A 57,671-nucleotide genomic window follows, 5' to 3' on the forward strand; every position below is an offset into this window, starting at 1 on the left:
AGGCTGCGATCTTTTGATCTGGGTTTTAAAAAAACAAGATCAAAAGATCGTCCGATCGCGGCCCGAGCCTGCGGCAGCTCCTACATGAGGTTATTCGGGGTTGAGGTAGCGCGCGACCATCGCCCGGTAGTTGCCATCCAGCGAATAACCGCCGACAAGAATCCCGCCGTCCGCTTGCAAGGCCAGCGAATTGGCCGTGTCCAGGCTTCGGCCAAGACGTGTGCGCAGCCAGCCATTGCCATCGCCGAAACGCTGATCGAGGTCACCATCAGGCAAATAGCGCGCGACGATAAAGTCTGCTTCAACGCCGCCAATGGTCGCGCCGACGGCAATCATGCGCCCGTCCTGCATGCGTTGAGCGGCGTTCCACTGGCAGCCACTGGGGCCGATGTCGAGTAACTGCGGCAGGCCGTCATGGCGGTGCAGGTCGGCGCGACCATTGTGATGCAGGCTCAGAGAAAGACAGTGACTCGGGTCGCGGCTGCTGCCGAAACAGTGGAGGTGTTGCGCCGACTCGATCACCTGGCTGACCTGCGCACTGCGCCCGCCAGCGGTAAACGACATAAAACCGTCGACGGCAAACCGCTCATCCAGACGGCCATCAGGCAGGTAACGCGCCAACAGGCCTTCTTGCGGAAAATCGATGGAGCCGGCGACCATGATCCGCCCGTCCTCTTGCAGCAGCAGGCTGCTCAGCCAGGTATTGAGCAACAAATGGCGGATCATCACGAAGCCACGACCGTTGAACGTCTCGTCAAGGCTGCCGTCAGGCTTGAGACGGATGAGCATGCCGGCATGGTCGGCCAGTTCGAAGTGATGATTGGCAATCAGCAGCACATGGCCGTCAGGTTGCACGGCGACATCGCAGGCCTCCGCGCCCGGTACACCCGGCGGCAGCCAGTTATCGCGGGTGCCCATGGACAAGTCGCCCGGCAGGCGCACGACTTGCACGCCGTTATCGCCGAATGTCGGGTCCGGATTGCCCTGAGCATCGAAGCGGGCGAGGGCAGGCAAGGTGCGGTGGGTGTTTTCGTAGTGGAGGCCGGCCAGCAGGATTCGGCCATCAGCGAGTACCTGCACTTTACTGGCTGATGCTTCAAAGCCGTGGGCATATTCGCCGATGACACTGCCGTGATGCGCAAACCCGAGATCCGCCGAACCGTCGGCGAGCAATCGCGCCAGGCCGAATCGGCTGCCTTGGGCCGTGCCGACTTTGGCGGCCACCAGCACGCGGCCCTGCTGATCGACAGCGACGCCTTGCGTCATGCTCGACTCACTGCCGGCAAAATACACTTGCGCGATGCCGCGAGTCGCAAAGGTCTGATCAAGTTGTCCGGCGCTATTTAACGGCGGCGCCAGCGCGAAAGCGTTCGAGCTGAACATGCACGCATCTCCTTGCGAGTTGACCATGACCCGGGAACCGGGTGGGTAACTGCATGAGCCGAACATTCAATACTTGATGATCAAGAAGTACAACGGTGAGAACTAACAGGCGGAGGGTCGCACTGTGCCACAACAGTGTCTTTTTGAACCAATGGCAAGCCTGCCAAGCAGTTGGGCCTGACGCCACTGTTTAAAGTTATACAACCGTGGGTGCGGACGAAAAGAAAGTGCAACTAAGGGAAAGAGGGCGGATGACGTTAATGTCATCCGCATCACCCGTGAAATCAGTGTGGCATCGACCACGATTGCAGCAGGTAGCCTTCTTCGCTCAACTCGGCGCGGGCTTGTTGCAGCAGTTGTTCGAGTTGTGCCGGATCGGAGTAGGCACTGCTTGGAATCTGTTTGCGGCCAATGTGGGAATTGGTCCGATCAATAACGGTCAGGCTCAGTTCGCCATTGCCGTCTTGTGGCGCCCAGGCCACGCACTGGAAGGGTTTGAACGCGTGGTTGGCAATCAAAAGAGCTTCGTTGATACGGAGCGGGGCGGTCATGGGGTCTTCTCTCTGTAATGCCCAATCAAGTGATAGGCCGTCGGTTGGGCTTACCGTTCGGCTGGTTACTTGTACTGATGCACGCAACCCGCTAACGGGTCACACTCGAAACAAAGAAATTTCAACTTTCTTTCATAGACCTGGCTTTTAGACAGCTTTTGAAAGCTCGCTGAAAGCTTTTCAGTAATGAAATAGTCGATAGCTAACTAACAACCGCGCTGCTTATAACGCGTTTGTTTGTACACCTATAAGCAATCGATACAAGGCGCTGTCAAAATCTTGCTAATGTTACAGTCGGGTCTGCCAAATGACTGTTTTTACAATCATTTCTAATATTTGGCGCCAAGGAACAGTCATGAGCGAAGCGCCTGCGTTACGACGTTTATTGGTGGTCGATCCGTGCGACGACTGTCACCGCTTATTGCCCGGTTTACGCGCGGTAGGCTGGGATGTCGACAGTTGTACGCTGGAAAATGCCGCCGACCGCAGCTGCGATGTCGGCTTGCTGCGATTACAGCCTTTTCACCTCGAACGGCCGGAAGCGGTGAAAGAGTTGATCAGTCGCAGCGGCACGGAATGGATCGCTGTGCTGAATCAGGAAGTACTGCGCCTGCAGAACGTTGGCGACTTCGTCTGCGAATGGTTTTTCGATTTCCATACCCTGCCGTTCGACGTGTCTCGGGTGCAAGTCACCCTCGGCCGGGCGTTCGGCATGGCACGCCTGCGCGGGCAGGGCACAATTCACGTCGACCAGCCCGAACATGAATTGCTCGGCGACAGCAAACCGATCCGCGAACTGCGCAAATTGCTCAGCAAGCTGGCGCCGACCGAATCGCCCGTATTGATCCGTGGCGAAAGCGGCACCGGTAAAGAGCTGGTCGCGCGCACGCTGCATCGGCAATCGCAACGTCACAGCAAACCGTTTGTGGCGATCAATTGCGGGGCAATTCCCGAACACTTGATCCAGTCAGAGCTGTTTGGTCACGAAAAAGGTGCGTTTACCGGCGCGCATCAGCGCAAGGTCGGCCGCATCGAAGCGGCCAACGGCGGCACCTTGTTCCTTGATGAAATTGGTGACCTGCCGCTGGAGTTGCAGGCCAATCTGCTGCGGTTCCTCCAGGAAAAACACATTGAACGGGTCGGTGGCAGTCAGCCAATTCCTGTCGATGTACGCGTGTTGGCAGCAACCCACGTCGATCTTGAGTCTGCAATCGAGAAGAAGCGCTTCCGCGAGGATTTGTACTACCGGCTCAATGTGCTGCAAGTGGTCACCGCGCCTCTGCGTGAGCGGCACGGTGACTTGTCGATGCTGGCCAACCACTTTTCGCATTTCTACAGCCACGAAACCGGTCGACGTCCGCGCAGTTTCAGTGAAGATGCGCTGATTGCGATGGGTAAACACGATTGGCCGGGCAATGTCCGTGAGTTGGCCAACCGCGTTCGTCGCGGACTGGTGCTGGCCGAGGGGCGGCAGATCGAGGCGCGCGACCTGGGCCTGATCAGTCAGCATTCAATCGCTACGCCCATGGGCACGCTGGAAGATTACAAGACGCGAGCTGAGCGTCAGGCATTGTGCGATGTGTTGAACCGGCACAGTGACAATCTGAGTATTGCGGCGAAGGTACTTGGGGTGTCCCGTCCGACGTTTTACCGGCTGCTGCACAAGCATCAGATTCGCTAGAAGATCAAAAGATCGCAGCCTTCGGCAGCTCCTACAAGGGTAATCCTGTAGGAACTGCCGAAGGCTGCGATCTTTTGCTGTTGCTCTGCTTAGAAGTAGTACGGGAATTTCAGGCTGAAGGAAAAGTCCGGTGCATCGTCGGTCATACCGATCGACAGGTTGGGCACGATGGTCAGGTTGTCGGTGGCCGCAATGGTCATGCCGACGTTGAAGTAACCGGCGTTGGCGTCGCTGGACACCACCGATTCCCAATCCCCGCCATCCTGTTTCAGCTTGCTTTTGCGTTGTACCAGGTCAGAGACGGAGAACGACATACTCATCTTCTCGTTCAGCGCAAACGCAATACCGGCGCCGATCTGGAAGCTGTCGCCAATGCGCACCTTGCCCGGGGTTTTCTGGTTGACGGTCGAGCTGATGTCGTCGAACGATTCTTCCAGGTTGTGGGTGTAGGACAAGCTGCCGAACAGTACGGCCGGGTCGAACGTCTTGACCAGCGAGATCCCCGGGGTGATCGACCAGACGCCGTTGCCGGTTGGCAGGGTGTCAGGCACGAACAGGTTGGAGTTGGCATCGGTCTGACGCAGCTTGATACCGAACGGGTCCTTGCCGGTAGGCGCCTTGACCCGCAAGGTGACCACGGCGTCCGGCGTATTGACCGACTCGTCGAGGAATTTGTAGGCAATGCCGAAGTTGACGTCGCCAATGGTTGGATCCTTGGTGACGGTTTCTTCAGTGGTGACACCGGCCGCGCCCTGATTGCCGCCGCCCGACTGATAAGTCGATTCTCGATAGACCACGGGCACGTTCAGGTCGAACTGCCAGCGATTATCAAAGTTGTAGCGGCCCGTGAGGTCGAGGGTCCAGGTGTCGGCCTTGATCCGGTCAAGGTTGATGTTGCCGAGGAAAATCGAATCCAGCGCCAGAAAGCCGTTGAGAATCAGCTGGCGGGTGTCATAGCGCGAATAGGTGACGCCGGTTTCGACACTGAACTTGCCGCCACCGAAGAAACCGCTGGCCTCGTCGTACAGGTTGGAGACGCTTTGCGCCGGTTGAGAGTCGTCAGCCAGCGATTGCCCGTACGATGCGCCACTGCCCCCGGCGGCGCCTCCTGATGCGGCTGCCGCACCGGTACCGGTGGCGACGCGATTGCCTTTCATGTCCGATGGCGATTTCGCCAGACGTTTTGGTGGTGGGGCGGCGGGTTGTTCTTCAACCTGGCGGACTCGTTGTTCGAGGACCGCCAGGGCCTTTTGTTGTACTTCGTATCGTTGCTTCAGCTCTAGAAGTTCCTGTTTCAGGGCCTCTACATCCGAGTTCGGTGCCGCTTGCAGCATCGCGGCGGGGAGAAGAGTGCTCAAACACACTGCGGCACGCAGTGATACTGATCGATACATGAATAAGCCGTCCCTTTAAGCCCAATGATCGAGACTCAGCGTAGTTCAATATCCGATAGTGCGTAGGGCCCCGAGTTGAGTCAGGTTGCAATCCAGTGCGCCGGCGCTTCTGCCGTTATTATTGAGTACGACGTTGAGTTGAGTCAGGTTGTTGACCACGTTGGCACTTCCGAGCAGACGGGTGTTCTGCAGTAAGCCGCTTGAAGCGACCTGTTGCAGTGCCGTGCCTTGATTGCCACTGGCTTGTATCGCCATTTGCACGCCACCGGTACCGGTTGCCGAGACCGCGACATTGCCGGCGGCATTGCTGCCGGTAATAGTCTGGCCGGCCATCAGGGCCTGGCCCTGTGCGGGTGCGAGCGCTGGTGCCTGATTGGCTTCCCTGACGTTGATGGCAACGTTGTTATTGGCCGTGTTGCCGTCACCCGCTGCGCGTACGCTCTGCGTCACGCCCGACGATGAGTTCAGGCCGGCACCGCCGATAATCGATCCCGAGCCCAGCTCCGGCGTATTGCCGTTGCCCATCTCCTTGATGGTCGACACGTAAAATTCCGGTTTGATGGTGGTTTGTTGTACCTGCATTGATGCAGACGCACCGATCAGATCACCGCTGGCGTTGCGCCAGGTACTGCTCATGACAATGCCGAAGCTGATAATCCGCCCCGGCATCACATAACGACCACGCAGCTCGGCGAGCTCCTGGTCCTTGATTTCTATAGGTTTGAATCCTGCATTGGCGTAGCCCGATGCGCTCGCTGCCAGGCAGGCGGCGGCCAGCCAGTATGAGGTTTTCATCTGCTGCTCCCGGGACATCCAGTCCCATTCTCTACAATCGGCGATTAAAAGAAGTCGCTCTGAATGAACCCGAAATCCATCAATTCAGCATCTCTGACCGGGTTGAAACCATCCAGCTTGTTCTTGGCCGTCAATGGCACCGGAGGACTGCGCAAGGCGTTGGCCTTGTCATATCCGGGACCGACGATGGCGAAGACAATGCCATTCCAACCTTTGACAAAGTCATCATGCTTGTAGCGTTTATGGCCAAGAACCGGGTCTCCGATGTAAACCCACTCCTTGTCCGAGCGCTGCAACACGACGAAGTGCTTGTAGCCGCGAATTTCCATCAGTACCACCACCGGGATTGTTACCGCGTCGAGTTTTTCCGGTGGGATCTTGTAGCCCCTGGCGCGCATGCCGATGCTTTCTATGTAGCGCTTCATGTCGAGCATGGAAAACCCTTGAGTACGGACAAGGTCCTGGTCAGCGTTGACCAGCATGCCTTTGATGATGTGCTCCTCATCGACGTCGAGCCAATAGGCCTGGCGTAATACCGTGGCAAGTGCAGCAGCGCCGCAGCTGAAATCGGTTTTCTGTTCGACGATGTCGGCAAACTTGCGCTCACGGATGCTTTGCACGTTTTTGTAGACGAGCGTGCCACCCGGCAGGGCAGCCACGGGCATCTGACCGGCCTGAGTCAGGCCACAGACGAACAGCATCGCGAGGAGGGCAGTGTTACGCATGATCGATACGCCTTTGCGGACTGAGGAAAAGCCCCGTTTCCGGGGCTTTCGTTTCGATCGCGATTACAGGCAGGCTCTGCAGCCAGCAGCGATGGACAGCGAGTTGCTTTGTTGGTTACCCACACCAGACGAGACGTTGGCTCCACCGTTGCCGGAGAAGTTGTTCATCGAGTTGGTCATGGTTGCAGTGTTGGTCACAGGGTTTTTCCAGCCGTCTGGAGTCAGCTGTTGTTGGGTGGTCACACCGGCCAGACCGAATACGCCCACTGCGACGAAGTCGGAAGTGCTGCTGCCGTTGTTGCCGCCGTGGTTGCCACCACCGTTGCCGCCACGATCGTTGTTACCATAGCCGCCGCCATGGTTACCGCCACCGTGGTTGTCGGATTCAGTAGTCGCCTGGCCAGCCGCTACGAAGGCGCCGACTGCGTTAACAGTCCCGACCAGAGTTTCTTTTTTCATGACCTGAGTAGCATTGTTGGTAACGGTCAGACCTGTGGAGCTTTGATTGGCTGCGGCTGCTGCCTGCGCTACACGACCGCCCGACACAGCGATTGCCAGGTTGTTTTTCTGTTGGTTGAAGTTGCCAGCGGTCACGTTGACGCCGATGTTGCCGGAGCCATTGTTGCCAGCATTGTTGAGCGACGCGGCGTTGGTGTTGGAGTAGTTCGCAACGGTGTTGCCGCCATTGAGCTGAGTCGCGCTGGAAGCAGCGACCGCGGTGCCGAAGATGAAGCTTTCGTCGGCAGTCGCCAGAGCAGCGGCGTTGTCTTGTTGGTTGCCGTCGCCAGCTGCGGCGTTGGCGCCCATGTTGCCGTTGGAGCCATTCAGAGAGCTATCCACTGCTGCACCATTTTTGGTGCCTTGGTTCAACACGGCGTTGCCTGAGCTGCTTTGCTGGTCCATCACGGTGGCGCCAGCACCCGCCGAGATTTGCAGGATTTGCTCAAGGGTCGGGCCTTTTGGCTGGTTATTGCCATGGCCGTTGCCGTGCCCATTACCATGATCGTCATCACGACCGCCTGCCTGTGCTGCGATTGCCATCACTGCTGCAAGTGCGAAAACCAGTGGTTTGAGAGCCATTGTAGGTTTCATGGTGTTTCTCCATCGTGCTTATTAGTTGGTTAAGTGTTGGTACTTTCTAATTGCACTGCTTTTGTTATTTGGGTCAGTCAGCGACCCGGATGCTCAGGGTGTTAGCCATTCGGTTCCCCACCCCGGCACTCTGGTTCACCTGGATTACCCCACGGCTGCCGGTGAAGGCCTGATCACTTGTCGTGACCTGGCGACTGCCGGGTGAGGTACCAGTTGCTCCTGAGCTCGGTAAAAGCGCCACGTTCTGTTGCGAAAGGGCACTGTCGTCAACGCTCTGCGGGGCAGCACTGATGCTGACGCGCGTAACGTTGGCCATCTGGTTGTTGGCCCCGGCGCCCTGGTTCACGCCCAGAATCCCGTTGCCATTACTGAAAGAGGTGCCGCCGATGGTTGCGCTGGCGTCCATCGAGCGAGAGGCCGGTGTGTCGATTTTTTGCATGACGCTGGTAGTGGCGTGGGATTCGGTGCCGATGCCCACAGCCTTGACGTTGGCCTGTTGCATTTGATCGCCAGCCGCCTGGTTGACGTTGAAATTGCCGCGATACTGAACACCGGAGTCCTGAATGTTGGCGTTGTTCACTGAGGCGGGATCAGCAGCCATGACAGTGCTGCAACCGAGCAAGGCAAGCAGAAGGAGTGAGCGATTCATCTCATTGGCCTCCGGCCATACGGGTCAGCGGAGCAAGGCCGGAACTCATGGCACGGTTGATCGTGCCGGAAATCGCGCCACCGGAACCGCCACCGTGACCGGCGCTCATGCCGGGCATGCCGTTGGGATTGGTGACCGTATTGAGGCCTGGCAGATTGGCGCCGGCCTGGGCCGTATTGATGGTGCGGAACGCACTGCCGCTGGCGACATCGGCAAAGTCGCCGTCGCTAAGCTCGGTGCTGTTCATGGCGGCATTGATACGTGCGGCCGGGTTGGCATTGACAGTGGTCGGGTAGGGGTCTTTGCCACCGTTGCGGCCGATAGGAATCGGCTGAACGTCGCGATTGAGGACGATGACGCCATTACCTTCTGCCTGCACATTGAAACTGACGAATGTGCTGGCTGCTGATCCGATCAGCAGGAGGCAGGTCATGCTCTTTTTGAAATTCCCCACGGCAGCAATTCCTTCTTCAGTGGGCTGGCCCTAGTCAGCGTTGTGAAGGAGAGAGCGAAAGCTGTGCCGCTTTTTAAATACTCATTGATTTCAGATGCTTACGTGAATCGAGCAAAGGTTTGATACACAAGCTGTTTCATTGATGAAACACGCACATTGGCATCGACCTGTCTATTGGCTGAACAAAGCTCTGGAACGAGGGTTTGCGGCAAGGTGTTTCAACTGCGTAACAGGTCGACCGACAAAACGCTCGAGGCCGTTGAAACGGCCACTTTGCCGTCAAGTGTGTGTTTCAGGAATGGACACTTTGTCCCCAAAACAGGGGAAAACAGTGGGGCAGGAGCCCCTTGAACCGGGTCATTCGCAAAGCAATTGTGCAACCGCCGCAAAAGCTTGCGTCTGCCGCTCAGCCCAATTGCCTTGAATGATTTGCACGGATTGCTGATGTTGCTCAAGCCAGGCGCGCGTGGCGTTGAAGAAGGCCAGACGCTGCTCCAGATCCGGCTGGCAGCGTTGACCGTCATCGGTCCAGTCGATGTGCTCCGGGGATAGCAGAAGGTGCAAGTCGTATCGGCGTGCCAGCAGCTCGGGTTCGAGCCAGGCCGGGCAGGCGCCGAACAGCGTCTGGCTCCACAGCATGTTGCTCAGCAGGTGCGTGTCGAGAATCAGCAGCGCCGGTTTTTGCGCACGCGCCTGATCTTCCCACTGCAACTGGCCACGGGCGATCTCGGGGATGTCTGCCAGGAAAGTATCACGCGGGTTCTGCTCAATGAACCAGCGCACGTATTCGTCCACCCGTACGCCGCCGAACTGTTGTTGCAGGCCCGCCGCCAGCCAGCTCTTGCCGGTGGATTCCGGCCCGGTAAGCACCACGACTTTCATGTGCGCAACGCCGGATCGGCACGCCATTCACGATAGCCTTGCACCGCGATCAGGGTGAACAGGCCGTACAAGGCTGCGGTGAGGTACAGATCCTTATAGATGAACAGCCCGACAAAGATCACATCGAGGACAAACCACAGCGCCCAGCACTGCAGACGTTTCTGCGCCATCCACAACTGCGCAACCAGGCTGAACGCCGTCAACGCTGCGTCGAGCCAAGGCTGTGCGGCATCCGTCCAGTGCGCCATGGCCGCGCCCAGCAGCAGGCTGCCGACAGCGCCGACGCTGAGCCCGATCAGGATTGAACGCTGATCGAGACGGCTGACCTGCCGCCCGTCGTGCATCGTCCCGGCACGAGTCCATTGCCACCAGCCGTAGACTTGCAGCGCGGCGTAGATCACTTGCAGCAACATGTCCGAATACAGCTTCACCTCAAAGAAGATCCAGCTATAGAGCAACACCATGACCAGACCGATCGGCCAGCACCATGGGTTCTGTTTGACCGTCAGCCAGACGGCGATCACACCGAGGGCGGCGGCAAACAGTTCAAGCCCGGACATGGGGATTCCTTGGGGGGAGAAAAGAAGGGAGCGGATTGTACTGTATTCGCCCAAACACTGAAGAACCTGTGGGAGCTGGCTTGCCAGCGATGAGGTCGGCACATTCAATATTGATATTGGATGACCCACCGCCATCGCTGGCAAGCCAGCTCCCACAAGGCTTTAGGTCAGACGCGGAACTGGCGTAGCAGGCCGTTGAGTTGTTCGCTCAGTTGGCCGAGCTTCACGCTTGCCGCACTCGACTGCTCTGCAGCGATCGCCGTGCTGTGCGAGAGCCCCGCCGCCTGGGTGACGTTCTGGTTGATGTCCTCGACCACATGCGCCTGCTGCAAAGTAGCGCTGGCAATTGAGGCATTCAAACCATTGAGGTTGCGCAACGCCTGGCCAATGGCATTCAGGCTGGCACCCGCGAGGCCGGCTTGTTCGATGGTCAGTTGCGACGCCTTGCTGCTGTCGCCGATGACTTTTACAGCGGCTTCGGAATGATTTTGCAGGCGCTCGATCATCGACTGAATCTCGGCCGTCGATTTCTGCGTGCGCTGCGCCAACAGGCGCACTTCATCGGCGACCACGGCAAAACCGCGTCCCTGCTCACCGGCCCGCGCCGCTTCAATCGCGGCGTTGAGCGCCAGCAGGTTGGTCTGTTCGGCAATCGAGCGAATCACCTCCAGTACGCTGCCAATCTGCGTGCTCTCGGCGGCGAGGGTGCGGATCACCTCGACCGCCTGATCGATGGTGCCCGAAAGCTTGTCGATCTGTTGCAGGCTGCCGTCGATGTTGATCTGGCCCTGCTGCGCCTGCGCTTCGGCATCACGCATTTCAGCGGCGGCATGTTCGGCATTCTTCGCCACGTCCTGTACGCCGTAGGTCACCTCGTTGATCGCGGTGGCCACCAGTTCCATTTGCTGCGATTGCTGCTGACTGCGTTGCTGCGCCTGCGAGGCGTCGTTGCCCAGTTCGCTGGACGATTGGCCCAGTGCGCTGGCCGAGACCTGCAAGTCGCCGATCACCCGGCGCAATTTCGCGGTGAAGGCATTGAAATGATGCGCCAGTTCGGTGACTTCATCCTTGCCGTGGGTATCGAGGCTGCGGGTCAGGTCGCTTTCGCCGCTGGCAATGTTGGCCATTGCGTTCACGGTTTCCTGCAACGGGCGCACGATGCTGCGGGCGATCAGAATCACCAGCAGGGCCATGATCAGCGCAATCGCCAGGCCGATGACCGTGGCTTTGATCACCTGGCCCTTGAACTCTGCCTGCACATCGTCGACGTAAACGCCGGAGCCGATCACCCAGCCCCACGGTTCGAACAGCTTGACGTAAGAAGTTTTCGCCACCGGCTCACTGGCGCCGGGTTTCGGCCAACGGTAGTCGACCATGCCGGCGCCTTTGGCGCGGGCGATGGCGACCATTTCGTTGAACACCGCAAAACCGTCCGGATCTCGGATCGCCGAGAGGTTCTGACCTTCGAGTTTCGGGTTGGTCGGGTGCATGACCATCACGGGCGTGAGGTCGTTGATCCAGAAATAGTCGCTCTGGTCATAGCGCAGGCCACGAATCGCGGTCAGCGCCTGCTTTTGCGCTACCTCTTTGCTTAAGGTGCCGGCGGTTTCCAGGTCATGGTAGTAGGTGAGCAGGCCGCTGGCCGTCTGCACCACATGTTGGGTTTTCTGGGCTTTGGCGTGATACAGGTCATCGTGGATCTGCTTGAGCATCAACACGCCCAAGGTCAGCAACATGACCACGGCCACCACCAAAATGAGCCACAAGCGTCGGCTGATCGACACACTGCGCAAGCTGTTCATAACGCTGTCACTCCGAATTCTTTTTCTTGTAATAAACGACCGCCAGCATCCAACCACGATTTTGTGAGCGGGCATACGCGACCCAAGTCGTATAACGCGGCAGCGCTATTAAGGCTTGTCTGTTAGGATTTCGGCCCCGCGCGTAAAAACCTGAATCCAAGTTGATATTTCACGGAATTTTGACTGTTTCGTGTGGATCCTGTGCGCGCGGAATCGGTACAGCTACAAACAGCTACGCTGAACGCAGTGAACGTAAGAAAAATACTATCGGGGCATGCCGCCGTGCATCGCTCTTTGGGGGATTGATGGATCTTTGGACCGCCTTGCAGGCACTGATTCTTGGAGTTGTAGAGGGGCTGACGGAGTTTTTGCCCATTTCCAGTACCGGACACCAGATCATTGTTGCCGACTTGCTCGACTTCGGCGGCGAACGGGCCATGGCGTTCAACATCATCATTCAGCTCGGCGCGATCCTCGCGGTGGTCTGGGAGTTTCGCCGCAAGATTCTCGACGTGGTGATTGGCTTGCCGACGCAGCCCAGCGCTCGACGGTTTACTGCCAATCTGCTGATCGCTTTCTTGCCGGCCGTGGTGTTGGGGGTAATTTTTGCCGACCTGATCCACGAATACCTGTTCAACCCGATCACGGTCGCGGCCGCGCTGGTAGTGGGCGGCGTCATCATGTTGTGGGCGGAAAAGCGTCAGCATGAAGTGCATGCCGAAACTGTCGACGAGATCACCTGGCAGGACGCCCTGAAAGTTGGTTTTGCGCAGTGCCTGGCAATGATTCCCGGTACTTCGCGTTCCGGCTCGACGATCATTGGCGGCTTGCTGTTTGGTTTGTCGCGTAAAACCGCTACCGAGTTCTCGTTCTTCCTCGCCATGCCGACCATGGTGGGTGCGGCGGTGTACTCGGGCTACAAGTATCGCCACCTGTTCGTGCCGGCGGACTTCCCGGTATTCGCCATCGGCTTCGTGACGGCGTTCATTTTCGCCATGATCGCCGTGCGCGGCTTGCTCAAGTTCATCGCCAGCCACAGTTACGCGGCATTTGCCTGGTACCGGATCGTCTTCGGCCTGGTCATCCTCGCCACGTGGCAATTCGGCTGGGTCGACTGGTCGGCGGCCAAACCATGAATGATTCCCGCGCACGTCGCCCTGAGGGTCGGCCTATGGCTGGCAACATCCAATATCTGAAATTGAAACTGGTGGTGTTGCTGATCGTCTGTGCGTTGCCGTTATACGGCTCGCTGTCGATGTGGCTGCGCGGGATCTCGCTGGTGCCATTGGCAGGGTACGGGATCGTCAGTGTGTTGGCGTTCTTCCTGTACTGGGCAGACAAGCGCAAGGCCCGCACCGGTGCCTGGCGCACGCCGGAGAACATCCTTCATGCGGTGGAACTGGCCGGCGGCTGGCCGGGCGCATTGATCGCCCAGCAGGTTTTTCGGCACAAGACGCGCAAGGTGTCGTTCCAGATTCTGTTCTGGGTGATCGTCTTGCTGCACCAGATATTCTGGATTGACCAACTGTTCATCGGCATGAAACTGCTGGCCCTGTTCTAAAAAACACCACCCCCCTTGTAGGAGCTGCCGAAGGCTGCGATCTTTTGATTCTGATTTTTAAAAGATCAAAGTCAAAAGATCGTCCGATCGCGGCCCGAGCCTTCGGCAGCTCCTACAAGGGATCGGGGTTACAGCAGTAAACCGATTTGGGTTTTTTTCGGCAGTTTGCTCACCACCAACTGGTGCGAGCGCTGCAACAATCCGCGCAATTCCTCGGCACCCAGCGGGTAGGGCGGGTGCATGATGATCCACTGCGCCCGCGCCAGATACGGCGCCGGGTGAATGCCGGGGCGGTCGCAATGGCCGAGAAACAGATCCTTGTCGACCTTGAACGCCAGCGAATCACCGCGCAGCCCCTGCAAGGCAAACATCTTGTTGCCGGCAATCGAAAACACCCGCACACCGCCCCATTTGTAATCCTCGCGCGCGCCCGGCAACGCCAGGCAAAATTCGGCGACGTCCGCTTCGCTCATCCTTCCCTTTTTCATAACAACCGCTCCCCACAGGCATTGAACGATTCGACCAGGTGATCGATCCACGCGCGCACCGCTGGCATCACCCCGCGCCTATGCGGGTACACCGCTTGCAGCCAGCCACCGGGCAGCGACCACTCTGGCAGCAGTTGCAGCAGTGTGCCGTTTTGCAGTTCTTCCTCGCAGTACATCATCGGCAGCAACGTGAAACCCTGGCCGGCCAGCACGCAGGCTTTGCGCACAATAAAGTCATCGATACCCAGCCGGGCTTCCATGTTCAATTCGAAACTGTTGCCCTGCTGATCAAGCAGGCGCACATGAACCAGACGATCCGCTTCCAAAGCGCCAAGCACCGGCAGCGTTCGCAAATCTTGCGGATGGTTGATCGATTGCCCCTGAATAAACGCCGGACTGGCCACCACAACCATTTGCGCCTGGCGCAAGCGCCGGGTGACCAGCAAAGGGTCCTCATCACCGTGTTCGCGCACGCGCAGGGCCACATCAAAGCCTTCGCCGACCAGATCGACGCGGCGGTTGAGCAATACAACTTCCAGCTGCACCTGGGGGAATTTACCGAGGAATTCGCTGATCACCCACGGCAGCATCTCGTGCGCCAGACCGGTCGGGCAGGACACCCGCAAGCGTCCACGCGGCTCGCTGGACATGCTCGCCACCGCCTCATCGGCCATTTCCGCTTCCAGCAACATCGCCTGGCAATGACGCAAATAACGCTCACCGACCGCCGTGAGGTTGAGTTGGCGCGTGGTGCGCTGCAGCAAACGCGCGCCGAGGCGTTCTTCCAGCTCGGCGATGCGTCGTGACAGCCGCGACTTGGGAATGCCGAGCAGACGCCCGGCCGCCGCGAATCCGCCGGCCTCGACGACTTTGGCGAAATAGTAGAGATCGGACATTTTGTTAGATTTACCAAAACTATAAATGCCGTAACTAATTGATCCCAATTAAGAAATCTCGATTTTTCGTTTTGACAATTGTCAAAAGCGTACGCTCCTTTTGACGAAGCGGCTATCACGCAAAAAAGTGGAAGAGGTGAGTGCTGAGAGGCTGCAAGGTACTCATCAATGGGAACTCCCACCATCACCTGCGATACTTACGTTCTGCATCCAGCCAGTGAGTAAATAGCTCCGTGTACGACTTCAATGATTTGTACTACTTCGTCCAGGTCGTCGACCACAACGGATTCTCAAGCGCGAGTAAAAAACTTGATATCCCGAAGTCGAAGCTAAGCCGGCGGATCGCAGCCCTTGAGGAGCGGCTTGGTGTACGCCTGATTCAGCGATCAACGAGGAAGTTTACGGTCACAGAGATCGGTCAAGACTACTACCGCCATTGTGTAGCGATGCTGGTAGAAGCGGATGCGGCAGAGCAAGTAGTCGAGCATTCGCGTGCCGAACCACAAGGCATTGTGCGGATTAGCTGTCCGCCTGCATTGGGGGCTATGGGGGTGAGCGACATCATCGCGGAGTTCATGGTCCAGCACCCTAAGGTGCAGGTGCACATCGACAGTACTAACCGCCGGGTAGATGTTCTGGGTGAAGGCTACGACATTGCACTTAGGGTGCGTTTTCCTCCATTGGAAGACGCCAACCTGGTGATGAGAGTGCTGGGGGATAGCCATCAGAAACTGGTTGCGCGTCCATCCTTAATAGATGGGTTGAAGCTCGAAACCCCAAATGACCTATCGAGTCTGCCTAGCATGGATCTAGGTCCACCGAACCGTGAACACAATTGGACCTTTTTAGGGACGAAAGATGAACGTATTGAGGTGGTTCATACGCCCCGATTTGTAACTTCAGACCTTGATGCGCTGCACCGTGCCGCGGTACAGGGGGTAGGGGTTGTACAACTGCCCGAGATCATGGTGCGACACGCAATACATGATGGGCTATTGGTGGAGGTGCTACCTAAATTCGTGGTGCGTAGCGGGCTCATCCATGCGGTCTTCCCATCACGCAGGGGGCTGCTGCCTTCAGTCCGCGGTCTGATTGACAAGTTAGCTGTGGATTTTGGCGCTAATGCTGAGGCGGATAGGGTCGCTTGTGAAAAAGCAGGTAGGGCGCATCCAGCAACTCGTTAGTTAATCGTGTTAGGGCGTTAGAAGATTAAAGGCCAGAGAGAACGGAACCGTTACTCCCAGGGTTGCAGTGTTGGTCAGCCCGGCCTCGCCGGAATGAAGCCAGCGGGGGCCGGGTTGATGCGGGAGGTTGCCGATTCCTGGAAGGCCGTGCATTCAATCGCGCAGGAATTGTTGGCCTCGGTTGACTCAGCTACTAGTGCAACCTTTTGGGGGGGGACATTGAAGGTGCAATTGTGAATTCGGTACTCATAATTTCGTGCAGTACGATTTTTTGGAAATCCCGAATATAAAGAAGAATATGCATGGAGCACCTATGCCCCGTGAGCGATGACAAATAAAACGAATTCAGGTTTTCCCGATTAACTTGCTGGTCTCGGATGAGGTCTGACACTGTTCTTTTCTTCATGTGACTCTCCAGTTTGGTATAGCGAATTTTGAGCCTGATTAGCTCGTTCAAGGTCAGCTGCTGCGCCGGGCCGCGGCGCGATATGTAGTGACTTTGTCCGGGAGACGTCGTGATTGAATGATAGGGAACTTACGAAGCTTATCCGCGCCTGATTCGCCGTTAAAGTCGAAGTTCGTACGAACAGTACGGTCCATAATTGGGTAATCCCTTTTCATAAAGCTGTATTCCATGAGGCCTAGCATAACGAAAAAATGAGAGCAGTGATCTAAGGGTATTCTTAAATTCTTGTGGACGCGGTACATCACGTGCACACAGATCTCCTGTTTCCAGTTCGGATTGAACTCTCGTTCAGGGAAGCAGTTGGCGGTTCGTTCCATTTCGTCAAGGTCGGAATAACCCAGTAGATTGGCAATGGCTCTTTCAGCAACTCCGATCGGCATCGGTCTGTTGGCCATGTTGCTGAGGGATTTGGCAGATCTGGCAAACCGACCTCTATCGATGTCTCTTTGCGAGATCGGAAATTGCTTTGGCATTTTCATAGCGATACTCCCATTTGAAAAAAGTAATGCTAGTTGGAAGTCGGCACGCGTCAACTTTGAGAATATGAGAACTCTGGCATCCATTTTTTGTGCAGTTTGATTTATTTGTCACAATGACAAGGCTCTACTTCAAGAGCGTAGATTTGGGGTCAGTCTGTGTACCAACTCAACAAATAAGAGAGGGCGGCAGGTGACGCCCTCGCGAAAGGGCGCGTGCAACTGAACTTAGAGCGTCACGGTACAGTAATTTTCCGCCTAGCTTTGAAAGTGACTGCAACATATGTATTTCCACAGTGAGGCTGCTTAGACACCTTCTCTTCGGCTTTAGGTGGTTCAACAATATGAATTTGAGTTTTGGCCGGCTCAGAACCCAAATTTGGCTCTGCGGAGTGCGAATTGTTTTTACTTATTGCCGAGTAGAAGTGGAAACCAAGTTTTGGCAGCAACTCAAGAGCCGTTGCTAGCGGGACATGTAAGACTTTATGGATATTTTCCATCAAAAACAGATTCATAGCGCCTCGTTCCATTCCTACCAAGGTTCGGGGGTCACAGTTATTCGACACTTGCTGTTGCAAGTCATGACAATCGCTATACCCTAAGATATTGGCAATAACTTTGCGGCTAGAGGAGAGCTTCATTTCTACACCCGTCGCTTTTACTAACCTCCTAGCGGACTGAAAAATTAACTTTCTTTCCATATCTTTTTTGCTTACAGGGAATTGTTCGATATCGGTCATGAAAGAACTCCTCGTTGAAGGAGTCAACATAGTTTGGATGGCGGTGGAGTCAAGTCGTTGATGGTGGTTGCTGCGCTGCAATATTGTGTTGTGGTGAGTCAATGCGGTTTTCAACAAAATTGTCAGTGTCACAGTATTCGACATTACCAATGACATTGGATTCATTTGTGAGCGAATTTTTGTGAAGTTATGTTCGTTGTTACATTATCTAGAGCGATTGAATGTTAATTCGAGGTTTGTTTGAAAAACAGTATGGGTTAATAAGAGCTAAAGTATGGCCATAATTAGTCGCGATGTGGCGTTTTAGTCGTGCATTATGTCTTTAATGTCGTTTAGTTTTTCCGGCATTTTTCTTCTCTAAGGAAGCGCTCGTGTAGGTATACGGCGTTTTAACTTTCCATGGGAGCGCGCACTGATGTCCTGCTACGCTCTAGGTTTTGGATGGAGCCAAGATATGAGCGACGAATATTCCCTGCACAGCGTATTGGAGAGGATGTATCAGAACCAGCTCGCCCTGGAAGCTGCGCTGATGGAGCTTACGCTTCATGCCGAGCAAAGTGGGTTGGAGGAGGTCGGCGATAACATCCGAGGTGCACTCTCTACGATCGGAGAGAACGCGGGCTTCATCAATCAAGGGCTGGCCAGGCTCCGAGGCAGTCAAATCTGAGTATTCCGTTCAGCATGCTTGGCAGTGCATGCTAATCGCGAAATCAGCTTCGTTTCTTTGAAGGGATGGACAAGGAATGGCCGACAATCCTCCGCTGACTGACGCCGTTATCGTGGCGTTAGCGCGTTTGGTAGACGATTCTCAGACGGAGAAGCGCGAGCCTACGCACTACGACCTCGATTTATTGTTTGCTCAGTATCACCTTGCGGGTGGTGAGCAACAGGGCCCTGGTGGTAGACCCGTCGGCAAAGCTAAACGCATTCGAGGGGCGCTGAATTGGGCGATGGTCAACAACCAGAAAAGCGGTGAAGCCTTTGTCTCGGCGCTGATATCCAATGTTCAGGGAAAAGGTGGATTTCGCTCTCAGTCCTCGAACTACTGCGGTTCCGAAGCGATAGCGAATATCGTTGCCACGATTGCGAACAATGGTTGGGACCTGTCCACAGACGGCAATCTGGCACCCCGGGTCCTCGAAGCGATGAAGGGCCGAGAGCTAACAGCTGCTCTAGCTGCTTACGCCGATAGAGCGCGACGGGGAGCATTGGACAGCCCGCTGTTGGCAGGTACAGCGAAAGATCTATTGGAGGCTACGGCGGCCCACGTGTTGGTTGAGAAGTGGGGCCATTACCCAAGTCACTCGAATTTTCCAACACTCTTAGGCCAGGCGTTCACGGCGTTGGATTGGGCGACTCCATCGAATCCAGTGCAAGACAAGGAACCTGTAAAAATGCGCGTCGAGCGAGCGGCATATGAACTGGGGTGCGCTCTCAATGCTCTGCGTACAAGGAAGGTACTGGGCATGGGCGGCCGTGGCTTGATAGCGTAACCCGGAGCCAAGCGCGGTTCGCGATCGAGTCCATGGGGAATATTGCCAGCCTTATGCTTGATCATCTGTGATCACAGGGACGATTATTTATGTCAAACATAGACGTTTATCTCCCAGCAGTAGATGGATCGGCATATTGGCCAGTATCTAAAGGATCTTCGTGCAAAAAGGCTGTGCACGTCCTCTTTACTGATGATTTCGCTGCGCCACCATACCGGCTTGTGATCAAAGTCACGACCGAATCAGGAAAAGTCGTTGAGGTAAGCATTCCCTACGATGACTCCGGGATAGCTTCGGTGCGAGTAGACGGAGCGCCCGTGTGAATCCCTAGCCTGGCGGTTTAATTTGCCAAGGTGTGTCGGTCGATGGATGGTGAGTTTTAAGACTGCCGAGGCTCCTGAAGAGCTGCTGTTTAGATGGCCCGTGATACACTGATCCATAAAATTCCAAGGCTGTTGAGGTATTTATTAATGAGTGAAGTTAAAATTTCCTCAGGTTGCTCGATTAATTATTTAATCAAGCAAATTGATCTAAATAGTCGGGTTAGTCTTGTTTTCGAAAAGGACGCGAGTTTTTCCCTAGGTGCAGAAGGATTTTTTATATCGTGCATTATTGCTTTGAGCCGATTAGGAAGTCTCGACCAAGTAAAGATTCATCTATCAAGCGCAGAACTTTCTCAGCATGGCATTAAAGATAGCTATCTTTGTTTGCCGTGTTTCATAAATATTTGTATTCAAGACGTGGTGGTCGTTGATCGATATGACGAGGTCATTACTGAGAAGCTAGTGGAGGAAGTGGGTAGTACTGTCGACATGGACTACGGTGCGTACGAAAGTGGACAATCATACTCATTGTACGCCTTAGACCCGTACTTTGTACATCCTCCAATTCTTAATCTTGGCAGTGCGGAACCATCGGAGACTGATTTTAGATCGCTCTTAGGTCCGAAAATTGAACAGTGCATGGTTGGAGATACCAAAAGCGCAAGAAAGTCGTTAGGGAAGATCGTAAGTTCAATGAGCTTATATGTCTTTCTTAAGGAGGTTTGGGAAAACACCATTCATCATGCTCGGAGTACTAGTGTTTCCCTTAGATACATGAAAGTCTCTCGGGTGATCTATAATAGTTTAAGCGAGATTGAAAATTCGGATTTGCCAATTGCCCTAAGTTCTTATCTTAAGTTTAGGTTTCAGAAAGATGGAGCTAAAAAATATTTAATAATCGATATAGTAGATTCGGGTAGCGGCATTTTTGATACTTTGAAGGGCGCGCTGCCTGGCCAAACTAAAACTGAAGTTGTTAGAAGCGCATTTCAAAAAAATAGTACCTCAAAGATTCAGCGCGCCCCAATAAGTCGGGGTTTAGGTTTATTCGCGGCGATGGAGTGCGCTCATAAACTCAAGGGATTAGTGGTCATGACTACTTCTGGAGTGCTTTGTTTAAACTATGATTATAAAAGTGACGAATTCTTACCTGAGACACATGTGACGGACTTAAACCTCCCTGTCGACAATCTTTCGACATCGCTGTCGCTAATAATTCCGGTCTGACTTATGAATCCTGTGATTATCAATTGCACTGGTATGGTGGCGCCAGCAGACGTTGAACCACTCTTATTGATATCAACAAGCGCTTCAGATGAGCCGTATGATATATGCTATATCCTTGCGACGAATTCGCTATTTTTACAAGCAATGGGTAGTGAGGAAAATGCGCCAATAAGAGAAAAATTAGTAGCTCGGTTAAATCTCGATTGTATAGCTATTATCTTCTACTGCAAAAAGGTCAAGCAATATCAGTTGTACAACATAACACCAGCAGCGGTTACGCTGGTCGAAAAAGGTTTCGATGTAAAAAGAGTTGCGTCTATCGATCTGGAAAGATTGCTTAACAAACACTCTAGTGAAAGCTTCATTCGAGGTAGCGCGCAATATCATTTCGCAACCCCATCCCATAATCACACAAACGCATTTTTCAGGTTGGGTGACTCCATTAAGAATCGGGACGATTTGGATAGAGTTACCTTTTGGTTGCTTAAATGCATAGATGAGTCTGATTATATCTTTATTGATTCTTGGTCAATAGCTGCGATTCCGTTGAGAGCTTTACAGATATTGAGTAAGGATACGGTGTTTGACGCACTACCTGCTCACCCAGCAAAAAAGATAATTGATTGTAGAAGTGTGGTTTGCGCTGCGACGCCAGAGCTTAAGGTATCTGTAAGTCCGCTATTACTTGTCAGTGTTGTGAGTAGTGGCAGCTTGGTCGAAAAATTCAAGGAGATTTTTCAGGGGGCGTATGCGACGAAAAAACTATCTATCGTTTCGGTATATTCTTTCGTCGAGCAGGAATATAGCTGTTGCTGTGTTGATCGTAATGTAGTGAATTATCACTTTGATAGCTGTGAGTTTTGTCAGAAAGGAAGCAAGGCTATTGAAATTCATCCAAGTGCTTATTATATAAAAGATGCTACGGATTCAGGCGTAAAACTGACTAGAGGAATTGCCGAGACCGGCTATAATTTTTTTCATAAGTACCATCATCATTTGAATGACATTGTTTCCTTTCATAAGGGCGATATTTCGAAAGGGAACAAGCATTATGCATATTATATAGATTACAATCAGATCTCCAGTCTTGCTATTTTTGCTAAAGCCTTGTCCGAGCAACTCGCGTCTAAATTGACAAACAATTCCGTTGTTTTATCGCTTGTTCATGATCCCGTTGTCGAAGCTGAAGTCCGCTCCCAAGACGCTGCGTTTTATTACTTGAATGGACCAGAGTCTGTTCTAGGAAAAGAAGTATTAGAGTGCGTACAAAAATCAGACAAAGTAATCATATATGATTCTGTAACTATCAATGGTAAGTCTTTCGAAAAGCTGAACAACTTTATTCGAGAGAGCGCGGAGTTGAGCGCTGCCATTACAAATATTATTTTCATGGCCGGAGTTTACAGGCCTACCTCTGCATTAGCAGAGAAAGCGCTCCAAAGCTCCCTAGCTTACAAAGATGCCCGGGTATTGAGAGAGTTTTCGTACATCGAGAAGCTCGTGTTGCCCGATTTCGGTCCGCTGGATTGCCCGTGGTGCCTTGAGCTTGGGGCAATTAAAGGTTCAATAAAACCCGCTTTGAAAGGTTCTGGACGGTTTTATGAAAGAGTTTCTCGGCTGTCAAATTTGCATGATGGCGTTCGCGGAACTGAATCCATATTTCATATTGATGAAAATACAGAGGCTTTAACACTGGGCTCCGACTCCTATCTTGCGCCAGAAAAAACCGCTATTTGTGGTGTGGTACTCGCGGTTGCTTCCGCTCTTCAGCAAATGCGAACCGCAGAAGATGAATCGAAACGTTTAGCGCCGGGCTTTCCCTACACCCAAGCGCTAGGAGCTATAAATTTCTCCCTTTATTCCGAAGGTCTTATTCGGGCTGCCTTGGTCAGAAACGCCTCTGCTATAGAGTTCGGCGTGATCGAAAAAGAAAAAACGTTAGAAATCTTGCTGCCGGCGTTAGAAGAAATTAACCAAGCCAGTCTTCTTTCCGAATACATTGTGGCTGTTATTTGTGGAAAATTACCTCCCTCATCAGCATTGAGTGATGCAGTGACCGTTCGACTACAGAAGCTTACCATCGATAATCCAGAAATAATGAAGTTGGCGATAGGTAACGAGGGCTGACCAGCTCATGAGTATTGCTTAAAGAAACGCGCTGATGAAATGGTCCGATGCTGAATGTATGGCGCTTCGCCTCAGGTCATTGGGGCATTAACGGGGAACATTTTAGTGAATACCCCTCCATTCAATCGCACGTACTAGGAGGGGTAAACCAAGACGGGCGGGAAGGCAGCTTTCGAGCGCTCGCGGGATGCAATACCTCGTTAAATCAATAGACTACCCATCAGCAAGATCTCCTGATCTAAGGTTCACCCCCTCGGGGGAAATGGCCCAGAAGAGTCTCTGCTTGGGTGATTGCCGCATCCTAAGTTACACAGAAATTGGGCTGAGTAACGCTCCCTTCGGTCCCTGGTCCGGATTTGGCTGATCTGAAGATTTTAACTGTGCAGGTCCGCTAAGGCTCACTGGCATATCTCATCAAGGTCAGAGCGCCTTCCCAGTCTCATTAGATTTGAATGGTTTGATCTTCTCAAGGAGTTCAGAAACGGATGAAAACATCTGTACCATATGATTTACATCGGCAGGCAATGTCGCAGAGTCTGGCCAGCCAGCTTTCTCTTCCAAGACTTTTAGCATCAGTGATCTTGTTTCAGACTTGTTGCTGTCATCGCTGAATTCCTTCAACGAATAGTAGGCTAAGAGATAACGGTCAAATACGGAACGGACCTTCATGAACTGCATGGACGACTCTATGAAACTTCGATATTGCTTAAGAAACCATGCGGCTAGAAATTCGACTACTAAAAAGGCTATGGAGCAAGAGACGATGCCGTAGATCATATAGGTTGTCCCGCCCCAATAATGGAAGGCTAGCTGCCAAATTATGATGCTGGCAATATAAAAATATATGCCTCTTCGCAGGTATTTCGTACCCGTATCAAGAAGCTTGGAAGCTTTTTCCTCGGCGAGGGTTACGTGTTTGTCCAGTGTTTGAATCAGATTTAGTATGTAATCTTCATAATGGTCTTTTGGTTTTGCAGGTTCTTCTTTAGTTTCTTGGGTTAAACCATTTTTGAGGCTTTCGATTTCAGCGCGGAGTTTTCTGACGGAGAGTAATTGCTCCTTGCTGCGCGCGCGCAGATCGATGTCTTGAAAGCTATCTTTTGTAGAGCTAACGTTTCTTTTTGGTAGACTGAACAGGAAGCCGATGAACAGTGCTATAAGAGGCAGAACAATTGATAGAACGTCTCTAGTGAAATCGAGATTGATTTGGCTAAAAGCTTCAATGACCTTATCGGCAGGTACGCCTGTAATGGAAGTTGTTATGCTTCCGACGGCGAGAGATAAAAACGCTAGTTGCCAATATCTTAGCTTCCTCTTACTGGGATCGTTCCACCGGTAGAGTACATCCCCTTCAGCTTGAACGAAGCGTCCTGAGATGCCAGGATCATTTACTAACTCTTCTCTATCATCACGCTTCACTGCTGATCGACTCCTTTTTTCCACCAACCAATTAGCCTATCCAAAATAAGGATTGCTGTTTGCCGACTACGGATGCGGTCACGGATGACCCTGCTTGCGCGACTTCACCTCAGTCCGGGCAGAGAAATACCACTCCGCCCGGCGCTGCGCAATGCCAAAAATGATGGCCTTGCGTCCATTCCGGGATAGCTAGCTTATACGAACGTGCTTTTAGCTTCCTTCGTCGAGAGTTAGGAAATCCGCCGGTAGTGGAGTTGAGTGAGGCCGAACTAAGGATTGTGTTTGCCACGATAGATTGAACTGTGAGTTGAAAACCCAGTCATTTCGACCAGTTTTTGACGTGGCATTTCAAAGGCAGCTAGCCACCTCCCTCAGCCGCGCAAGTACTTGCGGATCTAGGCACGGTGACATTCGCCTTCGTTCTCCCCCCATGGATCACATACTCGCCTTCATCTATGCGCCCAAAGCTAGACTTTTTGCTCTCAGCATTTGGCCGTCGTAAGCGCACCACATGCTTAGCAACTCCAGCGTGTACCGGGGCAAGGGATTGTTCGGACGCCGTCTACTAAAGCGATTTTCATATCGGTACATTCCTTTAGGCGGCCGAAGGTCTCAGGCACAATTTTGTATATGAAGCACTTTCAACCAGCGCAACCGGCGGGGCATGATTTTATGAGGCTTCTGACATGATCTACAAGTTACCTGGGTTGCTGCGATTTACCGTTTTGATGCTTTCATTCTCCATGTGAGTTGAGACACGTCGTCAGTGGTCGTTGATCTTCCAGGATGCCGGAAGAGCGCAGTGGTTCTGACTAAGCCCACGAATCGGCCGGCTGATCGCGCAGCAGATTCTCTTACCTGCCACACACAGCATTTACTTGAACACATTTACCTGACCAATACGTTCGGATTCTGAGATAAAGAAATTCCAATCCAGTGATTAGTCATGGACTATAGGCACCATTTCTCGGCCTCTTCGCGAGGCAAGCGCTGGCAGCTCCAGGAGCCTGTGAATGAACATCAAAATTGAGGCGCTGATCGCCCGGAAGATCGGCTTCGCTTCCCATCAAAATGCCATTCCGCTTGTACGAGAATTGAGCATTTGGAACCAGGAAGAAACAAATCTTGAAAATCTGGTACTGACTCTAAGCGCCGACCCGGATTTCGTTGAAAGCCGAACCTGGCATATAGACCGTATCCATGCGGGTGATCGCCTCAGCATTTCTGAACGCGACATCAAGCTGAATGCTGGCTATCTGTCCGGGCTGAGCGAAAGCTTGAGCGCCGATGTGGTCATGCGCTTATCCCAAGGCGACAACGTACTCGTCGAACAGCGCTTTCCCACCGAGCTGCTCGCTCGCACTGAATGGGGTGGATTGAGTGCCATGCCGGAGTTGCTTGCGGCTTTCTGCATGCCCAATGATCCCGCGGTGGACCGAGTACTAAAAGCTGCTTCTCAAGTCTTGCGGCGCGCAGGTAAGAAAGACGGCATTGATGGCTATGAAAGCAAATCGCGTACGCGCACTTGGGAGCTTGCCTCCGCCATTTGGTCAGGGGTGTGCAGCTTTCAGTTGAGTTATGCCTTGCCTCCAGCCAGTTTTGAGCAGCAGGGTCAGAAGATTAGACCACCAAGCGTCATTCTGGAAAACGGCGTGGCGACCTGTCTGGATACGGCATTACTGTTCGCTGCGGCTTTGGAGCAGGCTGGATTGAATGCCCTGCTGATCATGACAAAGGGGCACGCGTTTACGGGCGTTTGGTTGCAGCCGCAAGAGTTTTCTCAGCTGCTGACCGATGAGGCATCGGCAGTACGCAAGCGTTTGGACCTAAAGGAAATGGTGGTTTTCGAAACCACCCTTGCTACGCAGGCGCCCGCGCCTAGCTTTTCCCAAGCTGTCGCGGCTGCTGAGCGACAACTCGATGATGAACAGTTCATCATGGCTATCGATTTGCACCGTGCTCGGATGCAGAAGATCCGCCCAATGGCGCTAGTGTCATCAGTGAATGTATCTGATGTTGCCGATGATGCTCCGCCGGCGGCTGAAGGGTTGGAGGAGGCCCCCGCACTCCCTGGTTTCGACGTCGAAATCAGCGAAAGTACCGAAGGTCCTGCCGGCAAATTAACGCTGTGGCAACGCAAACTTCTTGATCTGACTACTCGCAACCGACTGCTGCATTTGCCAGACAGCGCGAAAGGCGTGCGTCTTCTCTGCCCGGATCCAGCAGCTCTTGAAGATCTTCTTTCCAGTGGTCAGCGCATCCGTGTGGTGTCAGTACCTGATCTGAACAGCAGTGGTCGTGATGTAGCCGTATACGAGCAGCAGAATAATGAAAGTCTGATCGACGAGGTCGCCCGTCAAGCACTTGCTCGGGGTGAAGTACTAGCCAGCCTGGAGAAGGCCAAGCTTGAAGCAACCTTGATTGAGCTGTTCCGAAAGGCGCGCAGCGATTTGGAGGAGGGCGGGGCTAACACCCTGTTTTTGGCTATTGGCTTTCTAAAGTGGAAGAAAAGCGCAGAAGACCCGAAGACCTACTCCGCGCCACTGATATTGCTGCCTGTGAAGCTTGAACGCAAAAGTGCTTTGTCCGGGGTGACGCTGACGCTGCTCGACGAGGAGCCGCGTTTCAACCTGACTCTGCTCGAATTACTACGACATGATTTTGAGTTGGTGATACCCGGGCTCGATGGCGAATTACCAAGCGATGAAAGCGGCATCGACGTAACGGGCATTTGGAATATGGTGCGGCGAGCGGTGCGTGATGTGCCTGGATTTGAGGTGAGCACTGAACTAGTTTTGGGCACCTTCTCATTTGCCAAATATTTAATGTGGAAGGATCTGAATGCCAATGCGGCGCAACTGCTGCGAAGCCCTTTGGTTAAGCACTTGTTGGAACCTAGCGAAGCCGGCGAAGGCTTCTCCGGCTCAGACGAGTTTCCTAGGCCCGAGCGTCTGGACTCATCAGTAACGCCTGCTCAGCTTTTCGCGCCATTGCCAGCTGACTCTTCGCAGTTATCCGCCGTCGTGGCATCTGCCAGCACTCATAGCTTTGTAATGGACGGACCTCCGGGCACCGGTAAGTCTCAGACGATTGCGAACATGATTGCTCACAACCTAGCGTTAGGGCGTCGCGTGCTGTTCGTGGCAGAGAAACGGGCGGCGCTTGACGTGGTTTATCGACGCCTGGCAGAGAAGGGGCTCGGCGAATTTTGCCTGGAGCTGCATTCAAGCAAAGCGTCCAAAGTTGAAGTGCTCAAGCAGCTGGATCGCGCATGGGATGTCCGTGACGCATTAAGCGCCGAGGATTGGGAGCGTGAGGCTGCTCGACTGCAAACACTGCGGTCGCGACTTAACCAGTTGGTGGAGGTCCTTCATCGTCGCTGGAGCAACGGTCTTTCCCTGCATCAGGCGATTGGTCGTGTCGTTCGTGATCACGGCCCTCAGACGCCGAAACTGGCTTGGCCACCAAGCAAGGAGCACGATGCTGCCGAGTATGGGCAGTTACTCGATCTCGCGCGTCGGCTTGGGCTTAACGGTGTTGCCGCGCGCGACCTGTCAGGTAAGTTCGGTGCTCTGGCGCAGACACAATGGTCGAACGCCTGGCAGGCACAAATTGCAGACTCCTCACGTGAGTTGCCACAGGCCCTTGATGCGTTAAATGCTGCAACTGAGAGGCTTCTTAGCCTCACTCACTTGGCGTTGCCTGTGACTGAAGCCACACAGGCACAGCAACTTCACGATTTGATCAGCCTGGTCGTTGAGTCCTACGGGATGAACCTTTCATTCGCGTTTGCACCAGATGCAGTTACGCGTATCGAAGCAGCGCGGCGTGCTTGCCAGTTGATCGAGAGCTATCGGGAGTTGGAGGAAAGCCTGTCACTGAATTACGCCGATGAAGCTTGCCGTCGAATACCCCTGGAGGCTATGCATGGTGAATGGCGAGAGGCAGAGGGCAAGTTCTGGTTTCTGGCTACTTTCGCCAAGAAAAAAGTATCGAAGAAACTGGCCTCGTTAGGAGGTGCGGCCGGTCTTCCGGATACGCTCGGTGACCTCGCGATTTTCGAGCGCCTGCATTTGCAGCTTGTAGAGCTGGACACACTGGCAAGTGACATTCAGGCGATCCCTGGCTGGCAAGGTTTGAAAAGCGATACCCCCCGTACGCTACGCGCCATAACATTGGCTGAAACTCTGCGCGGGATGCTGAGTGGGTTGGCCGAATCACCCGACCACTTGGTTTCATTGCGCGGCGCAGTCGCGCGTCTGGTAATCGATGCGAATGAAATGTTGGCGCCGGGTGGGCAAATCAGCGCAGCGTTATCGGCATTGCAGCAGTCATTGTCTCGCTATGACGAAGCCGCTCGGCTGTTCGCAGGATTGGCTGCAAGGAACTCAGACACGCATCCAAGCGTTGCAGCGTTGCGGGCTACGTCACTTTCTATTCAACAGCAGGAAGAGCAACTCAAGGCTTGGTGCGACTGGTGTCGAGTGCGTGAGCAGGCTTGTGAAGCCGGACTTGCGAGCCTCGCCCAAGCACTAGAAACAGGAAGCCTAATTCCGTCCGCAAGCGAGGAAACGTTTGTCACGGCCTATGCCCATTGGTTTGCGACACACGGCATCGACAGCGAGCCGCTTCTGAGGAATTTCGTTGCTGCCGAGCACATGAGTGACATCGGTGCTTTCGTTCGCTTGGATGATGAAATCGCGAAGCTGACGGTTCGTTATATTCGGGCGAAATTATGTGGCCTGATCCCTTCAAAGAATGACATCCCTAAAAGCAGCGGCTTTGCCGTTCTCAAGCATGAATTGCAGAAGTCTCGCAGGCACAAACCAGTCCGGCAGTTGGCGATCGAGATGGGCGATGCGCTGAATCGTCTGGCGCCCTGCATGCTCATGAGCCCGTTGTCGATTGCACAGTTCTTGCCTGCCGATCAGCCTCCGTTCGATTTGGTTATTTTTGACGAGGCTTCGCAGATCGCCCCTTGGGATGCAATTGGTTCGATAGCCCGGGGCAAGCAAGTCGTTATCGCCGGCGACCCCCGTCAGATGCCGCCCACGAACTTTTTCAGCCGCGGTCCAAATGCGGGTGACGATGACACGGCCGAAGACATGGAGAGCATCCTTGACGAATGCCTGGGAGCAGGCGTGCCAAGCCACAGTTTGAGCTGGCACTACCGTAGTCGCCATGAAAGCCTGATTGCGTTCTCCAACCACCGCTACTACGACAGCAATCTGATCACCTTTCCCGCGGCAGAAACCCGTGCCAGCGCAGTCGAGTGGCGCAGAGTTGAAGGCGTGTACGCAAAGGGGAAAGGGCGGTACAACCAGGCGGAAGCTGAAGCGATTGTGAACGAGACCGTCAAGCGCCTTACCGATCCCGCGTTCGTCGCGGCGGGTCATTCCATCGGGATCATCACGCTAAACTCTGATCAGCAAAAGCTGATCAACGATTTGTTGGATTCCGCACGCAAGCAATACCCGCAGATCGAGCCGTTCTTCCAGGACACCCAAACAGAACCTGTTGTCGTCAAAAACCTGGAAACAGTCCAGGGAGATGAGCGGGATCTGATTATGCTCGGGATAGGCTATGGCCCAACCGAGCCAGGTGCGCAGGTTATGTCGATGAACTTCGGCCCCCTCAACAAAGACGGCGGATGGCGCAGGTTGAACGTTGCTATTACACGGTCACGACGAGAAATGTTGGTCTTCACGTCGTTCGACCCGTCGATGATCGATCTGAACCGTACCAATGCTCGCGCAGTCCGGGATTTGAAGCACTTCATCGAATTCGCCCAGCGCGGTCCAAGGGCACTTGCCGAGGCTATCCAAGGCTCGGTGGGTGGATATGACTCGCCGTTTGAAGAAGCTGTCGCTCAAGGGCTGCGTCGCCTTGGTTGGCAGGTAGTCCCACAGATTGGCGTGTCGCGTTTCCGCATCGATTTGGGCATTGTTCACCCTGATCGTCCGGGCGACTACTTGGCCGGTGTCGAGTGTGATGGCGCCACATACCACAGTGCCGCCACTGCTCGTGATCGCGACAAAGTGCGAGGCGCGATTCTTAGTGGCTTGGGCTGGAACCTAGTGCGACTTTGGTCCACGGAATGGTGGGTCGATAAGGAAGGTGCCTTACAGAAGCTCCACTCAGCTCTGAACAACCTACTGGACCAGTCCCGAGTAGCTACTCTTAGCGGACAGGTATCGGAGGCGCCACAGGCCGCTCCGATTCTTATCGATTTCGCAGGTGACTCCACTGTTAGCGGAGAGCATTTCGAAGCGCCGGTTACTTCTGCGAGTGAGTTGCCAGCGGAAATCGGTGAGGTTCGAATCGCACGTGCTCATACTGATCAGCCAGTGTCCCTTGGACAGAAGGGCGAGTACCGAGTCGCTGATCTTTCTGGCCTTGCGCCCATGATCAAAGCCGAGCAGTTTCACTCGCCCGCTTACAACTCGGTGCTCCGTCAGATCATTGAAGAGGTGTTGCGCCAGGAAGCGCCAATTCTCGACACGCTCTTAGTCCAGCGTATCGCTCGCGCGCACGGTTTCCAGCGATCAGGACGGCTTATTCGAGACAGAGTGCTGGAGTTGGCTGAACAACACCATCATGTCCAGCAGGCGGGATTTGAAGAGGTGTTCGTCTGGCACGCCGAGGGCGATGTGATGGAATGGTCCACATACCGTGTTCCTGCATCGGCCAATGACACGCGCTCAATCGAAGAGATCGCAGCGGAGGAACTGCGCATCGCAGCGAGCATCATCGATGCGGGGGACTTGGCCTTGGAAGTCGCCAGGTTGTTAGGCGTCAAACGTCTCACAGGGGCGGCGCGTGAACGCATAGAGCGAATCCTTAGCGCATAGGGAGCTGATTCATTTGTCGTGGCGACCTAAATATTGATTATGTAGGTCGCCCCGAAAACGTAGATAGCCCTAGTCGCACCTAATCGGGCGGAATCTGTGCCGGGAGTACCCGGTGACAACTATGCGGCCCCAAAGTCTAAGGTCTGATTGCGAGCCAGTCTCGGTCCACTGCGCAGCTGCGGGGAGACTATTGATGTCATAGCTGCCCTTCTGCATGCTGGGCCACTATCGCAAACATTAAGCCTCGGGGCCACTAAACCAGCCCACACGAATTTTGAATGGATAATACCTCATTCGCCGAAATGCTGTTTTTTTTACAACTCGATCGTGAAACGCCACCAAAGCGGTCTACGCTAACCGAACGATTCATCTGCATTGATTCCTTTGGTGATAGTTGCACGTGATCATAGGTGAAAGGAGAGCGGCGTAATGAGAGTTCTTAAATTTGTCGTGATTCTGTTATCGGTGAATGCTGGCCATGCTCTGGCGGACAGCTGTGATTCAATTTTAGATGAAAAACTAATGACCGCGTCGTCGATAGTCGATCAAAGTGAGGCGGAGTCCGCGGCAAAGTATGCATTTTGCAATAAATCATATTCTGAAGCAAAATCCTCCTCAGGTGGGTCCATAGGTGGAAGCTTTAAATTTATCAGTGCCAGTGCAAGTAAGGATGAAAGTTCTTTCAATAAATGGAAGCAGTCGAACTGTGGTGATTCCTCTAGCTCCTCTGCTACTGCGAAGTATAGATTTTCCGCACAGAAGGCTTTAGGGGACGGGGTGGTTGAAGCATGGCGAACCTGCATGCTTCAAAAGGATGGTCTCAGTTGCCTGGTCTCACCCAGTAGCGATAATGAAACAATAACGTTCATGTACTCTTGGAAACCTAGTGGCGTCGGTAAAACGGTAATTCTCAAATCTTCGATTTATAATGGAAGTAGCATTGATGGCGGAGACGTCAAGAATAAGGTTGCTAAAGACGGTGATGTTATATACCCAGGGAGGAAAAATCTCACTATTGTCCGAGCTGATGCGAGCAAAAAAACAATTATCGGAATCAATGCCTTATACAATGAAGATGTTTCATATGAGTGCAGCGTGGAAGTTCCCGTTATCTCATCCAAGCCGCCTGACCCTGTCCCGGTATCTAAGAAAACTATTAAAGGACGTTGGTGTTACTCATCTGCTACTGGGCCTTCTAGCAGCGTAATACCGCCTTCTCCTACTGTCGAATTTGTCAAGATTGATGGCGACTGGCGGGCTTATTTGGCGCCTAACCAAGGAGTTAGAATTCCAAGCGGCGGGGTAGATAGAGTAGATGTTGACGAGGGGGATGATGCAGTGATTGTAACTGAAGTAAGCAGAGATATGATGCTGCCGCCTCCGGATTCACCTTCACTGTACTACAGAGGACCATTCCCTGCACCTGATGTGCCTGTAGTTCCTTCTAAAAATATACCTGGAGTGATCCCCGCACCTGGCAGTGCGCCACTTCCCGCGCCTTCAGGCAAATCTGAAGGGTTGATCATTACAACTGTTGTGAAATACGGAATGCCTGATAATTACACTTTGCAAGCGCAGTCCGTGAGTGTTACTACAAATGCCAGTGGGGATCGTGATTCAGGCAGTTCCTATCCGCTTATAAGGTATAGCAGATGTGATTAATGGATATTTTGTGAGTTGGCTGGCTACGGATAGAAGTGGCTTTAACTGCCCGTAGGCGATCAGCGCGGCTATTACCTGTCACTTACCGGCAGAGGAATTCGCGTACCACTTTGGCGGTTCGCTTGGCGCTGGTCACAACGAAAAAATGCCCCTCGTCCGGCAGGACGTGCAACTCGGAACGGCGAATACTACGGCGTAGAATGTTGGCATTGTACGGCCTCACCAGTGTGTCGCATTCGCCGGTGAGGATGAATGTGCGCTGGCGCAAACGGGACAAGCGCAGCAGGCTGGTCCAACCAATTAAGGCGCTGAGTTGGTGGTAATAGGTTCGAGGGTTGGCCGTTAGCATGCCGTTCACCACGCCAAAGCGCAGCAGCGCCTGTATGGAAGTCCCTGAGCCTTCATGCTTGCGCTGTCTTCCGCTGTTGCTTCTGACAAAAATCTAGAATGTCGGCGGGTTTCACCAGCATCGCTGGACCCGATGAGGTCGCCGCTAGAATCAGCCTGCGTACCATTCTCGGGTAACGCAGGGCGAACTCCTGCGCCAATGCACCGCCCCAGCTCACCCCGAACACATCAACCTGGTTTATTCCCAATTGCTTGAGCATCTCGGCAATCAGGTTTGCATGGCCAGGCAGACGCATCGGCCAGCGGGGCATTTGCGATTTGCCGACCCCGAGCACATCCAACGTAGTGGTTCTGTAGTCTGCGAGTTCCTCCCGCAGCGGATCGAAGGTACGGATCAATCCACCCAGGCCATTGATTAAGAGCAGTGGCGAGCCTTGGCCGCGAATTGAAACGTTTAACTCGAAGTCTTTGATGGCTAATTTAAGCGTGGTCATGGCTTCGGCCCCTAGTCTACTCGCTGTTAAGACAGCGTCTGATGCGTACAATGCCAAAAAGGGTGTCATTTGTTGCAATAGCTACGAATCATCGGGATATCGCCAATTGTCTCCGAGGAAATGAAACAGCAGCGGGCTGGGCAATTTCGCAAAGCGGTTCGTACTTGGTGCAGTATGCTCGCGACTGGGGGAGGGTTTCATGCACACGCGCAGCAGTATAAGAGAGCACATCGCTCGTACTGGAGAGAAGGTCAGTAGATGGCGTACTTGGGAACAAGCTAAGCAGAGAGAAGCAACGCCCTTGCTGCGGGAAAGTCGTCCATCTGGCTACTCAAATTGGTTCGCTGTGGAGAAGGACCAGGCAATCTGGTGGATCTACTACGACACATCAGACGGCGGCATCTGGAACAGCGAGGGGATGGCTGTCACAGGCTTCAGAGTCGCCTACGATGAATCTCTTGCGCAGAGAATCTATGAACTCGTTTATGAGTGCCTAATGAAAGAATGAGGCTCGCGACTATAATTCTGGTAGGTGCTGTCATTGAAATGGATCAATTGCACTGAATCATAATGGTGTCATCGGGTTGAATCCGATGAGGATGATGTTCAAGTTTACACTGAGATGGTAATTACGCACTCCTGCCATATGGAGCATTGGTGGACGTGTTGGGGCTACGTTCCCGGTTTTGCCGGAATGTTGCCAGAATGGGGCTTATGGTCTCATTGATCAATTGCAAAGAGCGCACGTTGTAGAGGGGGGAGAGCAAAGATTGTTTCCTAATTTTTGCGCCCCCTGTTTTTGTTCAAAGCGAATGCGTAAGTTCTGCCGTGACTCAACGCTTGTTACTCCTGGCTTTAAAACATACTGAGTTGCGTACCGGGCTTTTCTAAATCAGTGGCTGGAGATGCTTCAAGTGAAGTGTGAGGAGTTTTTTTATTTTTAAGTTTTCGCGTTGCGGCTTGGCCTTCCTCTGAGGCGCACCAATCCATCAGCGAGGGAGCTAGGTCACGAACTGATGAGAAAGTTCTAGTCTTTGATTTTGATTTTGATTTGTCAAACGATGCTTTCACGTGATTCTCCTGTAAATGTTGTATTTAGAATATATTGACTATCAAAATTATACATGTCAACTATTGCAATGGTTTTATCAATGTATTTGTATGCCTGGTTGGTGTATTAAATTTTCGTAAGGCTTTCTGATGCGTTCTAAATTTGAGTGGTGAAACCTTTCAGGTTCTAAAGTGTTGGAATACGCTCACTACAGGTACAATGCATCTTACTTTCAATTGCATTTTTTTAAAAAACCACTGCCGATCGTAACATTTTATCTCCGGGATTACCCGCATTGGAAAGATGACCACAAGTCAGCTATTTTTCTAGTGTGCTGTTTGGTTTTGATAAGACAAAACGTTGCTCCCGATCAACCCAATTGTGGAAAAGCTCATTTATGCTCTCAAAATCTGTACCGCTTGCCGCATTGCTTTTTATTGGCGCCACGTTGATTCCTGAACTTGGTCATAGTGCAGAGATGACTTTTTCCCATGGCGGGGTGGCTGATCCTTGCCGAGATCCGGACACATGCCTAGCCTGGATCAATGCGAAGGGGGACATCACTGACAAGACCACTGTGGACTTCGTGGCTTATCTTAAAAACCATCCTTTCGAGCCAACGATCATCCGGTTTGACTCTCCAGGAGGGAGCCTCAGCGGGGGAATTCAGTTGGGGAAAATCATACGCAAACTGGGGTATTCAACTCAGGCAACATTCTGCGCCTCCGCATGTACCTACGCGTTCATGGGTGGGGTAGAGCGCTCCCTAGTCGGCAATGGGGCGAAGATCGGTGTCCACCGTTTCTACCAAAACGCGGCAGTATTCGAGCCTTCAATCAAGCAATTTTCGGGAGAGGATCTGGACGCAACCCAAAAAATCATGGCTGGCCTAATGCTTTATGGGGTCGAGATGGGGGTAGACCTCCGCTTGGTTGCAATGACGGCAGAAGCAGGTCCAGGTGAGATGCGCTGGCTGTCAAAGCAAGAGGCTCAAGACCTAAAGCTCACCTTCCAACCAAACAAATGGCTGCCGTGGCGAGTGGAGGGTGATGCGGATAGGGGGTTGTTCGTTGCTGTTTCTGAAACCCAGGATGGCACCAAAAGTATGCAGTTCAGCTGCGCTGGCGACACTGCGTATTATTCGCTCCTGGATGATCAGCAGGATGTCTCTTGGTTTCGGCAGTGTGCGGAAGTGGGGGGCAAGGGCCACCCGGTACTAGGGCAGAAGGTGCCGAATAGCAATGTCAAAGTTCAACCTTGGCATGATCGGGGCGGAGTTATCGATTTTATGCTGCCAAAGGGGAAGCTCGATTTCAGTAACCCTTCACTATTTTCGACATCGGCCACCTACTCTATGGCCTGCCTTGACTCAAATGGGATCTATGCAGGTACGATCGATAAGCTCAAGACGATGGTGACCTTAGTGCTTTCAGCATGTAATCGTTGATATTGCCTTGATCATGCGCTCCCGTCTGGGGCCGACGAGTGCATAGTGGAAGCAGTCGAAGAGGCGGGCAATTATCTGTGTAGAACTTTGGGCCAATGGGAGAACAATCCATGATGGTTTTCAAAGGTCATCAGTCCAACCATAACGCTTTTCGCAATCGCCCCCTGACGGTCGAAAGGAGGCTCCCAAAGTCGACTGCAAACCGAGTGGCGACTATTGTTCAGCGTAGAGCGAGATCAATCAGTTCGACTTGGTAGCGATATCGAGCTGCTATGTGCCGCAAGAAAACAGCTCCGATGGATAATCCTAGTATGAGTGCGGCCATATACAAGAGGGTCGTGTCACCCAAGTTGCTGATCCCAGGGCCTGCTTGCAAAGTTTTCTGCAACCATCCAAATCCACCAAATTCTTTGGAAAATAGGTAGGCCGTTGCCATGAGGGTTAGTACCGCTGTTTTGTCCCCAAAGAACCACGTAACACGAGCATCGACTCTTTTGATTTTTAACTCTAACCACATTTTTGCTTCTTTAAGCGCATCAGCACTATTTTTTCTGAGGTCGGTCGAAATTTTTTGTTCGTGCCGGATGTCGGCCTTGAGATTTTGAAGCGTAACAGTCTCCCAGCGTAATAGTGTCCATCCGGTGGCCACAATCGGAGCTAACAGGGCTGCAAATGCGATGAACAATGATGCAGTCAGAGAGGCAAGTGCCAAAGTTTTTACCGGAACTGACACACCTACCGTATTGAAGAAAAATACCATTAGAGCTGGAGGAGCTAAGCAAAGGCCTGACAAGCCCAAACACCAGTTGGCGAATACACCTGCAAAGGTTTCGACGCTTGTGCGTCGATCAGATGGACTAAGAGGTTTGCACCGGCTAAGTTCCTCAATGACAGTAATTGTCTCTTCTAGCGGTACTGTTTTATTTGTATCATTGTCATTTGTCATGCTTGGTCTACTTTGATTTCCGGGTCTCACCTACGTCCACGTGCCGTAGGTCTCTGATGATAGAGATCGGCAGGATGAGCCCTTACTTAAAAGCTAACTTCAAGCCAGCGATCATGGTTCTCGCCGAGCGTCCGCTCTGCACGATCTTGCCCGGTCATGGTTCGATTCTCATGGATGAGGAGGGCGGTCAGGCGGAGCACCAGATGGCTCAATCTTTAAGCTGTATTTCCCAATGTCTAGGTTTTTCTTGAATGCGGCGATTTTTGCCACGGATAGCCTTGTGCGCCGAGCTGAAAGGCGTAATCGAACAAACTCCTCATGTACTCGCCATCGAAATTTTGACCATGGGGGAAGTCAAAGTCGGAGCCAATGTACGCGAGATTGAAATCTGCTTCGTCTTGCTGAGCCATACGGTAAATCCGCTCTAGGTCGCTGATCCCCTGAGTTTGAATCAAGGTGCTGATAGCTCGACCTCCGATACTCAACGTACGGCGTTTCGTCCCGGACCACTGGGGGGTCAATGTCCCATTACGAATAACGTAAAAATTACGTTCGCGTCGTATAGGTGCTCCGTTAGATTTGCTCAGCTCCGTTATGGTGGTTGGAGGGTACAGAAACACTTGAGTGATGACTCCTCCGTCCACGTGCATTTCCTGGAACTGTTCGCCATCGACTTCCACATCGATCATTACGGGTGAGACAGCACCTGGAATGCTCATCGATGCGAGCATGATGTTGCGGAAAAGGTCGAGTGATCCAGGTGCTTTGCTTTCGGCAATTGCCCCCATGTTCCAGGTGACTGGCCGCCCTGAATCAAGGTCGGTTGTTCCGATTAACAGAATTCGTCCTTTGGCGTATTCCGCAGCGATTTCCGTCAGAATCTCCGCAGTAACATATGTTGCGAGTAGCCGCGACAGTGGCTTGCTATCCGCTATACCGTCGCTGGCAAAACGGGTTAAGACGTTTCGCGAGTGAAAAACGTCCTTGGGGCCTATTGCGTTTGAGACATGACGAATAACGCTATCGTGCTCAGGCCCGAGGAAAGCGAACGGAGCGACCAAGGCGCCCGCGCTGATGCCCGTGACCACCTTGAATGAGGGGCGAGTCCCATGCGTTGTCCATCCAGCGATTAGCCCTGCTGCAAAAGCGCCGGCATCGCCGCCGCCGGAAACTGCAAGCATGTGCGCTAGCGGCAGGAAACTGTGCAGCATCCCGGCGCGGGCGAGAACCTCACTCTCGCGTTTATTGGACTCAACCGCATCCTGAAGGAATGGGGCCAAGCCGTAGTCCAGTCTGTATCGAGCATTAGGGATGCCCGGGATGACGGCGTTATCTGTTAACGCTGCCGGGACAGCCTCTTTGCGGGGCAGGCACGCTTGTAAGAAAAGGTCCAGAGATGCGGCGGGGCTGAGTGGGAATGGCTTCAAAACGTCTCCTCAGACCTTACGCTCAACAACTAGCACGCTGGTCGTGACAAGCAGGTCCTACCATGTTGCAGGAAAGGGCTAATAGCCGGCGTACGGAAGCGTGTTCGCTTCTGCTTCACGGCAGGCACAGTGCATGGCCCATTTAGTGATGACACGCTCAGACCCGCGTCCACGAGCGCAACGGCTCGCCGGAATTGTCGAAGAGCCGGGCTAAAACTGAGTCTTTGTATCATGGCAAATGAACTCGGCAGCGTTGTGCTTGAGCGTAGTGACATACAGGCGTGTGCGCACGCACCGAGCGTCAGTTTCACAACCATTATGGATACTGGATCAGGTCGCGGTTAATGGCGAGTCGATGGGTGTTGAATGGGGATGGTCAGCAGTCGTACCCACCTAAAGCGCGCTCAAAATCACCTTAGGAGCTTCAAAATTTCCCTACGAGTTCCCTTTCGGTCGCGTTTGCTCTGCATGAAGCTGAACAGGTCAGCAAATATCGCTGGCCTCTACCTACCGACGAGGAATAGACCATGAGTGCGAAAAGCGACCAAGACAATCATTCCAACCAGCTGAATCATAATAACGATGCCTACTGGCAATCCCGGGGTGAGGACGAGCGGCCTGATGATTGGGAAGACCGAGAGGAGGACAACTGATATGACTAAGCCTAAAGCTCCTCAAGACGCCCAGGCCGACGGGCAGAACGCAAACAAAGGAACCCCGGGTACCAACCCCCTTTATGACAAGGCTCAGGGCGATCGTGGTAAGCAGATGAATCCAAACCAGCAAACAAGGCGTAGGTAGGCACTTAAGCAGAGCCGCTACTGGCGGCTCTGCCTTCATCTACGGGATTCATTGGTTTGCCGAGTATCCTACGAGCGGTACGATATTCATCGCTATACGTCGACATCACCTCAGAAATCTCACGGACTGACAACCCTTGAAACTCCAAATACGCCAGCAGCAATGCCAGCGTTTCTGCCCATCGGAGGATCGCGGCTTGTGTCTTGGCGTCACGGTCATGATGGTTTGGATCAACGCCATCAGTCATGCATCTCTCTGAGACTGCTGCATTAGCAAGATCAAGCAGCGAGCTGAATTTAGGTCTTCCTTTTTTTCGTTGAGTCCAATTGCGCAGCACCCTCATTCGGGATGTGGCCTCAGTGCTACCCGAGACGGTATGCCTCGCCCACAATTTTCCCAAATAGGTTATGGCCATTCCCTTACGTTGCCACCCGCACCAACTGGCCAAGTGTTCCAAAGCAGAAAGAGTAGGGTTGCTCCAAGCGTTCGTATTTTCATCGAATTTGGGTAGAAGCGACTCAAGGGGTACTAGGTCGGTTTGTGCGTCTTGTTTGACCATGTCCCAGAAATCAGTCACGACGATATCCGCAATGTGCCAAGCCACAATCCGGAGCAGAACCGATATCACGTCTGCGGAGTGGCATTTCATTAAAATCGGATCGTCGAACGATTCCTCGTTATCGGCAATAATTTCTGTCTGAGCCGTACAAGCAATGCGAAATGCAGGGCAACCAAAGCGCGATACTAAAGGAGAGGCTGCGTACTGATACCACAGTGAGACTGCCCCGTTTTTTCGTTGCATTTCGCCGTTCAATGCAGTGGCTGAGTCAACAAATTGAAGCCAGAAATTCTTCGCGGCTGGATGGGCGAAGAAGCTGCTAATAAACAGAGCCCGCCATTGTTCACCGGTTGGCCAAATGAAGCCTTCTGGCCGTATCCGGAGCGCACGCTCAGCGACCTCGACCGGCATTGCTCTGAATAACCGGGTAATCACGCTGCGGCCTGGACGCACCGATGGTTCAGCGGTCATCTTCGCTATGGTCTTGGCGACGGGAAGATACCGCCGCTCCATGCGTGCGGCCTCCCAAGCTTCAGCCGGAGTGGTATTCAGTAACTGAAGTACGTGGTCCATAGGAAGCAGCAACGCGTTATTTTTAACGACACGTATGGATTGGTTTTCATCGTCTAGGGACTTGAGGCGCTCATAGAAATCGTCAGCGTTCCTTGTCAAAATTTGTTCCCTTTCCGAGCCTATCGATTGGGATATCAAGCTTCCCAGTGCATCACTCATTGTAGTTAACCGTTAGGGGTCGTGAGAATGAGTGGACATTCGGATGCTAGAGATTTTAGTGATGCGCGCTTAGGCAGGGCCCAAATTTGGATTGCATAAATTAGGCTGCGGAAATTTAGCGACCATACTGGAGATGTCATTGGGAGAGGATCCGTGCTGGTTGCCTTTCGCTTAGGGCGGGACTTACCGGATTCAGCCGCAGTGCGGAAGTTTGCCAGGGTAGGGGCGCGGGTGTAGGCACTCCATTCGCGGGCCTTCGGAATAGGTGCTTGTAGCACCGAATTCGATAATTTTTGAAATCGAGTTGTTCCTTAGAAAGCAGTTTGCGCCGCTGGCCAAATCAGGTGTTCCTAGGAAGGACTACGTCTTGAGGAAAGGTCATCGCAATTCTTTAAAGTCAAAGTATCCTGAGATGTTCTCAGCGCGGCTCCACATCAAGAAGTGCTTCACAATCTTTTCAAATTGCTAGACTCGAAGACAGGACGAAAATTGAGAACGTTTTGCCGTCTTGTGGAATGGACGCGTGCTTTCGGCAGATTTTTCTGGCTTTTCACGTTTAGGGTGAAGTATGAAAAATGCTCTGATGCAGTGTTGGTTTCTAATAGGCGGGTTGGTGTTGTTTTCGACGGGCGTGTCCGCTGACGAGCAGTCAGATTTCGATGGTACATGGACAGGCCAAACCCGATGCCCTCCAGGGATCACGGCCCTTACCATCCAGGTGAAGGGCAGTACAGGGACGCTGTCCCATGGAGGGTTCGGTCCAGAGCGAGATTCCCCCCTCAGTTATCCCATCAAGCCGACCTTCGTCAGGGACAGGGAGGGAAGCAAGGTGTACTTCATGCCGGTAAACCCGAAATATTATCCCTTCGAAGGGATAAACGGCTTGCTGTCGGCTGATGGTCGAAACCTGGACGTTAGGCGTCAGGCCTACTTGGGCGACTGCGAGCCCTTCGTGCTTTCACGGGCCCAGTCGACCGTGTCCAAGCCGCAGATATCGAAGGCAACCGCAGGGGCGGTACAAGGGCGCGAGCCAACCGAAGCGGAGATGCGCGCAGCTGTCGAACAAGCGAATACAAGAGTCAGTAGCCCAATAAACACCCTTAGCGTCTATGTAGTGGATTTTAAGAAGCTTGGGTGTCAAAAGGCGGCGGAGAGTCAGGGCTATTTCTGTGAGTATTATGTGGAAACCGAGCAGGAGTTTCACTCGACGGAAAATTCTCCGGCCGGGCAAGGGCACGGGGATGCCGTCAACAGCATTCTAAAGGGTATGGTGAAGGCCGCCGGCGCCAACAAAGTTCAAGAGCAAGGCAGATTTCTGTATGTGCCGTCCGAAGGGCGCTGGCGCATTGTCCAGGAATGACGTTTCCAGAATGACAGTTTCATCAAACAGCCTCGCCATGGATGCGACGCGTGTACATCGGCTTCTGATAACCCCTCCGCGGCTGCCTGGTAGCCTTCCGCATAGCGGGTGTTCATTCGTGGATATAGCCGCGATGCGGAAGCTAGCTATAGGGGTTGAGGTTTGGGTTAATCAACCGCGGTACATGTTACGGATGTGCCCGCACAGCAACGTCCGAATCAGTCTTGTCCTGGATCTAAAACATTGGTGAGCAAAGTGCGATACGACAGCATGGGAAATACGAATCACGGTTTTTTAAATTGTTGAGAGAAGATCCGCCCCTATAAAACTAGTTGCGTCCCAAAAATGTCACATTTTTTACTGGAATTGGTAGACGAGCAGGACGAGTAAACAGAAGTAAACTCAGTCGTATCAATGCGGTTCGTGGGAGACGCCGCTATCTCACTGATCCATCGTAAACTATGGTGGGAGCGCCATCTTTTTTGACGATGAGCTTGTTCCCGTCAGTCGATACGTCAACTTCATCTGAGCAGCCGTCGACCAACGTCTTGCCGTCGACCAATTCTGTTCGGGTGTCGAAACTCACGGTGTAGGTGGTAGCTGGGCAGCTGTTGCCGCCTTCGGCTGTAGAGATGACTAGCACGTATTTGTTGGGACCGAATGTGTACGCTTTCTCTACTTGAACATAGACAGCGTACTCAGGCTCATCCATCACTTGCTTCATAATGTCTATAGCCCCAGCGCGAGACTGGTAAATGATAACCTTGCTATTGGTTGTAAATGGGCCAACTTGGTTGCCTGAGTCCAATACTGGTTCGTAAGCGGCTCCGGAAGCTGCTGCCGATATATTGCAGACAGTAAGAGTGTGAATGAGAAGCAAAAATACGAAAGCAGGTTTCATAGGTAAATCCCTCACATGGTGAACGGAGCCGTGATGAATAAAGCGCCAAAACATAATTTTCGGCCTTGCCACCGCCCTGGTCATCATCGTGCCGCCTTTACGGATAACCCAAGCTTATCTACGTAGAAACCATCGCCGACTGGGTGCCGCTAGGAGAAGCAGAGTCGCCAAAAGATAAAGAGTATTGCTTGTGGAGCCAAAGAAATGTTCGGCCATAGGAAATTCTTTGCCAAGTCCCTCGCCAAGGAGCAAAGCATAGATTGATGGGATCACTAAGAGGCATAAGGCAATGGCGAGCATCCAAGCCCATTTGTTTCGCAAGTAAGTGAAAATTGTCATGAAGATGCCTACGAAGGTGAAGAGCAACATAGCCAGCAAGAAAGAGGGGCCGCCGTATGTACTGCTTGCGAAGGTGCCGTTGGTTGCCCCATTGGCGAGGTGCAGCATAGATTCCGCTATGCCGGTAGCCACGGACGCGGCGATGAGGATCACAGCGTATTTGACCTGTATTGGACGACTTGCGGCCAAATTTTTGAGCGATTCCGACATGTCCTGTCCCTCTTCAGTCCGCAATAATACGTAAATCAACGCCAGTCACAGAGTAGTAGTTCTCAAGCGAAATCACATGAAGACGCCCAGCTATTGCGATTTGACACCAGCGCTCACTGAAGCCCGCTCACCTGGTTGTATTGGCCTTGTAGCCTGCGGATTAGCGTTGATTCCAATCCATCCTGTCGGGTTCATCTAAGTGCTCCTTCCGCGCAGAATCACGACGATGAATATTGCCGATAACGGTAGACCGCTCGACCGAAAAGGCTGCACCAACAGTCCCAGTCTGGATGCGTCCGACACAATCTGCGCCTGGCACATCGCTGTGCCGTGTGATGGCGCCGGTCTGACTTTGGGGCTTTCCGATCCCGATCTACTAGGCTCTATTCAATTGATTTCGTCGAGCGCAGAGCCATGGACAAATTAATTGGGAGAAATGGTGCCAAGGCTTTCAGCTGCCTCGTTGCGCTTTACCTGTTCCTATCAGCTAGTTATGTGAATGCAGATCAGAGTCTGATCGAAATCAGAAAGTTGGCAGATGAAGGTGATCCGTCCGCACAAAACCACCTAGGAGATATCTACGCTGATGGCTTGGGCGTAGCGGAAGACGCGAAGCAGGCAGTGGCTTGGTACTATAAAGCTGCGATTCAAGGTTTTGCGCAAGCACAGAGCAACCTGGGTTATCACTTAGAAAATGGCATTGGCATAGAGCAAAATGCGGAGCAGGCGGCAGGTTGGTACTACAAATCTGCTGTGCAGGGCTTGGCCACGGGCCAAATGCATCTCGCATATCTTTATGACCAGGGAGTTGGCGTCGAAAAGGATGTGAATAAAGCGCTTACCTGGTATTACAAGGCTGCCGAGCAGGGCGATGCATACGCCCAATTCTCACTGGGAGAGCACTTTGATAACGGCATGGGCCTGGTGAAGAATCAGCAGCAAGCCGTTGCGTTGTATCACATGGCCGCGGGAAAGGACCTTGCGGCTGCCCAGAACTCTCTCGGGAACAGTTATCACAATGGTACAGGGGTCGATCAGGATCAGCAGAAAGCTATCTTCTGGTACAACAAGGCCGCCGACCAAGGTTTTGCCGCAGCTCAGAATGCTCTAGGGAACAGCTACGCCAATGGTGAGGGCGTCGAAAAGAACGCGAAGCAAGCCGTCGCCTGGTATTACAAGGCCGCAGTACAGGACAATGTCTACGCTCAGACTAGCCTAGGTTTCTGCTATGACAATGGTTACGGCATTGCACAAGACAATAGCGTGGCGGTTTATTGGTACCGCAAGGCTGCCGAAGAGGGCTATGCCCAAGCGCAGTACAACCTTGCCTTCAACTACGCCCAGGGTACGGGTGTCGATCAGGACTTTGAACAGGCTGCCGGCTGGTACCGCAAGGCAGCCGAACAGGGACATGCCGAGGCCCAGAACAACCTAGGCGCCAGTTACGAAAGAGGCGAGGGTGTTGTCCAGAATATTAAGCAAGCGGTTCTTTGGTATCGCAAGGCTGCTGAACAGGGTCTCGCCACGGCCCAACTCAACCTTGGAATTCTCTACTATAACGGCGAGGGTGTGATGGAGGATAAGAGCCAGGCGTATACATGGATAGCCGTCGCGGCTGCAAATGGTGAATCAAAAGCGATAAAACCACGAAGTGAGATCGCTGATGAATTATCAATGTCTGAACTTGCAGCAGCGCGGAAATTGGCAGAGCTTTATTATGAAAAATACCAGCCTATCGCTCAGTAACGAATACTGGGAAACCGAAGCGAAAGGTAAAAATTCATTCCGACCAGATATACACTAAGTAGCTCCGACTGAAGCAGTTTTGGGAAGGCTAACAAACTCGTTGCCAGCATTAATAGTCTGAAGAAAGACTGTAAAATGCTGGCGCCATCCGAGACGCTTATTGACCTTGCTCGGGATTCAATTCGGCAATTGAGCCTTGTATACCAGCAGGTTCGAATAGACCAAGGTCAATATCGGTGCCTCCAAGCCTTTAGCGCTGGCACGAACCAGCAGATCACCAATGATCTGATCGGCTTCTATAGCCCGGCCAGCAATCAGGTCTCTGTACATTGAAGACGTTTGTGGGGATCCTTCGAGGGTCAGCAGGCGACGGGCTTCAGCTAGGAAAGGTTCGCTCAGCTGGCAACCTACCGCCTGGATAATGGACACCACCTCGTCAATTACTCCCTCCGAGAATTCGCGTCCGCCTTTCACCGAAACGACATCACCGATGCTGCCTCTCATCAGGCAATTGATGCTTCCCATGGCGGCAAGCAAAGTCCATTTCTCCCACATATCTCGTGAGATCGTTTTCGACGTTTTGGCATCAAAGCCGGCATCGCGCATGAACTCATGCACATTGGCGACGCGCTCTGAATCACTGCCGTCCAATTCGCCATAGGCGATGTCGTTAAACGTTCCCTGTTGGACGATACGACCGCTTTCATCAAGGCTTGTGGCTACTTTGCACGCACACCCCAAGAGGCGATCTTTGCCGAACTTTTCAGCGAGTAATTCCATGTGACGCATCCCGTTGAGCAAGGGCAGTATCACGGTGTTAGAACCAACAGCGGGGATCATATCGTTCAACGCTGAGTCGAGTGCATAGGCCTTCACGGCGACCAAGACAATGTCGAAAGTACTGTGGAGCTGCGCCGCGGTGATGAGCTGCGGCTCTATATCGATATCACCAGCGGCGCTCCTCACGGAGAGGCCATTCTGTTCGAGCTGGCTAAGTCTTTGCGGGCGTACTAGAAAGGTGACATCCCGGCCAGCCTTAGCTAGCTTTGCACCGAAAAAACCACCGGTGGATCCGGCTCCTACGATCAAGATGCGCATCGGGTGACTCCTGAGGTGGGCACGAGAAATTAGAATTATAGTATGCGGGCATATACCCGCATCTCAGCCTAAAGCTACACTTAATTAGCCGGAAACTAAACCAGGAAATGCTCGGGGACGGCTTCTATTAACGGCATCAATAACAAGACAAAAATGTACATAGACACTGATTGTTTTCTCTCAGAGGCGTGAAGGCGGATGGCATCAACGCATGGCGTTGTGCCATATTGTGTGCAGCGCTTTAGGTGAAGTCACGGAGGACGCATGCAAGATCTGATTGGAATGGAACGGTTCGCCCCTGGTTTGACTGCGCTGTCGAAGGAAGAGATGACAGCTATCCATGTATTTACGATTCTGTGGACATTATTTGAGGCTCAGGCGCTTGGCACGAACGCAGCTCCAAGCAAAATTGTCGCGTTAGCAAAGCGTTGGGGAAGCGACGGCCACCTTGATAGCTATTGGCATATGCCAGTTTTTGATTACTTCAAAGCTCGCTACGTAGGAAACGGCCAACCCACACATCTTTTTGAAAATTTGTTTTTTCACGACGAGAAATCGCGCACCCATACCCTTGCCACATTATGTGGAAATGGGGACGATCTTGCGGAATGCTTGAGTGCTTCCTTATTAATTGTATATCGCTTCAGGAACAATTTTTTTCACGGCACGAAGTGGGCGTACGACTTGAAAGAACAGCGAGACAATTTTGAGCACGCATCCCAGTTGCTCGAAGGGGCCCTGGATGTAGTTCGGAAAATAAAATCTATGTAACTGATTCATTTGTGATGTGTGGCTAGCGCGGCTATGCCGCGCAGCCATAACCCTTAGGTGAACGCGGTAACTCCTGACATTAGGAAAAAACTATGAGTGGCATGTGCTTGCCAAAAGATGGAGCTTAAAAATGGCTTCAACAGCTAAAAATAATGCAGCGCTGAGCCAGCTTGGGAATCTTTATCAGTATTTGATGGTGCTGAAGATATGTCTAGAAGCTCCGGCTGGTGCGATAGTAAATCTTGAACAGTTAGGTGATATCACTACAGCGGACTACAATTACGAAATCAAACATCACGAAAACCCAGACCACGTGCTAGTAGACACGCATGTCGATTTTTGGAAAACACTCAAGAACTGGGTTGAGAATTATGATTTATTAAAACCATTTTCAAATTTGGTGCTGTTAACCAGCTCAATTGTCCGTGCAGAGTCAATGTTAGGGCAATGGAACGCAGCAGTAGCCAAAGATAGATATGGTAGTTTAAGAAAGAAGGCCGATGAGATACTTAGTAAGCCGGGCTCTTATAAAACCATCATTTCGTATGTGCAAAAAATCTACGAGTTTGACGCTGGTTACGATCAAGATAAACTAGCATGCATTTTATCGCGAGTAACAATAAAGCATTCTTCCGATGGTGCTTTCAAGCTTTACGAAGGATTAGTAGCGCATATTGCCCTTTCGGCTGTTCATGTTAAGCACAGAGCTAACATGGTCAGATCGCTTCTCGGCATGATTGCAATAAAAGGAGTTACTACTCCAGGGTCTTGGGACATAGAGCGAGACGAGTTACATAACTTCCTAATCGCACAGACCCAAGAGGTCAATAATGGAGGTGTTATTTGCTATCCTGATCTGGAGCGCGCGGTGTGCGGGGAGGACATATTCCGGCATCGATGCATTGAGCAGGTTAAGTTTATACCGTACGAAAAACAGGTTTTCTCAGCAGCTCAAGATTATTATTACTATACCCTGACGGTAGGTATTACAGCAGGCAAAGATCCAGTTGTTTTGAAAGAGTTTCAAAATACGGAGAAGGGCATTGGGACCGATCTGGATCTCGACAAGGAGAACAGTTGCCTAGAAGTAGCAAAGGCGCCTATTAATGAGGCCGCGTTGATCAGGGCATCTAAGCAACTATACGTAAATTCGCTTCGGAATGTTCGGGCGGGCGGAACAGATGGCAGCGCAGAAGCGAAAAAATTCAGAAGAGGAATGTTGCATTCTTATGTCAATACATCTGAATTTTGCTGGCGTATTACGGAGTTAGATATAGATGATTGACGAGAAAATCACACTTGCACTCAGCCCCTTTTGGTTGGCCGACTTTATTGAGCATTTTGTTTTTGGATATGCAAAGCCGGTTCCTTTTCAACTGGTTTATCTGATGATTCCACTAGTTCTGCGCAGTGATTCTCGCGATCCATTAGTGGCTCTGAAAAGCACAAGCACTGTTTATTCTGCATTTCTTGACACAAGCGAAAAGCGTAAAAGGGTGCTGGCATTACAACTTGCAGTCAATAATTACACTGAGTACACAAATCGAGCCATATTAGCATATTCGGCAAGAGGGCATAGCTTTGACCTATTAATCAGCAATGTGTCTGGTTATGAGCCCAAGAAAGAATCGTATACGAGTCATATAGCTAAAGAATATTTTAAGGCATCGCGAAATTTAGGAATGATTTTTTCTAAAGAAGATCTCGCGGCTTGCTTCTATAAGTTAGGAGTTTTCAAGGTATGAACTGTTATATAAAGCAAATTCGAATTTTTGGTGCTGATGGAACTAGTCGGCTTCTTAGGTTGACGAAAGGTTTGAATATTGTCACTGGCGTCTCGAAGCGAGGAAAAAGTGCGCTCATTGAGATAGTCGATTATTGCCTGTGCTCTAGCCTAAACACCATACCTAAAGGAAAAATCGAATCCTACGCTAAGTTATTTTGTATTGTACTGCGGCTAAAAGAAGGTTATTTAGTAATTGCAAGGCCGGCTTGGAAGCTTGATGGTGCATCTAAAATCTACGTCAAATTTGAAAGTGATTGCTCTATAATACATAAGCTCAATATCGATTATTTCGAGAGCTTACCTCTTTTGAAAATCAAAGGCGCAGGGCAAGAGGATATCGAGAGGTATATCGGGCTCAGAGTGATTAATCCGAGCCCAGCTGATGCAGACCGGAAGTCTGGAAAAGCAAGCATCAGAAACATGACCCCGTTTCTTTATCAGTATCAAAACCTAATTGCCAGTAAGCATGCCCTGTTCTCTAAAATGGATGACGTGTTTAAGCGAAAGGACATATTAGATCAATTGCCAATATTTTTAGGCTTGGTTAATGACGATTACTTCAGCGTCAAGCGGCAAATCGACGATCTCAGATTAAAAATTAAGCGCATTGAGCGCGATGCACAGCGCACTGCGGAAGAAAGCGATAAATATGGTAATCGCCTAAAAGATCATATCGAAAACTACTACGCGTTAATAAATGTTTCGCCTCCAAATATGGTTACTGTTCAGGACGCGTTGAAAGCTGGTAAAAATCTTCCAGGCTTGGCTGAAGATTATTATTTGAAAACTGATACGACTCGTCGATATGAATCGCTGGGTATAAAGTTGCTCGAAAAACAAGAAGAACTTAGCTCTGCTAATAAGAAAATAAAGCAAATCGAAACGGTTAGAGATTATGCAAAGAAAACTCTGGTGCACCATAGAAATGACTTGGCTAGAGGTGTAGCTGTTACCCACGATATGGTTACGTGCCCTGTGTGCAGTCAGGATGTACCTGAGATGCTTGAAGAATCTAGAAAATATGTAACTGCGATGGATAACCTCAATTCAGAAATTGCGTCGATGGCAAATTTTGCGAGATATGACTCTGAGCAACTCGAATCTTTTCGCACTACTCGTAGGGAATTAATTTCCGAAATTAAGAAACTTGAGGATGATTTAAAAACGCTCGATTTGTTTGAGGAAAATTTTAAAAAATACAAAAGTCTAGCGGACGCATTGAACTACTATAAGGTCCAGATTGATTTTTCGATGAGGGTCGTGGGAGAGGTAGGTAGTGAAGACGCGTCGACTCTGAAAGAGCTTCGTAATGAGCTGAAGCTGCTAGATAAGCAGTTCTCAGAATATGATTTTGCCAATGCCATTTTTCAAGCTGAAACTAAGTTGAATAAGTGGATGAGTACTCTATGTTCTCATTTGGATTTTGAGGAAGAGTTCAGGCCGCCGAATCTGAGGATGAAACTGGACGAGCTAAGTCTTTTGCATATTGACGAAAAATACGGAAACGTTGCGTTGTCGGACATGGGGAGCGGTGCGAACTGGCTCGCTTTTCACCTCGCAGCTTCTATGGGTATGCTGCGTCTATTTTGTAACTCTCCAGACTCAAGCGTTCCTAGTTTTTTATTTTTGGATCAACCTAGTCAGGTTTATTTCCCAAATCCTAATTCACCGAACAGTGAGGATACGGACAAAGTTCAGGAGCTTTACGTGACGATTTTACGTGAAATACACCGCATTCGACCTGAGGTTGGCTTTTACCCTCAGGTCATCATCTTGGACCACGCTCAAAACCTAAATCTCGGGAAGTATAATTTTAAGAAATTTGTCCGAGCTGATTGGCACGGTGATAACGCCTTGATTTAAAACAGCTCAGACTGTGCAGGGAACGGCATTATCCAGAACTCTCAGCAAACGCTGTTGGTTTACCGTTTATCGGGTTGATGCTCGCTCATTACCCAGTTGGTTGTAGCCGGCAAGCTGTTTGAGACGAGCCGTACTCGTTGCGTACTGCGACGGTCGCTACGAATGTTTCAAATGCTAGGGGCATCTAGGTTACCTGGGCTCTGGGGAACTGCCGCGGTAGTTATGCGTTGTTCTCCAGATCGAGGAAAGTAAAGTTGACGAAGCAGTTTTGCGAAGCAGCCTCTCTAGCTAGGAAGCAGGAAAACAAGATCAAGCTCTATTGCCTAAGCTATAGAGATTTGACGCTGACCACGCGAGAAGGAGCTGGCTGCGCCGAAAACGGTCCAAGTGGGTTATGCGAGTTAGAGGAGCGCGGTAAATGGACGCACATGAATCATTGAAGGCCCTCAGACCAAAGGTTTCTCAACGAGTGTACGACGTTTTAGTAGCGGCCGGCCTCGATGTGGACCCATGGCATTGGAAGTCGAACGGGCAGCCAGAGCCAGATTTTGCACGAAACCAGCTCTATCGATCTCGATGGGTGTTCGTCGACGCTGCTGGGGAAGTGCTGATGAGCCTTTGGTACGACAAGATGAAGGTCGAGGGCGATGAGATCATCATTCGTGGAAACGCGCGCGAAGATCAAATGATGTATAGACGCATGGGGGAAGACCATCGCAAATACCAAGGAGAAGCCAAAAAACAAGAAATGTCCAAAATGCGCCGAGGTGTTCAATGGGCGTCAAAAGCTGGGTTACTCGATAACGCAATTCGCAATTGTGAAAGCGCGAGGCTGGATTTCTCGGTTGCGATTGTGGATCGCGCACAGCCCCATGATGATGAGTCAGAGAACGCCAATGCTCGTGAGCTGGATACGGTCAAATGGCACGTGCGTAGCTACACCTATGAGGGTGATTACGTGCTCGTTCGGGGACCTAGGAAAACAGTAGATGGTGTTGACGTTACTGTTCCTCAACAGGTATGTGAAGCGCTCGACGCTAATATTCCAATAGTGCCGTACGAAAAGGCGCTGAAGAGCACCTCCGATCTTGGAACCTATGAGATAGGAATTGAGGACCAGTTTGTAGAAGAGGCGCCTACTGCGTTTTTCGAAACATCTCGTGTCTACCCTCGTGATCAAGCCCATCGCCGCGCTGTTCTAAAGCGCTCAGCCGGATTCTGCGAGTTCTGCGGTGCTGAAGGCTTTCTGAAGAGTAATGGAAATCTGTATTTAGAGACTCACCATATTGTTCCGCTCTCAGAGGAAGGTTTGGATAATCCTAGGAACATGATCGCGTTGTGCCCTAATGATCATCGCCAAGCTCACTATGCGGCTCGCAGTGAATATCTGCGGGAGGCGTTTCTGGAATACGTTACCAAAATGTACTGAACGGCAGAGGTCGATTGTTTAAAGTCGATCGTGTCTTAGCTACAAGAAGCCTTGAGACACGACACGACACGACTCGTAACGACGCTTAAAAGGTCTGCGGCACAAGCCCGCATTTTAATCGGTGGATGCCTTAAGACCAGCGTCGGAACAGCACGCTGGCATTCACACCGCCAAAGCCAAAACCGTTGGAAAGTGCATATTCCATCGGCATTGGTTGTGCTTTACCGCGGATCATATTGAGGCCTTCTGCCCCCTCATCTGGGTTTTCGAGGTTAAGCGTTGCTGGAGCTATTTGATCACGTAGTGCAAGCACTGCGAATATCGCTTCGATACCACCGGCAGCCCCCAACAGATGACCTGTAGCGGATTTGGTGGAGCTGATAGCCAGACTGCTGCCTTCGCCAAACAACGCTTTGATAGCTGCCAATTCGCCTTTGTCACCGACAGGCGTCGAGGTGGCGTGAGCGTTCAAATGTTGAATTTGAGAAGGTTCGATGCCTGCTTGTCGAAGTGCTTGCTCCATTGCTCGGCGAGCACCGTCACCATCTTCTGGTCCAGCGGTCATGTGGTACGCGTCGGCACTGGTACCGTAGCCGACCAACTCAGCAATCGGTTTTGCACCACGTGCGAGTGCGTGCTCAAGTTCTTCGATTACCAGGAGGCCCGCGCCTTCACCCATGACAAAGCCATCACGAGCTTGGTCGAACGGGCGAGATGCTTTTTCTGGTGTTTCGTTATGATCACTGGAGAGAGCCCGCGCTGCGGCGAAGCCAGCCAGGCTTACGCGGTGGATCGCGGCTTCTGCGCCACCACAGATGGCGACATCGATTTCGCCAGCACGAATCATTCGAGCAGCATCACCGATAGCCTGGACGCCAGCAGCACATGCAGTCACTGGGGCTCCCAGAGGACCCTTGAAGCCGTGGCGAATCGAGACGTGACCCGCTGCCATGTTGCTCAAGAAGGACGGGATGGTGAAGGGCGATAGACGACGCGGGCCTTTGCTGTCAGTTGTACGCACGGCTTCTGCGATGGCGGGGAAGCCGCCAACACCGGAGGCGATGATAGTGCCTGTTCGTTCTTGGGATTCACGGTCTTCAGGGTGCCAGCCAGCTTGATCCAATGCTTCTTTGGCGGCAGCCATTGCGAAGAGAATGAAACGGTCCATCTTGCGCTGTTCTTTTTGAGCCAGCACTTCATCAGGATCGAAACCGCCTTCTGGATCTTGCGCTCGGTCGAGGACCTGGCCACCAATACTGATCGCTAGATCGCCAACAAGGTCCACCGGCAGCGGGCGAATCCCCGATTGGCCTTCGAGCAGGCGTTGCCAAGTCAATTCAACTCCGCTGGCAAGCGGGGTCAGTGCGCCCATGCCGGTGACGACGATGCGTTTACTCATGCGATCCAACTCCTTAAGCTTTTGTGAGGTAATGACAAATGGACGTCACTATCATAATGAAAGTAACATTACTTACCCATTATTTGTCTGAATACCGATGAGGAGCCTTCATGCAAAGCACGAGCTTCAGCGATGCCGAATGCCCGATCGCGCGCAGCCTGGATAAGGTAGGGGAGTGGTGGAGCATTTTGATCATGCGTGATGCATTGCATGGCCTGAAACGCTTCGAGGAGTTTTCCACTAGCCTGGCTATCCCACCGAGTACGTTGACTCGACGACTGAATGCCTTGGTAGAAGCGGGCCTGTTAGAACGCCGGCAATACAGTGAGCGTCCACCTCGCTACGAATATGTCCCGACAGCGAAGGGTGAAGATTTCAAGCTTGTACTCTTGGCGTTTACTGCTTGGGGTAATCGTCATCAAGCGCCGGAAGGTGAGAGTGTGCAAGTCATTGAGACTGCCAGCGGACGTCCTGTGCAGCTCACGATGTTTGGTGTGCTCGATGATCAGGTCGTGCCACTGGACCAGTGCACCTTGCGGGCTGGGCCTGCTGCGAGTGAAGAAATGCAGAATCGATTGAGATAAAAAAAATTACATTGAGTTGACGTGATCACTCCGTAAACTCTAACAACTACTTATTTGCTCTGAGTTATCAATGACGCCAGCAATAATTGAATTGATTAAAGATGCTGCAAAAAATGCTGTTTGCCCTACGTTGGATGAACAGATTTATCACGATATTGAAACTGGGGTTTTCACGCTTTCAGGAGGAGCCAAGTCCACTGATGTATATGTCGATGTGCCGGTGCATAAGTTGGCCTCGTTGAATCGACGTGACTTTTGGAGTCCGGGAGATACATGGCGTACTGCCACGTACAAGTTGCATGGCGAAGGCTGGAAGGCTCAGGTATTGAAATATTTTGAGTCGCAGATCGAAGACCAATGGTTCCCAGCGCCAAATTCGACGGAGCCGCTTACACTCAGGAGCTTTGGTGGTTTGGTGGAGTGCTCCGTAGGCAACCACCGAGTAATCGCGGCGCGATCTTGGTTAACAGCAAAATATGGGTGCGCGGCTTATTTTAATTCTGTAAGGGTTCGTGCATTCTCCATTCCTCCATGTGTAGTGAGATTTCTTGAACAGGCGGTTCAGGAAGGATCTGATGTGTATATTTCGAACATATCAGGTTCAGAACTAGGTGATTTTAGATATGGTGATAGCTATATCGAATTGTTGCTGCGAAAAGCATCTGATAAGTACACAATACATGGATGGCTCGACGACGAAATAAAACCCATTAGAAGGTCGTTCCTTCAGCGGCATTTACCAATATTTTTTCCATCACGATTCTATCGACGTAAATGGTGTCGGTTGCCATGTAGGCTCGCGAAAATGATATTGGACGATGCTTGGATTACATCGCAAATTCCATCGGCGAAGACTTGGTGAGTTTGTACTCATAAAATCCTCGGTTAGCTTTTAGAAATAAGTTTGCGATCACTACATTTGCAAAGCCTCGCGCGCTGCACGAGGCTTGTCTTGCAAGCTTTAGCTAAACCCGAAGCAGCTACCGCTGCAAAGGCCCGATCAGCATCGCCCATAGCGCCTCTGCTGCACCCTCCTGTGTGAGCTTCGTCTCGCGTCCACCATACATGTTCAGCATTTGTTTGATGTAAAGCGTCTGATTATCGTGTTCGACGGTCAGCATTTCGGTGAACCCACCACCGTGAGCCGATAGCTTCTTAGGCGAGTAGGTGATCGCGTTAGCACCCAACATGCCGCCCATGGCTATCGTGCATTCACTCGATTTTTTGCCCTCACTGTAAATCGTAGACTCAAAAGTATTCGCATCTATTGTTCGGAATACGCCCTCAATTCTAGGATTTCGAGCCTGCAATTCAGCTAGGGAGCCTTGAAAGAAACGTGCAATAAACTCAAAGGTCTCGTGGCGGAACAGGTCGACCTCACGCTCAGTAAACGACTGTTTGAGTCTGAGATTGCTGGACCTCGGCGGACTGATGGAGACATTGGAAGAGGGCACAGAGACGACAGGCTTCGAGACGGACGCACCAATCGTCTTCGAAGATGACGCGTTGATCTCGTCGACGACCTTGCGGATCTGCTTGGCGACGTCAGTAAAAGCTTCGTCAAAGTTCGGCCAGGTCGTGATGGCTTTACCGTCACGAGGTGTTGCAAGCAAACCGCCTAGAGGTGTCGATTCCCAATCGCACGGCTTGACGATGACTGGGATGACGCGAGCTTCTCCTGCGCGGTGCCGCTCCAGCGCGCGCTCCATCTCGATCGAATAGCAGTATGTAGAGTTCAGGAAGTTTGCACTAACGAGAAGTAGGATGACGTCGGCGTCATTGATCTGCTGGTCGATTTCAGAGCTGAAGTCGCTGCCAGCCAACAGGCGGCGATCGTGCCAGGACTCAATCCTCTTCTCATGTCGGAGCGTCGCAAGATGAGCCTCTAACTGGTTACGGTGATCCTCATCGAGGTGACTATAAGAAAAAAATACCTTGGCCATTCCGGCTCCCTAAATGACTGATCCTGGGGTGCAACATTGATCGACGAGTCTATCTCATGCCGGGTCCTAAGACGTAAGATGGAAGGGGTAAAAGGGAGGTCAGAATGCTCTAAATGCAAGCCGATCAGCACGTCTACCGTTGATAGTCGTATTCGCTAGGCCCATACATTTCTGGATACGGCAGCATCGAATTCATATCTCGTATGAACAAGAGAAGAGTCCTCAACGCAGCGTGAAGCTCTGCGGAGGTGCCGATGTCTTTTGCCTTAAAGGCGTGGATGGCATTTCTACGTTGCAGTATCTGGAGGATCCAGGCATTCCAGGGTTGTTCTGGTGACCAAATTCTCTTGTTGAAAAAAACTCTCAGCGGCTCCAACGTGACACCGTCTGGATCTTGGACGGTGCCATTCCTGTTCTTTATGGATTCGGCATCAGCTAGGTAGTCGTTGTAGTAAGCAGAAAGGAATAGCTTTAGCTGTCCCTCCACCAGTGCCCCGATGTTTGCCCACGCCAAAATTAGCTCGCCATCGCTGAGCGGGCCAGTCCATTTGCCTAACGTACGAGCTAACGAGCTTTGCCATTCCAGCATTGATTTATTGAGCAGCTCTGCCGCCTCTATTGGCGCCCAACCCTGAGGGTTCTTCCAGAAACTCATCATGTTCTGGATTAGGGTGGCAATTCGAGCAGCGGTGTCGTTCATCGATAGGTCTGGGTAATCCGAATAATTGGCGATATCTAAGTCCTTTTAAAATAGGGAACAAAACCAACGTTCTTAGAGCTTATGTAGGGTCGGTAGCATACGTAGTGCGAAGGTGGGAGGGGGCAATTCTGCTTCCTCGCAGGCCTGGTTGCTGGTCTTTGACCAGCTTAGATCGAATCCACGCAAAAGCGCTGTGAGAAAATCATACTTGCGTAGGGGGCAGTGCGAAAAAAGCTGCCCCTCTCCCATGGTGGAGCGAGGCAGTATTTAAGTGCGGATTTGAGGATCTTCAGCTCTACTCGGGACGTAGCAAAGCCGAAGGAACCACTACCTCCGCCTTACCTGTATCAACGTCGTACACGATACCGGTCACGAGGAAACCACCCGGGAATTTAGGATTTGCTTTCAGGGCAGCGACATCACTAACGATCGACTTGTAAGGATCATTAATTTCCCCGGCATCGATGCTCCCTGGTTCGACTCCTAGATGGGTAGCAAGCATTTCCGGCGCATGAGTAAGGCATGGCTTGATACCGCAATCTGTGTGGTGCAAAACGATTAGGTTCCACCCTGTACCTAATACACCGCCACTGGCTTTCGTAACTGCCCCGAGCATGCCCATGGTCCGAAGTGTTGCCGGATCTACTCGGCCACCTACGTTGCGAATGACAACCGCATCACCTGGCTTCAACCCGAAAATATCAGCAGGGTCAACACGGCTATCAACGCAAGCAATGATCATTGTTTTCGTGGATGGAACGATTTTCAGATCTTTGTTGAAGTCAGTTTTTGAGAATGTTTCATTTCGCTGGAGGATGGTATCAATCACGTTCATTTGAGCTACTCGTTCAGCAAA

50 protein-coding genes (1 of these 50 running past the window's edge) are annotated in these 57,671 nt (G+C 52.0%); 21 read left to right on the top strand and 29 right to left on the bottom strand.

All coding sequences use genetic code 11. The features are described 5' to 3' along the window. Nucleotides 1-90: 90 nt before the first annotated feature. Both PMI37_RS05480 and PMI37_RS05485 read right to left on the bottom strand, forming a co-directional pair. Nucleotides 91-1,383, bottom strand: coding sequence for a hypothetical protein (locus PMI37_RS05480; RefSeq protein WP_008078917.1), 1,293 nt, complete (start codon nucleotides 1,381-1,383; stop codon nucleotides 91-93). A 284-nt stretch (nucleotides 1,384-1,667) separates the two neighbouring features. Continuing rightward, on the bottom strand, nucleotides 1,668-1,934 hold the full coding sequence (locus PMI37_RS05485) for a hypothetical protein (protein ID WP_008078918.1): 267 nt from the start codon (nucleotides 1,932-1,934) through the stop codon (nucleotides 1,668-1,670). A gap of 355 nt (nucleotides 1,935-2,289) precedes the next feature. On the opposite strand from PMI37_RS05485, the gene PMI37_RS05490 reads away from it, so the two are divergent. Then, the gene (locus tag PMI37_RS05490; protein ID WP_008078919.1) at nucleotides 2,290-3,615 is read left to right on the top strand and encodes a sigma-54 dependent transcriptional regulator; all 1,326 of its coding nucleotides are present in this window, start codon (nucleotides 2,290-2,292) and stop codon (nucleotides 3,613-3,615) included. A gap of 89 nt (nucleotides 3,616-3,704) precedes the next feature. Here PMI37_RS05490 and PMI37_RS05495 read toward each other — a convergent pair whose 3' ends face one another. The 9 genes from PMI37_RS05495 to PMI37_RS05535 all read right to left on the bottom strand — a co-directional run bounded on the left by PMI37_RS05495 (nucleotide 3,705) and on the right by PMI37_RS05535 (nucleotide 11,968). Further along, the gene (locus PMI37_RS05495) at nucleotides 3,705-5,009 is read right to left on the bottom strand and encodes a hypothetical protein (RefSeq protein ID WP_008078920.1); all 1,305 of its coding nucleotides are present in this window, start codon (nucleotides 5,007-5,009) and stop codon (nucleotides 3,705-3,707) included. Nucleotides 5,010-5,054: 45 nt separating this feature from the next. Continuing rightward, nucleotides 5,055-5,804, bottom strand: coding sequence for a hypothetical protein (locus PMI37_RS05500; protein WP_008078921.1), 750 nt, complete (start codon nucleotides 5,802-5,804; stop codon nucleotides 5,055-5,057). Between the two features lie 44 nt (nucleotides 5,805-5,848). Beyond that, nucleotides 5,849-6,529 (bottom strand): C39 family peptidase, encoded by a 681-nt coding sequence (locus PMI37_RS05505; RefSeq protein ID WP_008078922.1) that lies wholly within the window; start codon nucleotides 6,527-6,529, stop codon nucleotides 5,849-5,851. Nucleotides 6,530-6,592: 63 nt separating this feature from the next. Further along, on the bottom strand, nucleotides 6,593-7,621 hold the full coding sequence (locus tag PMI37_RS05510; protein ID WP_008078923.1) for a hypothetical protein: 1,029 nt from the start codon (nucleotides 7,619-7,621) through the stop codon (nucleotides 6,593-6,595). A 73-nt stretch (nucleotides 7,622-7,694) separates the two neighbouring features. Continuing rightward, entirely contained in the window at nucleotides 7,695-8,270 is a 576-nt protein-coding gene (locus PMI37_RS05515) for a hypothetical protein (RefSeq protein ID WP_008078924.1), read from the bottom strand. A gap of 1 nt (nucleotide 8,271) precedes the next feature. Further along, nucleotides 8,272-8,724, bottom strand: a complete 453-nt coding sequence (locus PMI37_RS05520; protein WP_008078925.1) for a hypothetical protein — start codon at nucleotides 8,722-8,724, stop codon at nucleotides 8,272-8,274. A 357-nt stretch (nucleotides 8,725-9,081) separates the two neighbouring features. Then, the gene (locus tag PMI37_RS05525) at nucleotides 9,082-9,606 is read right to left on the bottom strand and encodes an AAA family ATPase (RefSeq protein ID WP_008078926.1); all 525 of its coding nucleotides are present in this window, start codon (nucleotides 9,604-9,606) and stop codon (nucleotides 9,082-9,084) included. Continuing rightward, the gene (pnuC, locus tag PMI37_RS05530) at nucleotides 9,603-10,166 is read right to left on the bottom strand and encodes a nicotinamide riboside transporter PnuC (protein ID WP_008078927.1); all 564 of its coding nucleotides are present in this window, start codon (nucleotides 10,164-10,166) and stop codon (nucleotides 9,603-9,605) included. The genes PMI37_RS05525 and pnuC overlap by 4 nt, the downstream gene beginning before the upstream one ends. A gap of 167 nt (nucleotides 10,167-10,333) precedes the next feature. After that, the gene (locus tag PMI37_RS05535; RefSeq protein ID WP_008078928.1) at nucleotides 10,334-11,968 is read right to left on the bottom strand and encodes a methyl-accepting chemotaxis protein; all 1,635 of its coding nucleotides are present in this window, start codon (nucleotides 11,966-11,968) and stop codon (nucleotides 10,334-10,336) included. A 305-nt stretch (nucleotides 11,969-12,273) separates the two neighbouring features. On the opposite strand from PMI37_RS05535, the gene PMI37_RS05540 reads away from it, so the two are divergent. Both PMI37_RS05540 and PMI37_RS05545 read left to right on the top strand, forming a co-directional pair. After that, nucleotides 12,274-13,104, top strand: coding sequence for an undecaprenyl-diphosphate phosphatase (locus PMI37_RS05540; RefSeq protein WP_008078929.1), 831 nt, complete (start codon nucleotides 12,274-12,276; stop codon nucleotides 13,102-13,104). After that, the gene (locus tag PMI37_RS05545) at nucleotides 13,101-13,529 is read left to right on the top strand and encodes a DUF1294 domain-containing protein (protein WP_045122989.1); all 429 of its coding nucleotides are present in this window, start codon (nucleotides 13,101-13,103) and stop codon (nucleotides 13,527-13,529) included. Before PMI37_RS05540 ends, PMI37_RS05545 begins: the two co-directional genes overlap by 4 nt. 128 nt (nucleotides 13,530-13,657) lie before the next feature. Here PMI37_RS05545 and PMI37_RS05550 read toward each other — a convergent pair whose 3' ends face one another. Beyond that, nucleotides 13,658-14,017, bottom strand: coding sequence for an MmcQ/YjbR family DNA-binding protein (locus tag PMI37_RS05550; protein WP_008078931.1), 360 nt, complete (start codon nucleotides 14,015-14,017; stop codon nucleotides 13,658-13,660). Further along, entirely contained in the window at nucleotides 14,014-14,913 is a 900-nt protein-coding gene (locus PMI37_RS05555; protein ID WP_045122990.1) for a LysR substrate-binding domain-containing protein, read from the bottom strand. Before PMI37_RS05555 ends, PMI37_RS05550 begins: the two co-directional genes overlap by 4 nt. 233 nt (nucleotides 14,914-15,146) lie before the next feature. On the opposite strand from PMI37_RS05555, the gene PMI37_RS05560 reads away from it, so the two are divergent. Beyond that, the gene (locus tag PMI37_RS05560) at nucleotides 15,147-16,097 is read left to right on the top strand and encodes a LysR substrate-binding domain-containing protein (protein WP_008078933.1); all 951 of its coding nucleotides are present in this window, start codon (nucleotides 15,147-15,149) and stop codon (nucleotides 16,095-16,097) included. Nucleotides 16,098-16,556: 459 nt separating this feature from the next. Here the strand turns inward: PMI37_RS05560 and PMI37_RS05570 are convergent, their stop codons facing one another. Both PMI37_RS05570 and PMI37_RS05575 read right to left on the bottom strand, forming a co-directional pair. Beyond that, nucleotides 16,557-17,042 (bottom strand): hypothetical protein, encoded by a 486-nt coding sequence (locus tag PMI37_RS05570; RefSeq protein WP_008078934.1) that lies wholly within the window; start codon nucleotides 17,040-17,042, stop codon nucleotides 16,557-16,559. Nucleotides 17,043-17,275: 233 nt separating this feature from the next. After that, the gene (locus PMI37_RS05575) at nucleotides 17,276-17,779 is read right to left on the bottom strand and encodes a hypothetical protein (RefSeq protein ID WP_008078935.1); all 504 of its coding nucleotides are present in this window, start codon (nucleotides 17,777-17,779) and stop codon (nucleotides 17,276-17,278) included. Nucleotides 17,780-18,233: 454 nt separating this feature from the next. On the opposite strand from PMI37_RS05575, the gene PMI37_RS05580 reads away from it, so the two are divergent. The 4 genes from PMI37_RS05580 (at nucleotide 18,234) to PMI37_RS05595 (ending at nucleotide 22,949) form a co-directional block, all read left to right on the top strand. Continuing rightward, the gene (locus tag PMI37_RS05580; protein ID WP_045122993.1) at nucleotides 18,234-18,446 is read left to right on the top strand and encodes a hypothetical protein; all 213 of its coding nucleotides are present in this window, start codon (nucleotides 18,234-18,236) and stop codon (nucleotides 18,444-18,446) included. Between the two features lie 76 nt (nucleotides 18,447-18,522). After that, nucleotides 18,523-19,272 (top strand): hypothetical protein, encoded by a 750-nt coding sequence (locus PMI37_RS05585; RefSeq protein ID WP_008078937.1) that lies wholly within the window; start codon nucleotides 18,523-18,525, stop codon nucleotides 19,270-19,272. Between the two features lie 470 nt (nucleotides 19,273-19,742). Then, nucleotides 19,743-20,822, top strand: coding sequence for a hypothetical protein (locus PMI37_RS05590; protein ID WP_008078938.1), 1,080 nt, complete (start codon nucleotides 19,743-19,745; stop codon nucleotides 20,820-20,822). 3 nt (nucleotides 20,823-20,825) lie between these two features. Beyond that, complete coding sequence (locus PMI37_RS05595) at nucleotides 20,826-22,949, top strand: hypothetical protein (RefSeq protein WP_008078939.1); 2,124 nt, start codon at nucleotides 20,826-20,828, stop codon at nucleotides 22,947-22,949. Nucleotides 22,950-23,369: 420 nt separating this feature from the next. Here PMI37_RS05595 and PMI37_RS05600 read toward each other — a convergent pair whose 3' ends face one another. Then, a complete protein-coding gene (locus PMI37_RS05600) occupies nucleotides 23,370-24,368 on the bottom strand; it encodes a hypothetical protein (protein ID WP_008078940.1) in 999 nt (332 codons plus the stop codon). A 1,013-nt stretch (nucleotides 24,369-25,381) separates the two neighbouring features. Here PMI37_RS05600 and PMI37_RS05605 point away from each other — a divergent pair. After that, the gene (locus PMI37_RS05605; protein ID WP_008078941.1) at nucleotides 25,382-31,219 is read left to right on the top strand and encodes a DUF3320 domain-containing protein; all 5,838 of its coding nucleotides are present in this window, start codon (nucleotides 25,382-25,384) and stop codon (nucleotides 31,217-31,219) included. 429 nt (nucleotides 31,220-31,648) lie between these two features. Next, nucleotides 31,649-32,881, top strand: coding sequence for a hypothetical protein (locus PMI37_RS31790; protein WP_008078942.1), 1,233 nt, complete (start codon nucleotides 31,649-31,651; stop codon nucleotides 32,879-32,881). 82 nt (nucleotides 32,882-32,963) lie between these two features. Here the strand turns inward: PMI37_RS31790 and PMI37_RS32180 are convergent, their stop codons facing one another. Continuing rightward, nucleotides 32,964-33,230, bottom strand: coding sequence for an alpha/beta fold hydrolase (locus PMI37_RS32180; RefSeq protein ID WP_008078943.1), 267 nt, complete (start codon nucleotides 33,228-33,230; stop codon nucleotides 32,964-32,966). 52 nt (nucleotides 33,231-33,282) lie between these two features. Continuing rightward, nucleotides 33,283-33,723 (bottom strand): alpha/beta fold hydrolase, encoded by a 441-nt coding sequence (locus tag PMI37_RS32185; RefSeq protein WP_008078944.1) that lies wholly within the window; start codon nucleotides 33,721-33,723, stop codon nucleotides 33,283-33,285. A gap of 199 nt (nucleotides 33,724-33,922) precedes the next feature. Between PMI37_RS32185 and PMI37_RS05625 the strand changes: the two genes are divergently transcribed. After that, nucleotides 33,923-34,231 (top strand): hypothetical protein, encoded by a 309-nt coding sequence (locus PMI37_RS05625; protein ID WP_008078945.1) that lies wholly within the window; start codon nucleotides 33,923-33,925, stop codon nucleotides 34,229-34,231. Nucleotides 34,232-34,578: 347 nt separating this feature from the next. Here the strand turns inward: PMI37_RS05625 and PMI37_RS31795 are convergent, their stop codons facing one another. Next, on the bottom strand, nucleotides 34,579-34,794 hold the full coding sequence (locus PMI37_RS31795) for a hypothetical protein (RefSeq protein WP_157173068.1): 216 nt from the start codon (nucleotides 34,792-34,794) through the stop codon (nucleotides 34,579-34,581). Between the two features lie 377 nt (nucleotides 34,795-35,171). Here PMI37_RS31795 and PMI37_RS05630 point away from each other — a divergent pair, with 377 nt between their 5' ends. Further along, the gene (locus tag PMI37_RS05630; RefSeq protein WP_008078946.1) at nucleotides 35,172-36,221 is read left to right on the top strand and encodes a hypothetical protein; all 1,050 of its coding nucleotides are present in this window, start codon (nucleotides 35,172-35,174) and stop codon (nucleotides 36,219-36,221) included. 220 nt (nucleotides 36,222-36,441) lie between these two features. Here the strand turns inward: PMI37_RS05630 and PMI37_RS05635 are convergent, their stop codons facing one another. The 3 genes from PMI37_RS05635 to PMI37_RS05645 all read right to left on the bottom strand — a co-directional run bounded on the left by PMI37_RS05635 (nucleotide 36,442) and on the right by PMI37_RS05645 (nucleotide 40,686). Further along, the gene (locus PMI37_RS05635; protein WP_157173069.1) at nucleotides 36,442-37,167 is read right to left on the bottom strand and encodes a hypothetical protein; all 726 of its coding nucleotides are present in this window, start codon (nucleotides 37,165-37,167) and stop codon (nucleotides 36,442-36,444) included. Nucleotides 37,168-37,403: 236 nt separating this feature from the next. Further along, nucleotides 37,404-38,594, bottom strand: a complete 1,191-nt coding sequence (locus tag PMI37_RS05640; protein WP_008078949.1) for a patatin-like phospholipase family protein — start codon at nucleotides 38,592-38,594, stop codon at nucleotides 37,404-37,406. Between the two features lie 805 nt (nucleotides 38,595-39,399). After that, on the bottom strand, nucleotides 39,400-40,686 hold the full coding sequence (locus PMI37_RS05645; RefSeq protein ID WP_052635258.1) for a hypothetical protein: 1,287 nt from the start codon (nucleotides 40,684-40,686) through the stop codon (nucleotides 39,400-39,402). A gap of 838 nt (nucleotides 40,687-41,524) precedes the next feature. On the opposite strand from PMI37_RS05645, the gene PMI37_RS05650 reads away from it, so the two are divergent. Then, complete coding sequence (locus tag PMI37_RS05650) at nucleotides 41,525-42,046, top strand: hypothetical protein (RefSeq protein ID WP_157173070.1); 522 nt, start codon at nucleotides 41,525-41,527, stop codon at nucleotides 42,044-42,046. 436 nt (nucleotides 42,047-42,482) lie between these two features. Here the strand turns inward: PMI37_RS05650 and PMI37_RS05655 are convergent, their stop codons facing one another. Both PMI37_RS05655 and PMI37_RS05660 read right to left on the bottom strand, forming a co-directional pair. Beyond that, nucleotides 42,483-42,947, bottom strand: a complete 465-nt coding sequence (locus tag PMI37_RS05655) for a hypothetical protein (RefSeq protein ID WP_157173071.1) — start codon at nucleotides 42,945-42,947, stop codon at nucleotides 42,483-42,485. A 114-nt stretch (nucleotides 42,948-43,061) separates the two neighbouring features. Continuing rightward, nucleotides 43,062-43,496, bottom strand: a complete 435-nt coding sequence (locus PMI37_RS05660) for a hypothetical protein (protein ID WP_008078955.1) — start codon at nucleotides 43,494-43,496, stop codon at nucleotides 43,062-43,064. A gap of 414 nt (nucleotides 43,497-43,910) precedes the next feature. Between PMI37_RS05660 and PMI37_RS05665 the strand changes: the two genes are divergently transcribed. After that, nucleotides 43,911-45,242: a tetratricopeptide repeat protein gene (locus tag PMI37_RS05665; protein WP_008078956.1), complete on the top strand. Its 1,332-nt coding sequence runs from the start codon at nucleotides 43,911-43,913 to the stop codon at nucleotides 45,240-45,242. 177 nt (nucleotides 45,243-45,419) lie between these two features. Here the strand turns inward: PMI37_RS05665 and PMI37_RS05670 are convergent, their stop codons facing one another. Beyond that, nucleotides 45,420-46,340 carry a ketopantoate reductase family protein gene (locus PMI37_RS05670; protein ID WP_008078957.1) on the bottom strand — a complete coding sequence of 307 codons (921 nt, stop codon included), beginning with the start codon at nucleotides 46,338-46,340 and terminating at the stop codon, nucleotides 45,420-45,422. Nucleotides 46,341-46,604: 264 nt separating this feature from the next. Here PMI37_RS05670 and PMI37_RS05675 point away from each other — a divergent pair, with 264 nt between their 5' ends. From PMI37_RS05675 to PMI37_RS05695, 5 genes are all read left to right on the top strand, one after another. Continuing rightward, entirely contained in the window at nucleotides 46,605-47,111 is a 507-nt protein-coding gene (locus tag PMI37_RS05675) for a hypothetical protein (RefSeq protein WP_008078958.1), read from the top strand. 130 nt (nucleotides 47,112-47,241) lie between these two features. Continuing rightward, a complete protein-coding gene (locus PMI37_RS05680) occupies nucleotides 47,242-48,396 on the top strand; it encodes a hypothetical protein (protein WP_008078959.1) in 1,155 nt (384 codons plus the stop codon). Next, nucleotides 48,389-48,856: a three component ABC system middle component gene (locus tag PMI37_RS05685; protein WP_008078960.1), complete on the top strand. Its 468-nt coding sequence runs from the start codon at nucleotides 48,389-48,391 to the stop codon at nucleotides 48,854-48,856. Before PMI37_RS05680 ends, PMI37_RS05685 begins: the two co-directional genes overlap by 8 nt. Continuing rightward, nucleotides 48,853-50,760, top strand: coding sequence for a DUF3732 domain-containing protein (locus tag PMI37_RS05690; protein WP_008078961.1), 1,908 nt, complete (start codon nucleotides 48,853-48,855; stop codon nucleotides 50,758-50,760). The genes PMI37_RS05685 and PMI37_RS05690 overlap by 4 nt, the downstream gene beginning before the upstream one ends. A gap of 418 nt (nucleotides 50,761-51,178) precedes the next feature. After that, a complete protein-coding gene (locus PMI37_RS05695; RefSeq protein ID WP_008078962.1) occupies nucleotides 51,179-52,189 on the top strand; it encodes an HNH endonuclease in 1,011 nt (336 codons plus the stop codon). Between the two features lie 130 nt (nucleotides 52,190-52,319). On the opposite strand, the gene fabF is transcribed toward PMI37_RS05695, so the two are convergent. Next, entirely contained in the window at nucleotides 52,320-53,588 is a 1,269-nt protein-coding gene (fabF, locus tag PMI37_RS05700; protein ID WP_008078963.1) for a beta-ketoacyl-ACP synthase II, read from the bottom strand. A 110-nt stretch (nucleotides 53,589-53,698) separates the two neighbouring features. Between fabF and PMI37_RS05705 the strand changes: the two genes are divergently transcribed. Both PMI37_RS05705 and PMI37_RS31800 read left to right on the top strand, forming a co-directional pair. Continuing rightward, the gene (locus tag PMI37_RS05705) at nucleotides 53,699-54,172 is read left to right on the top strand and encodes a winged helix-turn-helix transcriptional regulator (RefSeq protein ID WP_008078964.1); all 474 of its coding nucleotides are present in this window, start codon (nucleotides 53,699-53,701) and stop codon (nucleotides 54,170-54,172) included. A 70-nt stretch (nucleotides 54,173-54,242) separates the two neighbouring features. Next, nucleotides 54,243-55,034 (top strand): hypothetical protein, encoded by a 792-nt coding sequence (locus PMI37_RS31800; RefSeq protein WP_008078965.1) that lies wholly within the window; start codon nucleotides 54,243-54,245, stop codon nucleotides 55,032-55,034. A 118-nt stretch (nucleotides 55,035-55,152) separates the two neighbouring features. Here PMI37_RS31800 and PMI37_RS05710 read toward each other — a convergent pair whose 3' ends face one another. The 3 genes from PMI37_RS05710 to PMI37_RS05720 form a co-directional block, all read right to left on the bottom strand. Further along, entirely contained in the window at nucleotides 55,153-56,115 is a 963-nt protein-coding gene (locus PMI37_RS05710) for a toll/interleukin-1 receptor domain-containing protein (RefSeq protein ID WP_008078966.1), read from the bottom strand. A 133-nt stretch (nucleotides 56,116-56,248) separates the two neighbouring features. Continuing rightward, nucleotides 56,249-56,815: a hypothetical protein gene (locus tag PMI37_RS05715; protein ID WP_008078967.1), complete on the bottom strand. Its 567-nt coding sequence runs from the start codon at nucleotides 56,813-56,815 to the stop codon at nucleotides 56,249-56,251. 295 nt (nucleotides 56,816-57,110) lie between these two features. Next, nucleotides 57,111-57,671, bottom strand: partial view of a carbonic anhydrase gene (locus tag PMI37_RS05720; RefSeq protein ID WP_008078968.1) — the 3' portion only. 90 nt of this gene lie beyond the right edge of the window; 561 of the gene's 651 nt are visible here — the last part of the coding sequence; its start codon lies off the right edge, out of view; the stop codon is at nucleotides 57,111-57,113.

The organism is Pseudomonas sp. GM80, assembly GCF_000282515.1.
GTDB lineage: Bacteria > Pseudomonadota > Gammaproteobacteria > Pseudomonadales > Pseudomonadaceae > Aquipseudomonas.

Bases quoted from the DNA above. Each gene is read 5' to 3' on its own strand.
- pnuC (WP_008078927.1), bottom strand. From the start codon at position 10,166: ATGTCCGGGCTTGAACTGTTTGCCGCCGCCCTCGGTGTGATCGCCGTC.
- PMI37_RS05690 (WP_008078961.1), top strand. From the start codon at position 48,853: ATGAACTGTTATATAAAGCAAATTCGAATTTTTGGTGCTGATGGAACT.
- PMI37_RS05555 (WP_045122990.1), bottom strand. From the start codon at position 14,913: ATGTCCGATCTCTACTATTTCGCCAAAGTCGTCGAGGCCGGCGGATTC.
- PMI37_RS05715 (WP_008078967.1), bottom strand. From the start codon at position 56,815: ATGAACGACACCGCTGCTCGAATTGCCACCCTAATCCAGAACATGATG.
- PMI37_RS05680 (WP_008078959.1), top strand. From the start codon at position 47,242: ATGGCTTCAACAGCTAAAAATAATGCAGCGCTGAGCCAGCTTGGGAAT.
- PMI37_RS05605 (WP_008078941.1), top strand. From the start codon at position 25,382: ATGAACATCAAAATTGAGGCGCTGATCGCCCGGAAGATCGGCTTCGCT.
- PMI37_RS31790 (WP_008078942.1), top strand. From the start codon at position 31,649: ATGAGAGTTCTTAAATTTGTCGTGATTCTGTTATCGGTGAATGCTGGC.
- PMI37_RS05550 (WP_008078931.1), bottom strand. From the start codon at position 14,017: ATGAAAAAGGGAAGGATGAGCGAAGCGGACGTCGCCGAATTTTGCCTG.
- PMI37_RS05675 (WP_008078958.1), top strand. From the start codon at position 46,605: ATGCAAGATCTGATTGGAATGGAACGGTTCGCCCCTGGTTTGACTGCG.
- PMI37_RS05535 (WP_008078928.1), bottom strand. From the start codon at position 11,968: ATGAACAGCTTGCGCAGTGTGTCGATCAGCCGACGCTTGTGGCTCATT.
- PMI37_RS05545 (WP_045122989.1), top strand. From the start codon at position 13,101: ATGAATGATTCCCGCGCACGTCGCCCTGAGGGTCGGCCTATGGCTGGC.
- PMI37_RS05705 (WP_008078964.1), top strand. From the start codon at position 53,699: ATGCAAAGCACGAGCTTCAGCGATGCCGAATGCCCGATCGCGCGCAGC.
- PMI37_RS05695 (WP_008078962.1), top strand. From the start codon at position 51,179: ATGGACGCACATGAATCATTGAAGGCCCTCAGACCAAAGGTTTCTCAA.
- PMI37_RS05485 (WP_008078918.1), bottom strand. From the start codon at position 1,934: ATGACCGCCCCGCTCCGTATCAACGAAGCTCTTTTGATTGCCAACCAC.
- PMI37_RS05525 (WP_008078926.1), bottom strand. From the start codon at position 9,606: ATGAAAGTCGTGGTGCTTACCGGGCCGGAATCCACCGGCAAGAGCTGG.
- PMI37_RS05645 (WP_052635258.1), bottom strand. From the start codon at position 40,686: ATGAGTGATGCACTGGGAAGCTTGATATCCCAATCGATAGGCTCGGAA.
- PMI37_RS05515 (WP_008078924.1), bottom strand. From the start codon at position 8,270: ATGAATCGCTCACTCCTTCTGCTTGCCTTGCTCGGTTGCAGCACTGTC.
- fabF (WP_008078963.1), bottom strand. From the start codon at position 53,588: ATGAGTAAACGCATCGTCGTCACCGGCATGGGCGCACTGACCCCGCTT.
- PMI37_RS05540 (WP_008078929.1), top strand. From the start codon at position 12,274: ATGGATCTTTGGACCGCCTTGCAGGCACTGATTCTTGGAGTTGTAGAG.
- PMI37_RS05500 (WP_008078921.1), bottom strand. From the start codon at position 5,804: ATGAAAACCTCATACTGGCTGGCCGCCGCCTGCCTGGCAGCGAGCGCA.
- PMI37_RS05575 (WP_008078935.1), bottom strand. From the start codon at position 17,779: ATGACCGATATCGAACAATTCCCTGTAAGCAAAAAAGATATGGAAAGA.
- PMI37_RS05710 (WP_008078966.1), bottom strand. From the start codon at position 56,115: ATGGCCAAGGTATTTTTTTCTTATAGTCACCTCGATGAGGATCACCGT.
- PMI37_RS05630 (WP_008078946.1), top strand. From the start codon at position 35,172: ATGCTCTCAAAATCTGTACCGCTTGCCGCATTGCTTTTTATTGGCGCC.
- PMI37_RS05670 (WP_008078957.1), bottom strand. From the start codon at position 46,340: ATGCGCATCTTGATCGTAGGAGCCGGATCCACCGGTGGTTTTTTCGGT.
- PMI37_RS05685 (WP_008078960.1), top strand. From the start codon at position 48,389: ATGATTGACGAGAAAATCACACTTGCACTCAGCCCCTTTTGGTTGGCC.
- PMI37_RS05570 (WP_008078934.1), bottom strand. From the start codon at position 17,042: ATGAAAATGCCAAAGCAATTTCCGATCTCGCAAAGAGACATCGATAGA.
- PMI37_RS05590 (WP_008078938.1), top strand. From the start codon at position 19,743: ATGAGTGAAGTTAAAATTTCCTCAGGTTGCTCGATTAATTATTTAATC.
- PMI37_RS32180 (WP_008078943.1), bottom strand. From the start codon at position 33,230: ATGCTAACGGCCAACCCTCGAACCTATTACCACCAACTCAGCGCCTTA.
- PMI37_RS05625 (WP_008078945.1), top strand. From the start codon at position 33,923: ATGCACACGCGCAGCAGTATAAGAGAGCACATCGCTCGTACTGGAGAG.
- PMI37_RS05490 (WP_008078919.1), top strand. From the start codon at position 2,290: ATGAGCGAAGCGCCTGCGTTACGACGTTTATTGGTGGTCGATCCGTGC.
- PMI37_RS05585 (WP_008078937.1), top strand. From the start codon at position 18,523: ATGGCCGACAATCCTCCGCTGACTGACGCCGTTATCGTGGCGTTAGCG.
- PMI37_RS05505 (WP_008078922.1), bottom strand. From the start codon at position 6,529: ATGCGTAACACTGCCCTCCTCGCGATGCTGTTCGTCTGTGGCCTGACT.
- PMI37_RS05495 (WP_008078920.1), bottom strand. From the start codon at position 5,009: ATGTATCGATCAGTATCACTGCGTGCCGCAGTGTGTTTGAGCACTCTT.
- PMI37_RS05635 (WP_157173069.1), bottom strand. From the start codon at position 37,167: ATGACAAATGACAATGATACAAATAAAACAGTACCGCTAGAAGAGACA.
- PMI37_RS31800 (WP_008078965.1), top strand. From the start codon at position 54,243: ATGACGCCAGCAATAATTGAATTGATTAAAGATGCTGCAAAAAATGCT.
- PMI37_RS05655 (WP_157173071.1), bottom strand. From the start codon at position 42,947: ATGAAACCTGCTTTCGTATTTTTGCTTCTCATTCACACTCTTACTGTC.
- PMI37_RS05660 (WP_008078955.1), bottom strand. From the start codon at position 43,496: ATGTCGGAATCGCTCAAAAATTTGGCCGCAAGTCGTCCAATACAGGTC.
- PMI37_RS32185 (WP_008078944.1), bottom strand. From the start codon at position 33,723: ATGACCACGCTTAAATTAGCCATCAAAGACTTCGAGTTAAACGTTTCA.
- PMI37_RS05665 (WP_008078956.1), top strand. From the start codon at position 43,911: ATGGACAAATTAATTGGGAGAAATGGTGCCAAGGCTTTCAGCTGCCTC.
- PMI37_RS05510 (WP_008078923.1), bottom strand. From the start codon at position 7,621: ATGAAACCTACAATGGCTCTCAAACCACTGGTTTTCGCACTTGCAGCA.
- PMI37_RS05595 (WP_008078939.1), top strand. From the start codon at position 20,826: ATGAATCCTGTGATTATCAATTGCACTGGTATGGTGGCGCCAGCAGAC.
- PMI37_RS05650 (WP_157173070.1), top strand. From the start codon at position 41,525: ATGCCGGTAAACCCGAAATATTATCCCTTCGAAGGGATAAACGGCTTG.
- PMI37_RS05480 (WP_008078917.1), bottom strand. From the start codon at position 1,383: ATGTTCAGCTCGAACGCTTTCGCGCTGGCGCCGCCGTTAAATAGCGCC.
- PMI37_RS05580 (WP_045122993.1), top strand. From the start codon at position 18,234: ATGAGCGACGAATATTCCCTGCACAGCGTATTGGAGAGGATGTATCAG.